Source organism: Agrobacterium sp. 22-209-1 (assembly GCF_053522485.1).
This window is the reverse complement of the sequence record NZ_JBNWCH010000015.1, coordinates 1-56,682: the sequence shown is the minus strand read 5'-3', so window position 1 is coordinate 56,682 and position 56,682 is coordinate 1. Positions and strand designations below refer to the sequence as shown.

Annotated in this window: 57 protein-coding genes and 1 tRNA gene (1 of these 58 only partly in view); 32 read left to right on the top strand and 26 right to left on the bottom strand. The window is 59.4% G+C overall.

Annotation, left to right across the window (positions count from 1 at the left end; all coding sequences use genetic code 11):
• Positions 1–74, top strand: partial view of an ETC complex I subunit gene (locus ACQZ48_RS22335; RefSeq protein ID WP_448729472.1) — the 3' portion only. Its footprint begins 232 nt before the window's first position; only the last 74 of its 306 coding nucleotides appear in the window; its start codon lies off the left edge, out of view; it ends in the stop codon at positions 72–74.
• Positions 75–124: 50 nt separating this feature from the next.
• Positions 125–201: transfer RNA gene (locus ACQZ48_RS22330), tRNA-Arg, on the top strand.
• A 22-nt stretch (positions 202–223) separates the two neighbouring features.
• Here the strand turns inward: ACQZ48_RS22330 and ACQZ48_RS22325 are convergent.
• Both ACQZ48_RS22325 and ACQZ48_RS22320 read right to left on the bottom strand, forming a co-directional pair.
• A complete protein-coding gene (locus ACQZ48_RS22325) occupies positions 224–1,018 on the bottom strand; it encodes a DUF429 domain-containing protein (protein WP_448729471.1) in 795 nt (264 codons plus the stop codon).
• 40 nt (positions 1,019–1,058) lie between these two features.
• Positions 1,059–1,214, bottom strand: coding sequence for a hypothetical protein (locus ACQZ48_RS22320; RefSeq protein WP_374636662.1), 156 nt, complete (start codon positions 1,212–1,214; stop codon positions 1,059–1,061).
• A 238-nt stretch (positions 1,215–1,452) separates the two neighbouring features.
• On the opposite strand from ACQZ48_RS22320, the gene ACQZ48_RS22315 reads away from it, so the two are divergent.
• Genes ACQZ48_RS22315 through ACQZ48_RS22305 form a run of 3 tightly spaced genes read left to right on the top strand, consistent with a single transcriptional unit; the run spans position 1,453 to position 4,682 of the window.
• Positions 1,453–2,751 (top strand): efflux RND transporter periplasmic adaptor subunit, encoded by a 1,299-nt coding sequence (locus ACQZ48_RS22315; protein ID WP_448729470.1) that lies wholly within the window; start codon positions 1,453–1,455, stop codon positions 2,749–2,751.
• 13 nt (positions 2,752–2,764) lie between these two features.
• On the top strand, positions 2,765–3,484 hold the full coding sequence (locus ACQZ48_RS22310; protein WP_448729469.1) for an ABC transporter ATP-binding protein: 720 nt from the start codon (positions 2,765–2,767) through the stop codon (positions 3,482–3,484).
• Complete coding sequence (locus tag ACQZ48_RS22305; protein ID WP_173989311.1) at positions 3,474–4,682, top strand: ABC transporter permease; 1,209 nt, start codon at positions 3,474–3,476, stop codon at positions 4,680–4,682. The genes ACQZ48_RS22310 and ACQZ48_RS22305 overlap by 11 nt, the downstream gene beginning before the upstream one ends.
• Positions 4,683–4,956: 274 nt before the next feature.
• Here ACQZ48_RS22305 and sufA read toward each other — a convergent pair whose 3' ends face one another.
• The 8 genes from sufA to ACQZ48_RS22265 form a co-directional block, all read right to left on the bottom strand.
• Positions 4,957–5,346, bottom strand: coding sequence for a Fe-S cluster assembly scaffold SufA (sufA, locus tag ACQZ48_RS22300; RefSeq protein WP_142914302.1), 390 nt, complete (start codon positions 5,344–5,346; stop codon positions 4,957–4,959).
• A gap of 105 nt (positions 5,347–5,451) precedes the next feature.
• Positions 5,452–5,835, bottom strand: a complete 384-nt coding sequence (locus ACQZ48_RS22295) for an SUF system Fe-S cluster assembly protein (protein ID WP_077982880.1) — start codon at positions 5,833–5,835, stop codon at positions 5,452–5,454.
• Positions 5,836–5,872: 37 nt separating this feature from the next.
• Positions 5,873–7,123 carry a cysteine desulfurase gene (locus ACQZ48_RS22290; protein ID WP_077982050.1) on the bottom strand — a complete coding sequence of 417 codons (1,251 nt, stop codon included), beginning with the start codon at positions 7,121–7,123 and terminating at the stop codon, positions 5,873–5,875.
• Positions 7,116–8,387, bottom strand: coding sequence for a Fe-S cluster assembly protein SufD (gene sufD, locus ACQZ48_RS22285; RefSeq protein WP_137410588.1), 1,272 nt, complete (start codon positions 8,385–8,387; stop codon positions 7,116–7,118). Before sufD ends, ACQZ48_RS22290 begins: the two co-directional genes overlap by 8 nt.
• 24 nt (positions 8,388–8,411) lie before the next feature.
• Complete coding sequence (gene sufC / locus ACQZ48_RS22280) at positions 8,412–9,167, bottom strand: Fe-S cluster assembly ATPase SufC (RefSeq protein ID WP_003522658.1); 756 nt, start codon at positions 9,165–9,167, stop codon at positions 8,412–8,414.
• Positions 9,168–9,179: 12 nt separating this feature from the next.
• Positions 9,180–9,476, bottom strand: coding sequence for a cytoplasmic protein (locus ACQZ48_RS22275; protein WP_173989320.1), 297 nt, complete (start codon positions 9,474–9,476; stop codon positions 9,180–9,182).
• Entirely contained in the window at positions 9,476–10,945 is a 1,470-nt protein-coding gene (gene sufB / locus ACQZ48_RS22270; RefSeq protein WP_448729468.1) for a Fe-S cluster assembly protein SufB, read from the bottom strand. The genes ACQZ48_RS22275 and sufB overlap by 1 nt, the downstream gene beginning before the upstream one ends.
• Positions 10,946–11,143: 198 nt before the next feature.
• Entirely contained in the window at positions 11,144–12,313 is a 1,170-nt protein-coding gene (locus tag ACQZ48_RS22265; RefSeq protein WP_448729467.1) for a cysteine desulfurase family protein, read from the bottom strand.
• A gap of 211 nt (positions 12,314–12,524) precedes the next feature.
• On the opposite strand from ACQZ48_RS22265, the gene ACQZ48_RS22260 reads away from it, so the two are divergent.
• Positions 12,525–13,202, top strand: a complete 678-nt coding sequence (locus ACQZ48_RS22260) for an alpha/beta hydrolase (protein WP_003495402.1) — start codon at positions 12,525–12,527, stop codon at positions 13,200–13,202.
• A gap of 239 nt (positions 13,203–13,441) precedes the next feature.
• On the opposite strand, the gene ACQZ48_RS22255 is transcribed toward ACQZ48_RS22260, so the two are convergent.
• Positions 13,442–14,563 (bottom strand): anhydro-N-acetylmuramic acid kinase, encoded by a 1,122-nt coding sequence (locus ACQZ48_RS22255; protein ID WP_191217986.1) that lies wholly within the window; start codon positions 14,561–14,563, stop codon positions 13,442–13,444.
• 149 nt (positions 14,564–14,712) lie between these two features.
• Between ACQZ48_RS22255 and tyrS the strand changes: the two genes are divergently transcribed.
• Positions 14,713–15,966: a tyrosine--tRNA ligase gene (tyrS, locus tag ACQZ48_RS22250; protein ID WP_077982879.1), complete on the top strand. Its 1,254-nt coding sequence runs from the start codon at positions 14,713–14,715 to the stop codon at positions 15,964–15,966.
• Between the two features lie 43 nt (positions 15,967–16,009).
• Here tyrS and ACQZ48_RS22245 read toward each other — a convergent pair whose 3' ends face one another.
• On the bottom strand, positions 16,010–19,393 hold the full coding sequence (locus ACQZ48_RS22245; RefSeq protein WP_448729466.1) for a hypothetical protein: 3,384 nt from the start codon (positions 19,391–19,393) through the stop codon (positions 16,010–16,012).
• Positions 19,394–19,512: 119 nt separating this feature from the next.
• Between ACQZ48_RS22245 and bcp the strand changes: the two genes are divergently transcribed.
• The 15 genes from bcp (at position 19,513) to ACQZ48_RS22170 (ending at position 33,411) form a co-directional block, all read left to right on the top strand.
• Positions 19,513–19,980, top strand: coding sequence for a thioredoxin-dependent thiol peroxidase (gene bcp / locus ACQZ48_RS22240; RefSeq protein WP_191217984.1), 468 nt, complete (start codon positions 19,513–19,515; stop codon positions 19,978–19,980).
• A gap of 14 nt (positions 19,981–19,994) precedes the next feature.
• A complete protein-coding gene (locus ACQZ48_RS22235) occupies positions 19,995–20,819 on the top strand; it encodes a ferritin-like domain-containing protein (RefSeq protein ID WP_448729465.1) in 825 nt (274 codons plus the stop codon).
• 90 nt (positions 20,820–20,909) lie between these two features.
• Positions 20,910–22,208, top strand: a complete 1,299-nt coding sequence (locus ACQZ48_RS22230) for a M23 family metallopeptidase (RefSeq protein WP_448729464.1) — start codon at positions 20,910–20,912, stop codon at positions 22,206–22,208.
• A gap of 219 nt (positions 22,209–22,427) precedes the next feature.
• Positions 22,428–23,924, top strand: a complete 1,497-nt coding sequence (locus tag ACQZ48_RS22225; RefSeq protein ID WP_077982041.1) for a DEAD/DEAH box helicase — start codon at positions 22,428–22,430, stop codon at positions 23,922–23,924.
• Between the two features lie 8 nt (positions 23,925–23,932).
• Positions 23,933–24,376, top strand: a complete 444-nt coding sequence (locus ACQZ48_RS22220) for an NUDIX domain-containing protein (protein ID WP_077982040.1) — start codon at positions 23,933–23,935, stop codon at positions 24,374–24,376.
• A gap of 1,465 nt (positions 24,377–25,841) precedes the next feature.
• Entirely contained in the window at positions 25,842–26,372 is a 531-nt protein-coding gene (locus ACQZ48_RS22215; RefSeq protein ID WP_173989341.1) for a helix-turn-helix domain-containing protein, read from the top strand.
• A gap of 136 nt (positions 26,373–26,508) precedes the next feature.
• Entirely contained in the window at positions 26,509–27,588 is a 1,080-nt protein-coding gene (locus ACQZ48_RS22210) for an ABC transporter substrate-binding protein (RefSeq protein ID WP_137410598.1), read from the top strand.
• A gap of 132 nt (positions 27,589–27,720) precedes the next feature.
• Positions 27,721–28,398 (top strand): ribulose-phosphate 3-epimerase, encoded by a 678-nt coding sequence (rpe, locus tag ACQZ48_RS22205; RefSeq protein WP_077982038.1) that lies wholly within the window; start codon positions 27,721–27,723, stop codon positions 28,396–28,398.
• Between the two features lie 45 nt (positions 28,399–28,443).
• The gene (locus ACQZ48_RS22200) at positions 28,444–28,950 is read left to right on the top strand and encodes a hypothetical protein (RefSeq protein ID WP_077982037.1); all 507 of its coding nucleotides are present in this window, start codon (positions 28,444–28,446) and stop codon (positions 28,948–28,950) included.
• An 81-nt stretch (positions 28,951–29,031) separates the two neighbouring features.
• Positions 29,032–30,339, top strand: a complete 1,308-nt coding sequence (gene purB / locus ACQZ48_RS22195) for an adenylosuccinate lyase (RefSeq protein WP_448729463.1) — start codon at positions 29,032–29,034, stop codon at positions 30,337–30,339.
• 68 nt (positions 30,340–30,407) lie between these two features.
• A complete protein-coding gene (locus ACQZ48_RS22190) occupies positions 30,408–30,971 on the top strand; it encodes an alpha/beta hydrolase (protein WP_142911454.1) in 564 nt (187 codons plus the stop codon).
• Between the two features lie 203 nt (positions 30,972–31,174).
• Positions 31,175–31,939, top strand: a complete 765-nt coding sequence (gene purC, locus ACQZ48_RS22185; protein WP_077982034.1) for a phosphoribosylaminoimidazolesuccinocarboxamide synthase — start codon at positions 31,175–31,177, stop codon at positions 31,937–31,939.
• A gap of 54 nt (positions 31,940–31,993) precedes the next feature.
• Entirely contained in the window at positions 31,994–32,236 is a 243-nt protein-coding gene (gene purS / locus ACQZ48_RS22180) for a phosphoribosylformylglycinamidine synthase subunit PurS (RefSeq protein ID WP_003507918.1), read from the top strand.
• A gap of 19 nt (positions 32,237–32,255) precedes the next feature.
• A complete protein-coding gene (gene purQ / locus ACQZ48_RS22175) occupies positions 32,256–32,927 on the top strand; it encodes a phosphoribosylformylglycinamidine synthase subunit PurQ (RefSeq protein ID WP_137410602.1) in 672 nt (223 codons plus the stop codon).
• 79 nt (positions 32,928–33,006) lie between these two features.
• A complete protein-coding gene (locus ACQZ48_RS22170; RefSeq protein ID WP_077982877.1) occupies positions 33,007–33,411 on the top strand; it encodes a hypothetical protein in 405 nt (134 codons plus the stop codon).
• Positions 33,412–33,540: 129 nt separating this feature from the next.
• Here ACQZ48_RS22170 and ACQZ48_RS22165 read toward each other — a convergent pair whose 3' ends face one another.
• Entirely contained in the window at positions 33,541–33,846 is a 306-nt protein-coding gene (locus ACQZ48_RS22165) for a DUF1127 domain-containing protein (protein ID WP_137410603.1), read from the bottom strand.
• Positions 33,847–33,939: 93 nt separating this feature from the next.
• Here ACQZ48_RS22165 and ACQZ48_RS22160 point away from each other — a divergent pair, with 93 nt between their 5' ends.
• The 4 genes from ACQZ48_RS22160 to ACQZ48_RS22145 all read left to right on the top strand — a co-directional run bounded on the left by ACQZ48_RS22160 (position 33,940) and on the right by ACQZ48_RS22145 (position 38,660).
• Complete coding sequence (locus ACQZ48_RS22160; RefSeq protein ID WP_191217980.1) at positions 33,940–35,358, top strand: aminotransferase-like domain-containing protein; 1,419 nt, start codon at positions 33,940–33,942, stop codon at positions 35,356–35,358.
• 112 nt (positions 35,359–35,470) lie between these two features.
• Complete coding sequence (locus ACQZ48_RS22155; protein WP_077982030.1) at positions 35,471–36,061, top strand: acyloxyacyl hydrolase; 591 nt, start codon at positions 35,471–35,473, stop codon at positions 36,059–36,061.
• A 114-nt stretch (positions 36,062–36,175) separates the two neighbouring features.
• Positions 36,176–38,410: a phosphoribosylformylglycinamidine synthase subunit PurL gene (purL, locus tag ACQZ48_RS22150; RefSeq protein ID WP_374636633.1), complete on the top strand. Its 2,235-nt coding sequence runs from the start codon at positions 36,176–36,178 to the stop codon at positions 38,408–38,410.
• 16 nt (positions 38,411–38,426) lie between these two features.
• Entirely contained in the window at positions 38,427–38,660 is a 234-nt protein-coding gene (locus ACQZ48_RS22145) for a BolA family protein (RefSeq protein WP_003516012.1), read from the top strand.
• A gap of 142 nt (positions 38,661–38,802) precedes the next feature.
• Here ACQZ48_RS22145 and ACQZ48_RS22140 read toward each other — a convergent pair whose 3' ends face one another.
• Positions 38,803–39,951 carry a hypothetical protein gene (locus ACQZ48_RS22140; protein WP_448729462.1) on the bottom strand — a complete coding sequence of 383 codons (1,149 nt, stop codon included), beginning with the start codon at positions 39,949–39,951 and terminating at the stop codon, positions 38,803–38,805.
• Positions 39,952–40,061: 110 nt separating this feature from the next.
• Here ACQZ48_RS22140 and ACQZ48_RS22135 point away from each other — a divergent pair, with 110 nt between their 5' ends.
• The 3 genes from ACQZ48_RS22135 (at position 40,062) to ACQZ48_RS22125 (ending at position 42,138) form a co-directional block, all read left to right on the top strand.
• Positions 40,062–40,310 carry a hypothetical protein gene (locus tag ACQZ48_RS22135; protein WP_142911460.1) on the top strand — a complete coding sequence of 83 codons (249 nt, stop codon included), beginning with the start codon at positions 40,062–40,064 and terminating at the stop codon, positions 40,308–40,310.
• Between the two features lie 146 nt (positions 40,311–40,456).
• Entirely contained in the window at positions 40,457–40,792 is a 336-nt protein-coding gene (grxD, locus tag ACQZ48_RS22130; RefSeq protein WP_004442454.1) for a Grx4 family monothiol glutaredoxin, read from the top strand.
• A gap of 137 nt (positions 40,793–40,929) precedes the next feature.
• Entirely contained in the window at positions 40,930–42,138 is a 1,209-nt protein-coding gene (locus tag ACQZ48_RS22125) for a multidrug effflux MFS transporter (protein WP_142911821.1), read from the top strand.
• A gap of 241 nt (positions 42,139–42,379) precedes the next feature.
• Here ACQZ48_RS22125 and ACQZ48_RS22120 read toward each other — a convergent pair whose 3' ends face one another.
• The 5 genes from ACQZ48_RS22120 to rpsD all read right to left on the bottom strand — a co-directional run bounded on the left by ACQZ48_RS22120 (position 42,380) and on the right by rpsD (position 46,683).
• Positions 42,380–43,204, bottom strand: coding sequence for an inositol monophosphatase family protein (locus ACQZ48_RS22120; RefSeq protein ID WP_077982025.1), 825 nt, complete (start codon positions 43,202–43,204; stop codon positions 42,380–42,382).
• Positions 43,205–43,233: 29 nt separating this feature from the next.
• Positions 43,234–44,061, bottom strand: coding sequence for an inositol monophosphatase family protein (locus tag ACQZ48_RS22115; RefSeq protein ID WP_269825066.1), 828 nt, complete (start codon positions 44,059–44,061; stop codon positions 43,234–43,236).
• A 16-nt stretch (positions 44,062–44,077) separates the two neighbouring features.
• Positions 44,078–45,004, bottom strand: coding sequence for a tRNA 2-thiocytidine(32) synthetase TtcA (gene ttcA, locus ACQZ48_RS22110; RefSeq protein WP_448729461.1), 927 nt, complete (start codon positions 45,002–45,004; stop codon positions 44,078–44,080).
• 61 nt (positions 45,005–45,065) lie between these two features.
• Entirely contained in the window at positions 45,066–45,995 is a 930-nt protein-coding gene (locus ACQZ48_RS22105) for a glutaminase (RefSeq protein ID WP_269835303.1), read from the bottom strand.
• Between the two features lie 70 nt (positions 45,996–46,065).
• A complete protein-coding gene (rpsD, locus tag ACQZ48_RS22100; RefSeq protein ID WP_004442465.1) occupies positions 46,066–46,683 on the bottom strand; it encodes a 30S ribosomal protein S4 in 618 nt (205 codons plus the stop codon).
• Positions 46,684–47,133: 450 nt separating this feature from the next.
• Between rpsD and ACQZ48_RS22095 the strand changes: the two genes are divergently transcribed.
• Both ACQZ48_RS22095 and ACQZ48_RS22090 read left to right on the top strand, forming a co-directional pair.
• Entirely contained in the window at positions 47,134–48,117 is a 984-nt protein-coding gene (locus tag ACQZ48_RS22095) for a TerC family protein (RefSeq protein ID WP_448729460.1), read from the top strand.
• 112 nt (positions 48,118–48,229) lie between these two features.
• Entirely contained in the window at positions 48,230–48,748 is a 519-nt protein-coding gene (locus tag ACQZ48_RS22090; protein WP_137410609.1) for a DUF6584 family protein, read from the top strand.
• A gap of 3 nt (positions 48,749–48,751) precedes the next feature.
• Here ACQZ48_RS22090 and ACQZ48_RS22085 read toward each other — a convergent pair whose 3' ends face one another.
• The 7 genes from ACQZ48_RS22085 to ACQZ48_RS22055 all read right to left on the bottom strand — a co-directional run bounded on the left by ACQZ48_RS22085 (position 48,752) and on the right by ACQZ48_RS22055 (position 55,055).
• A complete protein-coding gene (locus ACQZ48_RS22085; protein ID WP_448729459.1) occupies positions 48,752–50,269 on the bottom strand; it encodes a helicase HerA domain-containing protein in 1,518 nt (505 codons plus the stop codon).
• A gap of 122 nt (positions 50,270–50,391) precedes the next feature.
• On the bottom strand, positions 50,392–51,285 hold the full coding sequence (locus ACQZ48_RS22080) for an EamA family transporter (RefSeq protein WP_077982020.1): 894 nt from the start codon (positions 51,283–51,285) through the stop codon (positions 50,392–50,394).
• 35 nt (positions 51,286–51,320) lie between these two features.
• A complete protein-coding gene (locus ACQZ48_RS22075; RefSeq protein WP_142911466.1) occupies positions 51,321–51,956 on the bottom strand; it encodes a LysE family translocator in 636 nt (211 codons plus the stop codon).
• Between the two features lie 169 nt (positions 51,957–52,125).
• Positions 52,126–52,365, bottom strand: coding sequence for a hypothetical protein (locus tag ACQZ48_RS22070; protein ID WP_080790437.1), 240 nt, complete (start codon positions 52,363–52,365; stop codon positions 52,126–52,128).
• Between the two features lie 378 nt (positions 52,366–52,743).
• Positions 52,744–53,565: a glutamate racemase gene (murI, locus tag ACQZ48_RS22065; protein ID WP_137410612.1), complete on the bottom strand. Its 822-nt coding sequence runs from the start codon at positions 53,563–53,565 to the stop codon at positions 52,744–52,746.
• On the bottom strand, positions 53,549–54,382 hold the full coding sequence (locus tag ACQZ48_RS22060; protein WP_137410613.1) for an RNA methyltransferase: 834 nt from the start codon (positions 54,380–54,382) through the stop codon (positions 53,549–53,551). The genes murI and ACQZ48_RS22060 overlap by 17 nt, the downstream gene beginning before the upstream one ends.
• A 139-nt stretch (positions 54,383–54,521) precedes the next feature.
• Positions 54,522–55,055 (bottom strand): hypothetical protein, encoded by a 534-nt coding sequence (locus tag ACQZ48_RS22055; protein WP_162520292.1) that lies wholly within the window; start codon positions 55,053–55,055, stop codon positions 54,522–54,524.
• A 214-nt stretch (positions 55,056–55,269) separates the two neighbouring features.
• Between ACQZ48_RS22055 and ACQZ48_RS22050 the strand changes: the two genes are divergently transcribed.
• Positions 55,270–56,484 (top strand): NADP-dependent isocitrate dehydrogenase, encoded by a 1,215-nt coding sequence (locus tag ACQZ48_RS22050; RefSeq protein WP_077982015.1) that lies wholly within the window; start codon positions 55,270–55,272, stop codon positions 56,482–56,484.
• The last annotated feature ends 198 nt before the right edge of the window (positions 56,485–56,682 follow it).

Sequence of the window (56,682 nt, the reverse complement as noted above, 5' to 3'; positions counted from 1 at the left end):
AGGAAGCGACCCGCAAGGTGGTTTCCTACACCGACAATTTCCGTTTCAACCGCACCCAGCCCTGGACGCACTGAAACACGACGATCAAAGTTTTTTTGCCGGAGTATCGATTGCCCGGCATAACGGCCCCTTAGCTCAACTGGATAGAGCAACTGCCTTCTAAGCAGTAGGTCGCAGGTTCGAGTCCTGCAGGGGTCGCCACCTTCCATTTGACGATTGCGGCTCAGCCAGCCGAGGGAATCCAGATCGCGGAGCTGTCGTCGCCGTAAGGTATCGCATCGCCCTCCAACGCGCAGATGCCGATCCAGGCGCACACCACGGCATCCATCATGTCTTCGAAGGCCTTCATCTCCCAGGCGCGAGCATTCGCCTGCGGAACGATCAATGCATCGGCGACGCCCGCGATACGCTCATCGAGATGAGCGACAATGAAACGCCATACGTCGATGAGTTTGGCGCGCCGGACAGGAATGGGATCTGATCGCCAGTAGTTACCGATTTTCGAGTGTTTATAGGGAAGCCGCTTCTCGGATTTCGTTAATTCGACCAGTGCCGGGTGTGGATAGACCTCGAGCAGTCCCCGCCCGGAAATTTCCCTAGTCAACAATGGATAACCCGCGCTTTCAAATGCGAGCTTGAGATCGTCGCTGATCTTGCCCGGCCTCAGTGCATTCGGGGTGTGGGTGCTGCAATAACGCGCGCCGTAAGCCGATGACACACGATTATCCGACACTCTGCGGGCCCTGATCGGGGCATTGGAGAGCGGCATATCAATCGCGATGAGACTGACGTTGCATCCGGCAAGCGATTCCGCAACATTCAGAAGCGCTGTCGCCTGTGCAACCGAACCCCGGGGACGATCAGTGCGGGCGGATGTTTCCAGTAGAAGTGCGAGAAAATGATCATAGGACGAGGCGGCAGCCCGCAGGCGCCAGTGAAGGCCGTCCTTGACGACCAGCGCCACGCCGCTCGGCTCGGTCGCCGTCCATGCGGCGTCAATCCCCAATATGGCGCTCACACCATCGCCCCCCAGCGTACCCGCCGCAAGCAGCCGAGCCCTACCCCTGCCCCGTCAGCGTGAAATACCCCCAAGCCGCCACAAAAAACGCGATGACAGCCACAATCGTCAGCGTCTTCTTCGTTTTCGGCCCCATCGGCTGACGCGGTTTTTTCGGCGGCGCCGGTTTGCGGAACTTCACCACGTTGTCGTTCATTTCATCATCGTCCTGAATGTCGCTGCTGAAACCTCTGCCCTAAAGATGGCATCGGCTTTTCCAATACCTATCTCTAGCAGACCAGAACTATCATAAATATTACCAAGTTTTCACTTCACCCTTAGGGCAAGCTATGTCACTTCCCACAATCAGAGGAATACAACGGCGACAGATGGACAGACAAATCGCGGAGCGGAAACAACCCTCTGTGGCATTTTGAATTTTGCGGGTGACGAGAATGAATGACGCCAACGGCAGTGGCCGCGATACACCAGACACCCAGCCCGATCTGCGGGAGATTCTGGGAACGAACAGAAACGGCCGAAAGAAGAAATCGCGCCGGTTTCTCTATGTCGCGGCGGCCATCGTGCTGATTGGCGGCGGTCTTGGTTATTATTACCAGTCGCGCGCGGCGGGTGTTGCCTACAACTACACCACGGAAGCGGCCCGTCAGGGCGATCTGTCCGTCATCGTCACCTCCACCGGTTCGGTTCAGCCGACGGATCAGGTCGATATATCGAGTGAATTGTCTGGCACGGTGCGCAAGGTCAATGTCACCTATAATAGCCCGGTAAAGGCCGGAGACGTTCTGGCGGAGCTGGATACCAACAAGCTGGAGGCCGATGTTCAGAGCGCCCGCGCCAAGCTCGCCTCCGCCAAGGCCAATGTGCTGAAGGCGCGCGCCGATCTCGGCTCGGCCAAGACATCCATGGAGCGCCTGCGGTCGCTGGTGCAGAACCGGGTTTCGAGCCAGCAGGATCTGGATGCTGCCCAATTCACCCACGATGCCGCCGCTGCCACGCTGGAGGTGAATGAGGCGACCGTGCTTTCGGCGGAAGCCGATCTGCGGCTGGCCGAGGTCAATCTCGGCAAGGCCAAGATCGTCTCGCCCATCGATGGCGTGATCCTCACCCGCAGCGTCGATCCCGGCGCCACCGTCGCCTCCTCGCTCAACGCCCCTGTGCTCTTCACCATCGCCGGTGATCTGCGTCACATGGAATTGCAGGTTTCGGTGGATGAGGCCGATGTCGGCAAGGTGGAGACCGGGCAGAAAGCCACCTTCAATGTCGATGCCTATCCCGACCGCAGCTTCCCGGCCGAGATCGAGACTGTCCGCTTCGCCTCCGAAACCGTTTCCAACGTGGTGACCTACAAGGGCATATTGACGGTCGATAATGAAGAACTGCTGCTGCGCCCGGGCATGACGGCGACCGCCAATATCGTCGTCGAAGAGATCAAGGATGCGCTGCTGGTGCCGAATTCAGCGCTGCGTTATACCCCGCCGCGCGAATCCGCCTCCCGTGGCGGTGGGTTGATGGGCCTGTTCCGCCCGCCCCGCATGGGCCGTTCGCAGAACCGCGACGCCGGCCAGGCCGCAACAGGCAAAAGAACCGTCTGGGTGCTGCGCAACAACGCGCCCGTCTCCGTCGCCATTGAAACCGGCTCCACCGACGGCCAGCATACGGTTGTAAAATCGGGTGAGCTGAAAGCCGATGACCAGGTGATTACCGACGCTACGGCCCGCAACGCCGGCTGACGGGGAGAACCGCATGCAACAGCCGCCACTCATCGAATTCCGTGATGTCGTCAAGCAATATGGCCGGGGCGAAGCGACCATCCGCGCGCTCGATGGCGTCAGCCTGTCCATTCGTGAAAAGGAATTCGTCGCCATCATGGGGCCGTCAGGGTCGGGCAAATCCACCTCGATGAACATCATCGGCTGTCTGGATGTGCCCACGGCTGGCGAATATCTGTTTCAGGGCGTGCCGACCAGCGGCTTCGACAATGAACATCTGACACTGCTGCGTCGGCACATGCTGGGTTTCGTGTTTCAGGGCTTCAATCTTCTCTCCCGCACCTCGGCGGTGGAAAATGTCGAGCTGCCGCTGGTTTATCGCGGCATGAAGGCCTCAGAGCGGCGCGCCCGCGCCATGGAGGCGCTGGCGCAGGTGGGTCTTAAGGGTCGCGAGGATTACACCACGCAGGAGCTTTCCGGCGGCCAGCAGCAGCGTGTGGCCATTGCGCGCGCCATCGTCACCCGCCCTGCCCTGCTTCTGGCAGACGAACCGACAGGTAACCTCGACACGAAGACCAGCAACGAGATCATGGAGCTGATCACCGCGCTCAATCGCGACAGGGGTATCACGGTCGTCATGGTCACCCATGAAGAGGACATCGCCGCCCACGCCGGACGCCTGCTGCGCTTCGTTGATGGCCACCTCGCCTCCGACAGCGCGGTCGACAACAAGGAGACCGCCGATGTTCTTTGAAACGTCGCGTCTTGCGCTGCGCGCCATCAGCCGCAACCTGCTTCGCTCCTTCCTCACCGTGCTCGGCGTCGTCATCGGTGTCGCCGCCGTCATCGCCATGGTCACCATCGGCAACGGCACGACGGAACAGGTGAAATCGGAACTGTCGCGGCTCGGCACCAACATGCTGTTCGTCCGCCCTGGCCAGTTCGGCCCCGGCCGCGCCAGCACCGAGGCCAAGCGCTTCGATGACCGCGATGTCGAGGCCATCCGCAATCAGATATCGGGCATCCGCGCCGTTGCCCCGCAGAACCGCAGTTCCGCCGCAACCGTCATTTTCGGCGGCAAGAACCACCAGACGAGCGTCATCGGCACCACCAATGACTATCTGATCGCGCAGGACTGGACCATCGCGCTCGGCCGCGACTTCCAGCCGGCCGAAGATCGAGGCGGCCAGATCGGCTGCATCATCGGCGAAACGGTGCGTCAGGAACTCTTCGGCGCGGAAAACCCTGTCGGGCAGACGATCCGCGTCAGCAACATCTCCTGCCCCGTCATCGGTGTTCTCGCCCGAAAAGGCCAGTCCGGCCTCGGAGACGATCAGGACGACACCATCATCATGCCGCTGAAAATCCACCAGCGGCGCATCGGCGGCACCACCACCATTTCCTCGATCATGGTCTCGGCCCAGGATGGCGTTTCCACCGCCAAGGTGCAGAGCGACCTGCAGAACCTGCTGCGCGAGCGCCGCCGCATCGGCATCGGCCGCGAAGATGATTTCACCGTCAACGACATGACGCAGATCGCCTCGGCCATGACAGGCACGACGACGTTGCTGACCGGGCTTCTGGGTGCGGTCGCGGCGGTCAGCCTGCTGGTCGGCGGCATCGGCATCATGAACATCATGCTGGTGTCGGTAACCGAGCGCACCCGCGAAATCGGCATTCGTCTTGCCATCGGCGCGCTGGAAAAACAGGTGCTGACGCAGTTTCTGGTGGAAGCCGTCATGCTCTCCGCCTTCGGCGGCCTTGTCGGAATTCTCACGGGTCTCGGCCTTGCTTATGGCGTCGTCAGCTTCCTCAACGTGCCCTTCGTCACCAGCCCGTCGATCATCTTCCTCGCCTTCGCTTTCTCAGCGGCCATCGGGGTGATTTTTGGCTATTTCCCGGCGCGGCGGGCAGCGAGTTTGAGCCCGATAGAGGCGCTGCGGCACGAGTGAAAATGTAATCAGCTTCGCACCACGTAGCGGCATATTTCTTCTCCCCGCCGGGGAGAAGGTGGCCCGAAGGGTCGGATGAGGGGGCAACGTTGCCGTATCCCACCACCCTCGCCCCCTCATCCCGCTGCCGCGACCTTCTCCCCGGCGGGGAGAGGAAACAAGCGGCAACCGCTCGCTCTATAAGCACGGTAAAGGTGATAACATATGGAGGGTTTTACAAGGCGTTGAGAGCCAAAGGTCTTTTTGGTCGCGCCCGACGCGCAGCCGCATCAAATCAAACGCTGGCCTCTGCCTCGCGCTGCTTCGCCAGCGCCGCGAGATCCGCGGGCTTCAGTTCCACCGATTCACCGCAGCCGCAGGCGGATGTCTGGTTCGGGTTGTTGAAGGTGAAGCCGGAGCGCATCTTGGTCACTTCAAAATCCATCTGGGTGCCGAGCAGATAAAGCACGGCGGAAGGCTGAACCCAGACCTTTGCCCCGTCGAATTCAACCAGATCGTCCTTCGCATCCGCTTCGGTCACGAGGTCGATGGTATATTCCATGCCTGCGCAGCCGCCCTTCTTGATGCCGACGCGCACGCCCTTGGCGTCCGGTCCGGAATTTTCGACGATTGCTTTAACGCGCGAGGCGGCAGCCCCGGTCATGGTCATAACTGCGAAGCCCATGGGCCCATTCTCCTTCGACAATCGAGTTCAAGGCTCGATGCTTATGGAATTCAATTTAAGTTCGCCTGACGATGTCATCAAGGGATGACTTCAGTCAAAATCAAATCAGTACCAGCCGACGGCAACCTGCGCTTCTTCCGACATGCGGTCCGGCGTCCACGGCGGGTCAAAGGTCATTTCGACGGTAACGCCGGAAACACCCTCGACGGCGCCGACCGCGTTTTCCACCCAACCGGGCATTTCGCCCGCCACCGGGCAACCGGGTGCCGTCAGCGTCATGACGATCTTGACCATCCGGTCGTCCTCGATGTCGATCTTGTAGATCAGGCCGAGTTCGAAAATATCGGCTGGAATTTCCGGGTCGTAGACGGTTTTCAACGCCGAGATCACGTCGTCGCTGAGACGCGCCAGTTCGTCAGGCGGAATGGAAGACGGCTTTGCCGCTTCTTCGGTCGCATCGGATGTCTTTGCAGTGGCTTCCGCAGTCATGGTCTGATCCTCAATCCTGATCTCATTCATGCCGATATCAGGCGAAAAATTTGCGCGCATATTCCAGCGCCTCAACAAGAGAGTCTACTTCGGCGCGGGTATTGTAAAGGCCGAACGACGCCCGGCATGTGGAGGTGACGCCGAAGCGTTTCAAGAGCGGCATGGCGCAATGGGTGCCCGCACGTACCGCAACGCCGCGCCGGTCGATCACCATCGAGACGTCATGGGCGTGAATGCCCTCAAGCTCAAAAGAGAAGATACCGCCCTTGTCAGGCGCATTGCCGATGATGCGCAGCGAATTGATCTCGCGCAACCGCTCGGCGGCATAAGCGGCAAGATCGGCCTCGTGTGCCGCAATCGCGGCGCGGCCGAGATTATCCATATAATCGAGCGCATAACCGAGCCCGATCGCCTGCACGATGGGCGGCGTGCCGGCTTCGAAACGATGCGGCGGCTCGTTATAGGTGACATTTTCTTCGGAAACGTCGAGGATCATCTCGCCGCCGCCCTGAAACGGCCGCATCTCGCGCAGCCGGTCGGCCTTGCCATAGAGCACACCGATGCCTGAGGGACCGTAGAGCTTGTGGCCGGTCATCACATACCAGTCGCAATCGATGTCACGAACATCGACCGGCATGTGAACGGCACCCTGCGAACCATCGATCAACACCGGAATGCCGCGCTCATGGGCGATGCGGCAGATTTCCTTGACCGGCACGATGGTGCCGAGCGCATTCGACATGTGGGTGATGGCAACGAGCTTGGTGCGCTCCGTCAGGCTTTTTTCGAAAGCCTCGATATGAAACGCGCCATCATCGTCAACAGGCACCCACACGAGCTTGGCGCCTTGCCGCTCGCGAATGAAGTGCCACGGCACGATATTGGAGTGGTGCTCCATGATCGAGATGACGATCTCGTCGCCCTCGCCGATCTTGGGCATGCCGTAGCCATAGGCAACCGTATTGATCGCCTCGGTGGAGGATTTGGTGAAGACGATCTCGTCCACCGAACCGGCATTGAGGAACCGGCGCACCTTTTCGCGCGCCGCCTCATAGGCGTCGGTTGCGGCATTGGAGAGAAAATGCAGGCCGCGATGCACATTGGCGTATTCGTTCGCATAAGCATGCGAAACGGCGTCGATCACCACCTGCGGTTTTTGAGCGGACGCGCCGTTGTCGAGATAGGTGAGCGGCTTGCCATAGACCTCGCGCGACAGGATCGGGAAATCCTTCCGCACGGCTTCGATGTCATAAGGGGCCGCCAATGCGGCGCGTTCGCTCTCAGGCATGATGTTCCAGCCAGCCGGAGATGATCGTCTCCAGCGCCTCTACCAGATTTTCTTCTTCCAGTTCCTCGACGATCTCGGCAACGAAGGCGTTGACGAGCATCGCCCGTGCCTTCGCCCGCGGCACGCCGCGCGCCATCAGGTAATAGAGATGATTGTCGCTGATATCGGCAACCGTCGCGCCATGGCCGCACTGAACGTCATCGGCAAAGATTTCCAGTTCCGGCTTTGCCGAGAACTCGCCATCGTCGGACATCAGCAGCGTATTGCAGGCCATCTTCGCGTCGGTCTTCTGGGCATCGGGCGCCACCCGGATCATGCCCTGGAAAATGCCCTTGGCACGGTCAAACACCACGTTGCGGAATACTTCCGTCGAGGTCGTGTTCGGCACGTTGTGGCCGAGAACCATCGTCACGTCGGTATGGGTTTCGCCGCCCAGGAGGTTGACGCCGCGAACGATCAGGTCAGTGCCCTCGCCTTCCACATCGATGCGCAGTTCCTGGCGCACCAGCTTGCCGCCGGCATTGACAATGAACAGGCGAATCTTGGCGTCCGCGCCGATTTTCATGCGCAGCTGGCCAAGATGGATATCGGCCGCCCCCTGTTGCTGCAGGATGATCCAGGTCACTTCCGCGCCATCCTCGACAACGATATCGCTGACCGAGGACACGAGGGCCGCATCAGAAGTCACCGAAAGGTGACGCTCGATGACGGTTGCCTTGGAACCCTTGCCGAAACGGACCGGGAAGCGGCTGTGAACCTGGCCTGCGCCATGGACCGCCTGCAATTCGATCGGCTTCTCGATATCGGCATCGGCCGGGATATCGAGCACCAGGCCATCGCGCACGAAGCTGCCATTGATGCGGCCAATCGCGTCATCCTTGCTGGCTTCAGCAAGGCCGGCGGCGGCGGAACCATCGAGCAGGCTTTCGGCAAAGCGCGACACGCGAACATCTTCAATCTTGCCGATATCGGCCGTGCCATGCTGCACATAGGCAACCAGCGAGCCGGCAACCGTCGGCGCCAGCTTCTCGATAACAGGCGCCGGCTGGTCTTCCGGAACGGCGCGCAGCAGGCTCTTCAGATCGGTATAGTGCCACGCCTCGATGCGGCGGGTCGGAAGACCGCCGGTCTTCAGATCGTCGAACAGCACGTCACGCGCGGCAACCACGGCACCATCGCCCGGCAATTCGCTGAACTTGGCGGTGTAGGCGTCGACCAGCGCGGTTTCCGCTGGCGTCAGCCGGTTGGTAGCTTGAATGTTCATGGACATCACCTCCTGGCCTTTGACTTAGGCCGCTTCACCGATGATGTCGGCGTAACCGTTGTTTTCCAGCTCCAGCGCCAGCGCCTTGTCACCCGAGCGGATGATCTTGCCCTTGTAGAGAACGTGAACGCTGTCAGGCACGATGTAGTCGAGCAGGCGCTGGTAGTGGGTGATGACGACGGTGGCGCGATCCGGCGACTTCAGCGCGTTGACGCCATCAGCCACGATCTTCAGGGCGTCGATGTCGAGACCGCTATCGGTTTCGTCGAGAACGCAGAGTTTCGGCTCAAGCAGCGCCATCTGCAGGATTTCGGCGCGCTTCTTCTCACCACCGGAGAAACCGACATTCAGCGGACGCTTCAGCATCTCCATGTCGATCTTCAGGTCGCCGGCCGCTTCCTTGACGCGGCGGATGAAGTCCGGCGTCGTCAGCTCGGACTCGCCACGCGCCTTGCGCTGCTCGTTCATCGCAACCTTCAGGAATTGCATCGTCGCAACGCCCGGAATTTCGACCGGATACTGGAAGGCCAGGAAAATGCCCTTGGCGGCGCGCTCGGCGGCGTCCAGTTCCAGAATGCTCTCGCCGTTATAGAGAATGTCACCGGAGGTGACTTCGTAGTCCTCACGGCCCGACAGGATGTAGGAGAGCGTCGATTTGCCGGAACCGTTCGGCCCCATGATGGCGGCAACTTCACCAGCGGCAACCTTCAGGTTGAGACCCTTGATGATCTCGGTTTCGGTATCGGCGATCTTTGCGTGCAGGTCGATGATTTCAAGCATGTTTTAGTTCCTTCAATCAGCAATTGGCGATTTGGCATCAAACCAATGGCGTTTCATTCTTTCCAAAAATTTTACGTCGGCTAACGGGTAACCTGATGCATCTCCGATCACCGCATCGATTCCGCATTTCGGACACATCGCGGTGAGGCGTTCTTCGTCTTGCTGCGTCTCGTGGATCCATTCCCAAACCTCGGTAGCGGAATAAATCTCAAGACAATAGAAGCAGCCGGATATTGCGCTACGCTTCAGCTCTGCACGATTGCGAATGCAGTGGCGATGCGCGGCGACAACATCCTGCTTATCGGTCATTACCCCACAGACCCTTCCAGCGAAATGCCGATCAGCTTCTGCGCTTCAACCGCAAATTCCATCGGCAGCTGCTGGATGACATCCTTCACAAAGCCGTTGACGATCAGTGCGATGGCCGACTCCTCGGGAATGCCGCGCTGCAGGCAATAGAACAGCTGGTCTTCGGAAATCTTCGACGTGGTCGCCTCGTGCTCGAAATGCGCAGACGAGTTCTTCGCCTCGATATAGGGCACGGTATGCGCGCCGCACTTGTCGCCGATCAGCAGACTGTCGCACTGCGTGAAATTGCGGGTGTTGGTCGCCTTGCGGTGGGCCGAGACCTGGCCGCGATAGACGTTCTCCGAGAAACCGGCAGCGATGCCCTTGGCGATGATGCGGCTCGAGGTGTTCTTGCCGAGATGGATCATCTTGGTGCCACTGTCGATCTGCTGATGGCCGTTAGAAACCGCGATCGAATAGAATTCGCCACGGCTGTCATCGCCACGCAGAATGCAGGACGGATATTTCCAGGTGATGGCAGAACCCGTTTCCACCTGCGTCCACGAAATCTTCGAACGGTTGCCACGGCAATCGCCACGCTTGGTCACGAAGTTGTAGATGCCGCCCTTGCCTTCCTTGTCGCCCGGATACCAGTTCTGGACGGCGGAATATTTGATTTCGGCATCATCGAGCGCCACCAGTTCAACCACGGCGGCGTGAAGCTGGTTCTCGTCGCGCTGCGGCGCGGTGCAGCCTTCCAGATAGGAGACGTAAGCCCCCTCTTCGGCGATGATCAGCGTGCGTTCGAACTGTCCGGTGTTCTTCTCATTGATGCGGAAATAGGTGGAAAGCTCCATCGGGCAACGCACGCCCTTCGGCACGAACACGAAGGAACCGTCGGTGAAGACAGCCGAGTTCAGCGTGGCGTAGAAATTGTCCGTCGTGGGAACAACCGAACCGAGATATTTCTTCACCAGTTCCGGATGCTCGCGCACGGCTTCCGAGATCGACATGAAGATCACGCCGGCCTTCGCCAGTTCCGCCTTGAAGGTGGTGACAACAGAGACACTGTCGAACACGGCATCCACGGCCACCTGACGCTTTTCGACGCCAGCGAGGATTTCCTGCTCTTTCAGCGGAATGCCTAGCTTTTCATAGACCTTCAGCAGCTCCGGGTCGACTTCATCGAGCGACTTCGGGCCGGGGGTGCTTTTCGGCGCGGCATAATAATAGAGATCGTTGAAGTCGATCTTGGGGTAGCTGACGCGCGCCCAGGTCGGCTCTTCCATCGTCAGCCAGCGCTTGTAAGCCTCAAGACGCCATTCCAGCATCCATTCCGGCTCCTGCTTCTTGGCCGAGATGAAACGGATCACCTCTTCCGAAAGGCCCTTCGGGGCCTTGTCGACTTCGATTTCGGTTTCGAAGCCGTATTTATACTGGTCCACATCGATCTGGCGGACCTGATCGATCGTTTCCTGAACCGCTGCCATGTCGTTCTCCAATCTCGCCGGAGCCAAGGTCCGGTGGCTTGTCAACGTATCAAGGCGGAAAGCCGCCTTATTCATCTTCGGGCAAATCGTTCCGAGCCGTTAAACGGGGCGGAGCTTATACCCATGTAAGTGCGGGATGGCGCTTTTCACACATCCCGGCAAGCGGAAAATTGCTATTCCGCAATTCTTTGCCGCATTTTAAGCGGCCTGACCGGAAAGCCTGCGCCGCCCGGCAATTTTCGTGAACGCCGCAAGCGTTCTGTCTATATCCGCTTCGTCAGTCGCGTGACCGAGGGAAATCCTGAGCGCGCCGAGCTTGGGATCGTGCCCCATCGCGCTCAGCACGTGGCTTTCACCCACCTTGCCGGAAGAGCAGGCCGAACCGGCCGAGAGCGCGATGCCTTCTATGTCGAAGGCGATCTGTCCGGTTTCGGCTTTCAGGCCCGGCAGGGTGAAAAACGTCGTATTGCCCACACGGGCGACATCCGCACCATGGATGATGACATCGGGCGCACTCACCCGCATGCCGTGCTCCAGCTTCGCCCGCAGCGCGCCAAGACGCGCCGCTTCATCCGCCAGCTTCTCGGCAGCCACGACGGCCGCTGCACCGAAACCAATGACCGACAGGGTATTTTCCGTGCCGGAACGATGTCCCTTTTCCTGCCCGCCGCCATGGATCAGCGGTTTCGGCATCATCACCTCGCCGCGCGAAATGAGAGCGCCGGCACCCTTCGGGCCACCGAGCTTGTGAGACGAGAGAACGAGGAAATCCGCATCGAGAGCATTGATATCGAGCGGAATGCGGCCCGCCGCCTGCACGGCATCGACCACCATCAATCCGCCTGCCGCATGCACAAGCCGCGCGGCTTCCGCCACAGGCTGGAGAATGCCGGTCTCATTATTGACCAGCATGCAGGCGACCATCGGCAGACCAGTGGACTTGTCATGCGACGACAGCAGCACCTCAAGCGCCGCGAGATCGATGACACCCGCTGACGTAACGGGAATTTCCGTAACGTCAGCCTTGCCGAACCGGCCGCCTTCCCGGAAAGCGGGATGCTCGATGGCAGACGCGTAAAGGTGGCCATAACGCACAGGCGCGCGCCCCATTTTGAAATCCGGCGTCAAAACCAGATTGGCCGCTTCTGTCGCACCGCTGGTGAAGGTGACATGGGATGCCTGCGCGCCGGCAAGGGCGGCAACGTCACGACGGGCAGCCTCCACGGCGGCGCGGGCAGCGCGCCCTTCCCGGTGCACCGAAGACGGATTGCCGGCCAGATCAAACGCGGACACAAGAACATCCCGCACGGCGGGCAGAAGCGGCGCCGTGGCGTTCCAGTCCATATATGTGCGCGTTAAACCCGTCATAGCGGAAAAGCTTCGCTCAATCTTATATGCGCCAAAACGCATTTTTCTTGAAATTACAGTTGCGCTTGCCTTATGACACGACCCGAGTGCTTAAGCACACGCAAAGTTTCGAATTATTCTAAACTGCGTTCTAGAAAAGATGACACAGTTCGTCAAGTCTTCTCATCGGAAGAATGCGGTTGGAGAATGAAAAAACACGACCGGAGTACCAATGCCCGAAGTCATTTTTAACGGCCCTGCGGGTCGCCTCGAAGGCCGTTATCAACCATCCAAGGAAAAGAGCGCGCCGATTGCGATCATCCTTCATCCGCACCCGCAGTTCGGCGGCACGATGAACAACCAGATCGTCTATCAGCTCTTCTATCTTTTCCAGAAGCGCGGCTTCACGACGCTCCGGTTCAACTTCCGTTCCATCGGTCGCAGCCAGGGCGAATTCGACCACGGTGCCGGCGAGCTGTCTGATGCCGCCTCGGCGCTCGACTGGGTGCAGAGCCTGCATCCCGATTCCAAGAGCTGCTGGGTTGCCGGTTATTCCTTCGGCGCCTGGATCGGCATGCAGCTTTTGATGCGCCGCCCGGAAATCGAAGGCTTCATGTCGATTGCGCCGCAGCCCAATACCTACGACTTCTCCTTCCTCGCCCCCTGCCCGTCTTCGGGCCTCATCATCAATGGCGACGCCGACAAGGTCGCGCCTGAGAAGGATGTGAACGGCCTGGTCGAAAAACTGAAGACCCAGAAGGGCATCCTCATCACCCACCGCACGCTTCCCGGAGCCAACCACTTCTTCAACGGCAAGGTGGATGAGCTGATGGGCGAATGCGAGGACTATCTTGATCGTCGCCTCAACGGCGAACTGGTGCCGGAGCCGGCGGCCAAGCGTATTCGGTGATTGGCGGCGCATTTCCAGCGCACGTCTTGATTTATCGCTAATGATCGACGGCGGGTGTGGCTTACCCCCTCTGCCCTGCCGGGCATCTCCCCCTCAAGGGGGGAGATCGAGCCGTGGCGACCTTCCGGCCATCTTTAACTTATAAGCTTGGGCGAGGAGCAGGCGTCTGGCTGATCTCCCCCCTTGAGGGGGAGATGCCCGGCAGGGCAGAGGGGGCAAGCCACACCCGCCGTCGATCACTACGCCCGCACCAAAACCCCACCCGTCACCGGCTCGCTCACCCCCGTAGTCCCGGGATATGTCAGCGGCAAACCCTTGAGCGAACGCACGGCCAGATAGGCCCAGGCCTCCGCCTCCATCGCCCCGCCATCAAAACCCGCCTCCTCCGCCGCGATCACCCGCGCACCCGACTTTGCTGCAAGCTCGGCAAATTCTCCCATGATCACCGGGTTGAGCCGCCCACCACCGCAAACCACATAGGTTTTCGCCGCCTCCGGCAGATAGCTCGCCGATTTCAGAATGGCAGCACCTGTCAGATGCGCCAGCGTCCGTGCCCCATCCGCAAGAGAAACCTCACCTTTTTTCGGCGGCATGAAATCACCGCGGTCAAGCGACCGACGGATATTGGCCGAAAAAAACGGGCTTTCCATATAACGCGCCACCAACGAGCCAACGACGCTGCCACCCGCCGCCGTCCTGCCGCCCTTGTCGAACGCTTTGCCGGTATGCGCTTCGATCCACTGGTCGATCAGCATATTGCCCGGACCGCTGTCGAAGGCCGCAAGCCGCCTACCCTCGCCAATATAGGTCAGATTGGAGATACCACCGATATTGACGAAGACGGCGGGCGTTTCGAAGTCTTCAGGCAGGTTGGCGGAAAGTGCCATATGATAGGCGGGGATCAGCGGCGCACCCTGCCCGCCATGCACCATGTCGTTGGCACGCATGTCATAAACCACATCGATACCGGTTTCCTCAGCCAGAAGCGCGCCGTCGCCGATCTGCACGGTCAGCGCCTCATCCGGCCGGTGCAGCACCGTCTGGCCATGAAAACCGATGACATCGATATCACCGGGCTGGAGCCGGTGACGATGGAGAAAGGATTTCACCGCCGCCGCATGGGCAAGCGTCAGCTTGCGCTCAGCCTCCGCCAGATCGCCGGGACGTTCGCGCCGCTCGCGAATGGATTTGGCCGTCGTGAGCGCCTTCTGCCAGATGGCACGCAGACCCGGGTCATAGGGGAAATAACCGCTCGGCCCATGCCGCACCACGCTCTCGCCATCCGTGCACAAAAGGGCGATATCGATGCCGTCCATCGATGTGCCGCTCATCAGCCCGATTGCCGTTTTGACCTCGCCCACCTGCCGCTCCCCTGCAATCTCGAATCATGCTTACCTTGAATCCCGATATTCATGGCCGAAACGGGTGCACATTTCAAAAAACAATGATAAAGCCGCGACGTTCATTGGTTCTCAATGACGGCAAAGATCAAACCAGAAAGTCAAAGGTTATGTCCAGGTTCAAGTCCGATTTCCTCCGCACGCTCGATGAGCGCGGCTTCATTCACCAGATCTCCGATGAGGCAGGTCTCGACGAACTGTTCGCCAAGGAAACCGTGACCGCCTATATCGGCTATGACCCGACGGCTTCCAGTTTGCATGTCGGCCACCTCACCCAGATCATGATGCTGCACTGGATGCAGAAGACCGGCCACCAGCCGATTTCCCTGATGGGCGGCGGCACCGGCATGGTGGGTGACCCCTCCTTCAAGGAAGAAGCCCGCAAGCTGATGACGATCGACATGATCGAGGACAACATCACCTCGCTCAAGCATGTCTTCGCCAATTACCTAGACTACGACCGCGCCAACAATCCGGCGCTGATGATCAACAATGCCGACTGGCTGCGTGGTCTGAACTATCTCGAATTCCTGCGCGATGTCGGCCGCCATTTCTCGGTCAACCGCATGCTGTCCTTCGACAGCGTGAAGACGCGTCTCGACCGCGAGCAGTCGCTGTCCTTCCTCGAATTCAACTACATGATCCTGCAGGCCTACGACTTTGTGGAGCTGAACCAGCGCACCGGCTGCCGCCTGCAGATGGGCGGCTCTGACCAGTGGGGCAACATCATCAACGGCATCGACCTCGGTCACCGCATGGGGACACCGCAGCTTTACGCGCTGACCTCGCCGCTGCTCACCACCTCTTCGGGTGCCAAGATGGGCAAGTCGGCCTCGGGCGCCGTGTGGCTGAACAAGGACCTGCTGCCGGTCTATGATTTCTGGCAATACTGGCGCAACACGGAAGATGCGGATGTCGTGCGCTTCGCCAAGCTGTTCACCACCCTGCCGATGGACGAAATCGCTCGCATCGCGGCGCTTGGCGGGTCTGAGATCAACGAAGCGAAGAAGATCCTCGCAACCGAAGTGACGGCGATCCTGCATGGCCGCGCCGCTGCGGAAGAAGCGGCCGAAACGGCGCGCAAGACCTTCGAGGAAGGCGCGCTCGCCGAAAACCTGCCTTCGATCGAGGTTCCCACAGCCGAACTCGAAGCCGGCGTTGGCGTCCTCTCCCTCATCGTCCGTGCCGGCCTTGCCGGCTCGAATGGCGAAGCTCGCCGCCACGTTCAGGGCGGTGCGGTGAAGATCAACGATCAGGGCATTTCCGACGAGCGTCAGATGGTCGGCACCGGCGAAGTGACCGGCGACGGCGTCATCAAGCTATCGGTTGGCAAGAAAAAGCACGTTCTGGTTCGCCCGGCGTAAGCCAGCACCAAACCCGCATCAAGGGCCGCGAAAGCGGCCCTTTTTATTGGAACTCGAAAATCTGCCGGAAGACGCCCGGTGCAATCAGCGACAGCGGATTGATCGTCAGCTTCGGCTGGTCCGTCTGGCCGGAAAGCTTGAAGGTGATGCCGAGCAGGCCGCGGTCGCGGCCGTTGCCGAGGAAGATGCCGATGAAGGGCAACTCGCCGAACAGCCGGTTCAGCCCATAGGCGGGCATGAAGGTGCCGGTCATGTCCATGCGGCCATTCTGATCCTTCAGCAACCCCTGGAAGGTCGCGCCGATCTGCTCGCCGCGCACGACGCCGTTTTCCACCGCCACCGAACCGTTGACATAAACGAGCCGGGCAAACCCGCGCTGGAACTTTTCCGAGCTCACGTCGATATTGCGGCGCACCGCATTGTTGAGGCTCCTGCCGTCCTCGCCCGTCGGCGTGGCGACGATGTCCTGAAGCTTGGCTTCGTTGACGACGGCAAAATTGCGCAGGTCGAGCGATCCGCTCCAGTCGCTGCCATTGGAGGTCGTCAGCGCAAGGTTGAGAAGGCCGCCGCGAATGCGGCTGTAGATATTGGCGAAACGGGCGAGCGACCCCGCGTCGCTGCTGGTCAGCGTCACGGTTCCCGTCGCCCCGCGATTGACGGTCTGCGCCACGACCGCCTGGCCGTTGCCGGTGACGCCACGGAAATCGATGGAGCGGACCTTGCCGTCCCGCACGCTGACATCGGAACTGACATTGGCAAGAATTTCGTCGTTGAACCCGTAGACCTTGTCGAATTGCGTCTTGATGGCAAGGGATGGCTGCGCACGTGACGTTCCGTCGCCGCCACCGGAAGAGCTGCGAAGCTTCGAGAGGAAAGGCCTGAGATCGGCGGATTTTCCCGAGGCATTGATGATATAGCCGTTCTTCGAAGCGGCGACCGAAACGGCGTAATTATCCGAGGGCGAGAGCTGCACGCGGCTGAGATCGGCCGAAATCAGCCCGTTCTTGCTAAAGGCGATATCGCCGGCGGCGCCGAAGCCGTCGCCATCGAGCGAGAAGTCGCTGATCGTCGTGCGCCCGTCTCCCGTTTCCATGGTGAAGGCGGCGCTGGCGGGAATGCCGATGCCCTTGCTCCAGCCGAGCCCGGGCAGAATGATCGACGCCTTGGTCAGATCGAGCCGGATATCCTGGCGTTTCGGGTCGGCACCGTCGATTTCAATCGCCGTTGTGCCGCCAAGAACCGTGGAGAGTTCCGGAGCGAGCTTGGCAACCTGCGTTTCGTTCAGGCTAGCCTTCAACGACAGCGTCGGCGCGATATCGCTGTTCTTGCGCACCGGCTCCGTCATCACGATGTCCATCGGCACATCGTCCACCCGACCCTTGCCCTCCAGTTTGAGCTGGTGGTCGTTCAGCGACATGAAACCATCAAGCGCAGTCACCTTGTGGCCGGCGAAGGGCTTGGTCAGCGCCAGGTTCTTCAGGTCGAGATCGGCCGTCCACACCGGCGGGGGCGGGTTCTGGCTGGAGAGCATGCCAACGGTCAGCTTCGCACTGACCTTGACGTCGCCGGTGAAATCCTCTGGCTTGAACTGCGTATCCTTGAGCGCATTGATGGGCTTGAGCGTCGCAAGCTCCGCCACGGCATCGGCCGCACCGGACACGTTCAGCTCAAGATTTCCGAGCAGCGGCTTCTCATACACATCTGAAATGAGAAAGCGGCTGTTCTCCAATGAAAGCGTCCGGTTGGAAGGGAAATAGGATGTACCCTCCTTGATATCGACGACCATCTTGCCGCCGACGAGGTCAAAATGCGCATCGACATCCCGCAGCGGTGGAATGTCGCCCGTCGTGTTGAGGCGCGTCTCGTCGATGTCGAAGCGGATTTGCATTTCGCTTTCGCCAAGCACCAGCGGGCAGCCGGGGCCGCACATCCGTCCCTGCGGGATGAAGATTGCGATTGACCCGTTGGTGACGGTGCCGCCGTAAAGATTGGAGACCACCCAGTCGCGCGGCTTGTGCGCCATCCAGAACGGCCAAAGCTGCTTGACGGCCGTCGCCTCCATCTTCGGAATCTGGCCGCCAAAGCTGATTTCCGGCGACCCCTCGCCAAACCGGATTTTCAGCGACCCCGCCATATCTCCGAGCGGGCCGCTGACGTAAAGCGAGGGAACGTCGAGCTGCTTCGCGGCCGTTGTAAAATGACCGTCCGCTTTCAAGTTGAAAGAAACGGGTGCTTCACCCGAGGCTTCGGAGGAAGCGACGCCGTTGTCTACTCTCAGTGAAAGGCCGAAACCCTCTTCCGTATCGCTGATTTCACCGCTGACGGGAATAATCGTCCGCCCGAGTTCCAACCGCGAATTGTCGATGACCACGCTGTTTTTTGCAAAATCATAACGCGCATGCACCGTGCCGGTTGTGAACGGCTGGGACTCGCCGCCAATCATAAGCGTTCCATTGCCAAGGCCGAGCGAAACGTCCAGACGTGGTTCCTGGGCCGCCGTGGCACGCCGCGCGACGATATTCACGCCTGTCTTGACATTCAGGCCTTCATGGAGATTTCCATCGGGATCGAATTTTTCCAGGAACGGGCCGATATCGAAACCATCGATACGCGCCTCGAAGCCATCAATCACACCGCCCGCGCCGGAGGTTCTGAGCGACACGCTGGCGATTTCACCGTTAAACAGGGTTTCTCCATCAAGCGAATATCCGCCCTGCTGATCCGGTGTCAGCGACAGTTCCCGCACCTCGATGGTGCGCGGCTTGCCCTGTTCACCGGGCGGCAGGTGAACCGAAACGCTGGAAATATCGATTTCCTCGGTGCCGCTGCTGAGAAACGCCTGGGCAAGCTTGTCGAGTTGCCCGAACGCCATCTGCAATTGTTGCGGCACGGCGTCGAGCTTGATGCTGGCGAGATCGAAACCGTTGCCTTTCGGCAAAAGCGCCGTATCGAGTTCCATCCCGTCGGCCTCGAGGCTCTGCACCGACACATGGCCGGCCAGAAGCGCAAGCGGGTCGAGCGCCATGCCAATCGCCCGCGCCCGGCTCAGATGCTGGCCGGATTCCTTCTCGATGATATCCACGTCCTCGGCCACCAGCGCCAGCCTCAGCCCGGTGGAAAACCGGATCGCCGAGGAGCCTATCCGCGCGCTGTAATGGGGACCGAGTGCCTTTTCCAGCGCCTGCTGCGCCTGGCTCGAAAGCGTCTTATCGATGGAACCGGTCTCGACCGACAGGATGATGCCGCCGATGGACAGGAAAGCCAGCACGAAAAGGGCCGCAAAAATCTTGCAGAAAGCGCGCGCCATGGAGCGCGGCGGCGGGCAATGCACGATGATCGGGTCTTCGGCCTGAGCCGAAGGAAGCTCGTGCAGCGCAACCATATCGCGCTTGCCGAACGTAACCTTTTCACCCCTTATTTCAGCCATACGCCCGTGTTTGCCTCTAAGTAGCTTTTGTTTCGCCGCAACACTGGACGACGCGCGGTTTCGCTATATATCGAATGTGGCGACTTTCCCTCAACATCCCGGCGAAAGAAAGGTAGAATATGACAGACTTGACGATTGGCAGCCCCGCCCCCGACTTCACCTTGCCCCGTAACGGTGAAGGGACGGTGACATTGTCGAAACTGCAAGGCAAGGCGGTCATTCTTTATTTCTACCCGAAGGACGATACTTCCGGCTGCACCGCAGAAGCCATCGACTTCAGCGCGCTGGGCGGCGAATTCGAGGCCGCCAACGCCGTCGTTATCGGCATTTCGCCCGACAGCGTCAAAAGCCATGACAAGTTCGCGGCAAAACATTCCCTTTCCGTCATGCTCGCTTCCGACGAGGAGAGGAAGGTTCTGGAGGCCTACGGCGTCTGGAAGGAAAAAAGCATGTATGGGAAAAAATACATGGGTGTCGAACGCACCACCTTCCTCATCGGGCGGGATGGCAAGATCGCCGAAATCTGGAACAAGGTGAAGGTCGCGGGCCATGCACAGGCCGTTCTCGAGGCTGCAAAAAAGCTCTGAGGGATCACTTCATCGTGACACCCCCCTTCAAAATCATCTCGCTGCGAGGCGGCGCGACGAATGCGATAGCAAGCGCCGATCTCGACCGAAAAACCGAGCTCGCGCAGGAAACGGCAACGCGCTGGTTCGAGCGCCGGCTGTCATTGCGCTCCCCGCTCGATCCGCCCTTGCCCGAGCGACCGGGAAGGCCTGCGAAGCCGGAACTCGTTCCACCGACCGCGGTGGAGCGCCGTTCGCTGCACAGCGTCAAGGGTCGCATCGCCCTCTTGCACGCCATCGCCCATATCGAACTCAATGCCGTCGATCTCGCGCTCGATATCGTCGCCCGTTATGCCGGCGAGCCGGTGCCGCACTCCTTTTTCGACGGCTGGATGCAGGTCGCCTTCGAGGAAGCAAAGCACTTCCGGCTGGTTCGGGACCGGTTACGAAGCCTCGGGGCCGATTATGGTGACTTGCCCGCCCATGACGGGCTGTGGCAGGCTGCGCATTCCACCCGCAACGATCTGACCGCGCGGCTTGCGGTCGTGCCGCTCATCCTGGAGGCGCGTGGGCTTGATGTCACCCCTTCCCTGCAGGCCAAGATGCGCGAGACCGGCGATCTCGAGAGTGCTGAGGTTCTGGATGTCATCTATAATGACGAAAAGGGCCATGTCGCCATCGGCGCCAAATGGTTCCGTTTCCTCTGCGCGCGTGAAAAGAAGGATCCGGCCGCGACCTTCAGGCAACTGGTCCGCGCCAATTTCCGCGGCCCCCTGAAACCGCCTTTCAACGACCTCGCCCGCGCCGAGGCCGGCCTGACGCCATCCTTTTACCGCTCGCTGACATCCGTCAGCCGATAGCTGACACGGCTAAAACCTCTCCGGCAAAACTTCGTTAACCTTAACGAATTATGATTTCCGTTAAGAAATCGGCCAGTCCGGAGAGAGATTGTGACTGATACGGCGGAAAACCGGGTATTCGGCAAAAAGCGTGAGCCCCACGTGCTCATTCTCGCGCGCGGCGAAAGCGTGCGGCACATGACCATTCGGCCGTGGATGGCGGCGCTTGCCGGCTGCGCGATCGGGCTTTTTTCGCTCGGATATCTCGGCGCCACAGGCTATCTCATTTTGCGTGACGACCTGATCGGCGCGACCATGGCGCGCCAGACCCGCATGCAGAACGACTATGAAGACCGCATCGCGGCGCTCAGAGCCCAGGTGGACCGTGTCACCTCCCGGCAATTGCTCGATCAGCAGGTTGTTGAAAAGAAAGTGGAAAAGCTGCTGGAGCAGCAGGCGGCGCTGGCCTCGCGGCACGGTCGCATGAGCGAATTGCTTGAGCGCGCCGAAAATTCCGGCATTGCCGCCTCCCCTATCGCGCCCTCGTCTCTTTCGAACGCCATGGCGCCGGAAAAACGCGCCGACCTCTCCGGCGGCCTCTCGGCCATTGAAAAGCTGATGACCCCACGCAGGTCGCAGGCGGAAAAGCCGGCCACATCCGACAGACACGCCGCCTATGTGCCGGAAGCCGGCGAAACGCCATCCGACCGGGCCGACCGGGTGTTTTCCAAGGTGACGCTGTCGCTGAAGAATATCGAACACCAGCAGATATCGCGCATCGCCAGACTGACCAGCGACGCCGAGGACAAGGCGAATGCGATGCAGGACATCATCCGGCAGGCAGGCCTGAAAATCGAAGAAAACGGCAACGACGACATTGGCGGCCCCTATGCGGATCCCGAGCGCGGCGAAACCGATCCTTTCAACCTGTCGCTTACCAATCTCGACAATGCGCTGAACCGGCTCGACATCGTCAAGGAAACCGCGACCAACCTGCCCTTCGGCAACCCGGCCCCCGGCCGGGCGATCACCAGCCGATTCGGCAACAGGATGGATCCGTTTCTCGGCCGCCCGGCCCTTCATACCGGCATCGATTTTCGTGCAGAAACCGGCGCTGACGTCAAATCCACCGGCGCGGGCAAGGTGACGGTGGCGGAAAATTCCGGCGGCTATGGTAATATGGTCGAGATCGATCACGGCCAGGGCGTCTCGACGCGATTCGGCCATCTTTCCGCAATTCTGGTGAAAGTCGGCGACAGGGTCGAAACCGGCGATATCATCGGCCGCGCCGGCAGCACCGGCCGCTCCACCGGTCCGCATGTACATTATGAGGTACGCCGCAACGATGTGCCCGTTGATCCCATGCGGTTCCTGATCGCGGGAACGGAACTCAAAACCTACCTGAAATAGCAGCCCGATTTTAACGCTTCTTTTGCTATTTTAACGATAAACCGCACAAATATGCGCCCAAGGCTTAAAAGCCCAGCCCGAGGCATCACGTTTCGCGTGCTTTTCCCGTTGTTTCCTTGACTTTCCGGCAATTTGGGCCTATCCCCGCGCCAAGTCTTTGCAAGTGCCAGAGCGCACGCAGGTATATCGTACCGAACCAGAACGGAAAAAGTTCTTCCTTTGACAACATTCTCTGATCTTGGCCTGAGCCAAAAAGTTCTTTCCGCTATTGCAGATGCCGGCTACACGACGCCGACACCCATTCAGGCTGGCGCTATTCCGCCCGCGCTGGAAAAGCGTGATATCTGCGGTATCGCACAGACCGGCACGGGCAAAACCGCGTCCTTCGTTCTGCCGATGCTCACCCTGCTCGAGAAGGGCCGCGCCCGCGCAAGAATGCCGCGCACGCTGATCCTCGAGCCGACCCGTGAGCTTGCAGCGCAGGTGGCGGAGAACTTCGAGAAATACGGCAAGAATCACAAGCTGAACGTCGCCCTTCTCATCGGCGGCGTTTCCTTCGAAGACCAGGACCGCAAGCTTGAGCGCGGCGCCGATGTTCTCATCTGCACCCCCGGCCGTCTTCTCGACCATTGCGAACGCGGCAAGCTTTTGATGACCGGCGTGGAAATCCTCGTCATCGATGAAGCCGACCGCATGCTGGACATGGGCTTCATTCCCGATATCGAGCGCATCGCCAAGATGATCCCCTTTACCCGGCAGACGCTGTTCTTTTCGGCCACCATGCCGCCGGAAATCCAGAAGCTGGCTGATCGCTTCCTGCAGAACCCCGTCCGTGTCGAGGTTGCCAAGCCCTCCTCCACGGCAAAGACCGTTGCCCAGCGCATCGTCGCCGCGCACAACAAGGACTATGAAAAGCGCGCTGTGCTGCGCGATCTCGTCCGCGCCGAAGAAGCCGAACTGAAGAACGCCATCATCTTCTGCAACCGCAAGAAGGATGTGGCCGACCTGTTCCGCTCGCTCGACCGTCACGGCTTTTCCGTCGGCGCGCTGCATGGCGACATGGACCAGCGTTCGCGCACCACGATGCTGCAGAGCTTCAAGGACGGCAACCTGAAGCTGCTCGTCGCCTCTGACGTCGCCGCACGCGGCCTCGACATCCCCGATGTCAGCCACGTCTTCAACTTCGATATTCCCATTCATTCGGAAGACTATGTCCACCGCATCGGCCGCACCGGTCGCGCCGGCCGCTCGGGCAAGGCCTTCACCATCGTCACCAGAAACGACACCAAATATCTCGACGCGATCGAAAAGCTGATCGGCGAAAAGATCGAGTGGCAGAACGGTGACCTCTCCACCCTTCCCGCGCCGATGGAAAGCTTTGAAAGCAATTCCGGCCGCCGGGGCAAGGAACGGGGCGGCAGGGGCCGCGACCGCAACCGTCGCGACGCAGCGCCGGTCGACAACATCAATCAGGGTGCACAATCCGCTGCGGACGCTGATGTCGCGGCTCATGGAGACGACAAGGTGAGAGCAGAACGTAAATCGGAAAAGACCCCGCGCAATTCCGACCGCAACAGCCGCAACCCGTTGCACGCCAATGACGACAACCGCGACCGCCGCCGCCATTATCGCGACCACGACGATGGCCCGACACCGGTTGGTTTCGGCGACGACATCCCCGCTTTCATGCTGATTGTCGCCAACGCCAAGGGCTGACCGCGGGAATGGGCAGCATGACATCGACCACCAGGCCCGGCCTTGATTTTCCAGGCGTCGGCGTCGGCCTTGTCATATTGCGTGACGAACGCATACTTTTATGCCGGCGCTTGAAGGCGCCGGAAGCCGGATACTGGAACATTCCGGGCGGCAAGGTCGATCACCTCGAAACATCCCTCGCCGCTGCACGCCGCGAGGCCGAAGAAGAGACCGGGCTCAAGATCGGCGACGTCGAATTCCTCTGCCATAGCGAATTCATCGATACGGAAGACCGTCACCACTGGGTTTCGCTGATCTTCGTCACCCGCGATGCACAGGGTGAGCCGGCACTGACCGAGCCCGACAAGCTTTCCGCCATTGGCTGGTTCGATCCGAATAAGCTTCCCGAACCCATCTCCGCCTTCGCCAGGGACGCCCTGGCCGCCCTGAAAAAAGGCCAGCCAGAAAACTGAGCCGGCCGCCTGTTGGGCGAGGCCAGTCAAAGCGCATCGTCAAACAGCCGCGCGAATGACGCGCGAGAGCCGGTATCGCCGTCTCCGCGCTATATTTTTTCAACAAACGGCAGACGGAAGCACGCCTTGGCGTAAGGCTTTCCGAATTCAATTTAAAATTGCTGAATTTAGCTCCACATAAAAAACCGCCCCAGTTTCCTGAAGCGGTTTATACGTAATGAAAAAAATACAATATATGAAGCAATATAGTCTGGCAGTGCTTACAATCGGAACACTTTCCGAGGCCGGTTAAGGCCAATTTCAGTCGTCCCCTGAAACAATTACATTTAAGCTAATCATTTACTTTGCGTCAAGCAAATCTTCTCGCAATTGCGAAAAAACCGGAAAAACAAACCTGCCAATGAGGTGAAGCTTTATATATTTCTAATATATATCAGATATTTACGGAAATGAGAACAAAATGTGCATTTTTGTGGGCTGCACTATAAAAGGCACAACCAAGATGCACAGGTTCTAAATTTCATATCTACTCCACAAATATGATAGTTTTATAAAGTAAAACGGTCGCTCCTCCGCACAGAGTTTATTCCTGTAGCAATCAGAGTAAATCGAGGATGATCCACGGAAAATTAACGACTATGGCTGCTTCGGTTTGCAAGACGCAGAACAACTAAAACTTGATATTTCTATCGGTGACTAAAACATGAAGGTTCACGCTGAAATCCACGACCAGACTTCAGGCGATTTTCTGCTGTTGAGTGGGCATTTCAGGATGCAATAATCATACTAAGCGCAGGCCTTGCTGCAGCTAATACGGCGACATGATGAATCGGGCAAAAAAAATGATAATCCCCCACATGACGATAGAGACGACTAAAACCAGCAAATGAGGCCTGCGCGTAAAGTAAAGTACGAATGCTTTTGCAATTTTCTCCATATTTTCCGATGACGACACATTCATATTAGTGCGCGGCCACCCCCTCCTTCGCGACAGAAAACCTGATCAGTCACGCCTTTCTTCTCGCGGCTTTATCTCAGGAGAAATCGCCACCATTGCCATCATGATTATCGCGAACAACAATATGAATGGGCACAAAACGAGCACCGCAAGGCCCTTGACGATCATACCGGGCACCTTGAGAATTTGCTTCGGTCTCTCAACGCACATCGTGACCGCCTTTTTGGAAATCTATATATTCAAATATTGTCATCGCCCCCCCTCAAAACCGCATCGCCTTCAAGACCGCTGAGGAGTCATGAAGCATCTATGGCGCGATATGTGGGTCAGTGCAGGAGCACGAAGCATGCGCCTATCTTGCTGATACCTTTAACACAGTGCTAAATAACCTTCTAAAACAGGTGCGTCCCAGCAGACGCCCTTCAAACTGGTGATATACGAACACAGAGAGGATTAAATCACATTTGGATTTTTGTAAACTCCATTTGTGATTTAATTTGAGAGAATTTGGCTAGGAAAGAAGTCGAGTCCAAGACAGACCTTGGAAGACGCCTCAGAGCTGTGAGGGCAGCTTTCGATATCGATGACCGGAATGTCTTTGCGAGCCGGCTTTCGATCAGCAAAAGCGGACTGGCTCATTATGAGCGGGGCGAACGCGTGCCCGACGCCGAACTGCTTTGCGCCTATCACCGTGAATTCGGCGTCAACATATCCTGGCTTGTCACGGGGCAAGGCGATATGTTCGAGACCGGGCAATCAACAAACACGGAGCATGGCTCACATCAGCTTCTGGTCGATCTGATCAATCCGCTCGGGAGGCTGATAAATAAAGTTTACCGTGAACAGCAAGTCAGGATAACCGACGATCAGCGCTTCGCGGAGCTGACGAGATGGCATAACAATCTGACAAGCCGCGCCGGCCCCTCTTTCGAATGGAACGATCTGATGTCGCAGTTGCCCTGGGTGGAGCAAAGCCTTGCGGAGGAACTGCGTTCGAAACGAGCGGACGCCGAAGGCAATAAAAGATCGACAGGTTGATTTATTGGTGGCAGGGCGCGACGCGCGTGCAATGTGATAGTTTTCCGGGAATGACCGTGAAGCGCATATTTTTCCTTTGGAAAACCGGTTGTTGCCGATAAACATCAAGCCGAGACAACAGGATTTCCATCGCGTCATGCTTTCACTTCGCCTGCTAACGATCATCGCCGGTTTTGCCCTTGCGGGCTCAGCAAGCGCGGCATCGATTGGCATCGTTGCTCCCCAAAGCGGTCCTTACGAACTTCTGGGACAGCAGATACGGCAGGGGGCGAAGGCGGCGGCGGCCAAGCTCGGCCTTGATGTCGTCGAAATCCATGAAAGCTGCGAAGACGGCAGCGGCGGCGCTATTGCCGACGGCCTTGTGGCCGCCAAGGTCAGCACCGCGATTGGGTTTTTATGCACGGAAACGCTTCAGGGCGTTCTGCCGCCCTTGAAGGCGGCCGCCATACCCGCCATCACGCTTTCCAGCCGCGCACCGATCCTGATGGAAGACGCCCTGAAATACGGCTGGCCGCTCTTTCGTCTCGCCCCGTCCGACAGGGCCGAATCGGACAGGATCTCGGAGATCATGCTGCGCGACTGGAAGGGACATTCCATCGGGCTTGTGGATGACGGCACGATCTACAGCCGCGAGCTGGTCGACCGCATCCGCTCTTCGCTCGAGGAAAACGGTCTCAAACCCACCTTTGCCGACACGATGCGCCCCAATCAGGAACAGCAGGTGGCGCTGGTGCGCCGACTGGCGCGCACTGGCGTCTCCCATGTCTTCGTCGGTGCGGAGCGCAACGACGTGGCCATCATCGCCAGAGATGCCGGGTCGGAAAACCTTCCTTTGACAATCATGGGCGGCGACGCCATGAACGCCGCCAACAACCCGGTTCCCCTCGCCGCGAATGTGTTGGCGGTCACCCGCCCGGCCTATGATACCCTGCCATCGGCCCAGGCCGTCGCCGGCGAACTGCGCGGCGCCGGCATCGAGCCGGAAGGTTATGTCCTGCCGGCCTATGCGGCTGCGGAACTGACCGCCGCCCTTGCGGAAGCCACGCAGGCGCAGTCGAAACCCGCGCCGGAGATACTGGCGGGCGGCGCCGTGTTCAGGACAGTCATCGGCGAGCTCGGCTTCAACCCCTCGCATGACCTTTCGGACAATCCTTACCGCCTGCAGCGATGGAACGGCCAGCGCTTCGAACCGGCGGACAAGGCGGAAAGACCATAGGCGAAACCCGCGCGGCCGAAATTTCGAGGAAACGTAGCTTAAAACCCCCGGCAACCGCGATGCCAGCCGTTCCAAACCCGGATACTTGGTGTTAAAGGCAGCTTACGCAACGCGTCGAGAGGAGTTTGCCCCATGTCCCTGCCCATCCGCATAGCCCCGTCCATTCTGGCTGCAAATTTCGCCAAGCTCGGACAGGAAGTTGCCGATGTCACGGAAGCGGGCGCGGACTGGATTCATCTCGATGTCATGGACGGCCACTTCGTCCCCAATATCTCCTTTGGCCCTGACGTCATCAAGGCGCTTCGCCCGCACAGCAATGCCTTCTTCGATTGCCACCTGATGATTGCGCCCGTCGATCCTTATCTCGAAGCTTTCGCCAAGGCGGGCTGCGATAGCATCACCGTGCATGCGGAGGCCGGGCCACATCTTCACCGTTCTCTCCAGACCATCCGCGGACTTGGCCTGAAGGCCGGCGTCACGGTCAATCCGGCAACGCCGCTTTCCGTCATCGAAAACGTGCTGGATGATGTCGACCTCGTGCTGATCATGAGCGTCAATCCTGGCTTCGGCGGTCAGAAATTCATTCCCGCCATGCTCGACAAGATTCGTGCAGCAAAGGCGATGATCGGTGAACGGCCGATCGAACTGGAGGTGGATGGCGGCGTGACAGCGCAGACAGCAGGTGACATCATCGCCGCCGGCGCCAATGCGCTCGTCGCCGGCTCGGCGGTCTTCAAAGGCGATGGCGTCGATGACTATCGCAAAACGGTCGCCCTGCTGCGCACGGCAGCCGAAGCCGGACGGACGTAAACCACCACGGCTGAATGCGGCACAACGAGGCATCGGGGGATTGTCATGGAAAGCGGCATGAAGAGCTTCCGTGGCAAGGCTCTTCCAACTCTGTTGATTTTGCTCGGCGCGCTTGGCTGGGGCGTCTGCTCGACCGCTTCCGCCGGCATTGGCCTCTATGTCCGAAACAGGCTGGAAACGGACCACGCCGCCGATATCATCACGCTTTTTTTCGTGGGCGGCTTTTTCGGCTGGCTACTGGCGCTCGCCGCATTGCGCTTTCTCCCCGCCTCGACATCCCGGCCATTACGTTTTGCGGCCGCTTGTCTCGCCATCGTTTTTTTCACGCTGGCCGTTGCGGCAGCATTGTTCGCATTCGAATACCGCATCTTTTATGCGCAATGGCACGCACCGGCTTTTTCACGCATCTGGTTTTTCCAACAACTCTTCACGTCGCTCGGCGCGGTCTATCAATTCGCAATTCTCGGTCTTGGGCTTTATTTTCCTTTTTCCATTGTTCCGCTCTTGGCCGCTGGCGCAATCCTCTGCCGGCCTGCGCGACGAGCGGCATAGCCATGCAGCTTGATAGATTGAGATTAGCGGAACACTTTGCTAAACGGGCAGCAAATTTCCTCCACTAAGAAAGTCATTGCCATGATCCCTCGTTACTCCCGGCCGGAAATGGTCGCCATCTGGTCGCCGGAAACAAAGTTCCGCATCTGGTTCGAGATCGAGGCACATGCCTGTGACGCGCTGGCCGAACTCGGCGTTATCCCGAAATCGGCGGCCCAGACCATTTGGGAAAAGGGCGGCAGCGCGACCTTCGATGTCGCGCGCATCGACGAGATCGAGGCCGTGACCAAACACGACGTCATCGCCTTCCTCACCCATCTTGCTGAATTTGTCGGCCCCGACAGCCGTTTCGTGCATCAGGGCATGACCTCGTCGGACGTGCTTGACACCACGCTCAACATCCAGCTCGTGCGCGCCGCCGATCTGCTGCTCGCTGACATGGACCGGGTGCTTGCCGCGCTGAAGACCCGCGCCTTCGAACACAAGAACACGGTGCGCATCGGCCGCAGCCACGGCATCCATGCCGAGCCAACCACCATGGGCCTGACCTTCGCGCGTTTCTACGCCGAGATGCACCGCAATCGCGAGCGCCTCGTGAATGCCCGTGCGGAAATCGCCACCGGCGCAATCTCCGGCGCCGTCGGTACTTTCGCCAATATCGACCCGCGCGTCGAAGAACATGTCTGCGCAAAGCTCGGCCTCATTCCCGAGCCGGTCTCCACGCAGGTCATCCCGCGCGACCGTCATGCCATGTTCTTCGCCACCCTCGGCGTCATCGCGTCCTCAATCGAAAACGTCGCCATCGAAATCCGTCATATGCAGCGCACCGAAGTTCTGGAAGCGGAAGAGTTTTTCTCGCCCGGCCAGAAGGGCTCGTCAGCCATGCCGCACAAGCGCAACCCGGTTCTGACCGAAAACCTCACCGGCCTTGCCCGTCTGGTGCGCATGTCGGTCGTCCCGGCCATGGAAAACGTGGCGCTGTGGCACGAACGCGACATCAGCCACTCCTCTGTGGAGCGCGCCATCGGCCCAGACACGACCGTCACGCTGGATTTCGCGCTGAACCGTCTCGCCGGCGTCATCGAAAAGCTGGTGATCTACCCGGACAACATGTTGAAGAACATGAACAAGTTCCGCGGCCTCGTGCATTCACAGCGCGTTCTGCTGGCGCTGACGCAGGCTGGCGTCTCCCGTGAAGACGCTTACCGTCTGGTGCAGCGCAACGCCATGAAGGTGTGGGAACAGGGTGCCGACTTCCTTGAGGAACTGCTGGGCGACGAGGAGGTGCGCGCCGCACTGTCCGAAGAGACGATCCGCGAGAAGTTCGACCTCGGCTACCACACCAAACACGTCGACACGATCTTCACCCGTGTCTTCGGCGAGGCCTGAGAGAACTCCCTGAAGTTAATGCCGCCGCGGCCTTGATCGCGGCGGCATCACAACACAGATATGGGCGCATGAAAGTTTCAGAAGCAGATATCCTGATCGTCCCCGGTTATACCAATTCCGGCCCCGACCACTGGCAGAGCCGCTGGGAGCGCAAGCTTTCCACCGCCCGCCGCGTCGAGCAGGCCGAATGGTCCAAACCCGTGAAGGAAGACTGGGTCGCCCGGCTGGTGGAAGAGGTCAACGCTTCCACCAAGCCCGTTGTGCTCGTCGCCCATTCGCTCGGCGTACCGACCGTGATCCACGCCTTGCCGGAAATCGGCAAGAAGGTGTCCGGCGCGCTGTTTGTCGCGCCGCCCGATGTCGCCAATCCCGATATCCGGCCAAAACACCTGATGACCTTCGGGCCTTACCCGCGCGACCCGCTGCCTTTCCCGGCGATCACCATCGCCAGCCGCAACGACCCTTTCGGCTCCTATGAACATGCCGATGACATCGCCGCCGCCTGGGGCTCGCTTTTGATCGACGCCGGCATGTCCGGCCACATCAACGCGGAGTCCGGCCATGGTCCGTGGCCGGAAGGCGGCATGGTCTTCGCGCAGTTCCTGAGCCGGCTGAAGGCAGTCGAGCCCTGATTGGTGGCAGCCATGCAGGCCGCCGCCTTCTCTATCGGCTCCGCAAGCCGATTTTTCAGGCAAAGCCGTTTCCCGGCCTGTCACAAGAATTGAAGGGAAATATGCGAGCCGCATTGTAGAATGCACGCTTTTCCTTTATGGGACCGCTTCAAAGACCAAACGCAACGCCACCAGAATCGGCGTCAACCAAGAGACCTGCAATTATGAACCGTCGCCGCCGTATTTACGAAGGCAAGGCCAAGATCCTCTACGAGGGTCCGGAGCCAGGCACGCTTATCCAGTTCTTCAAGGACGATGCGACCGCCTTCAACAAGAAGAAGCATGAAGTCATCGACGGCAAGGGCGTGCTGAATAACCGTATCTGCGAATACGTCTTCACGCATCTGAACAAGATCGGCATTCCCACGCACTTCATCCGCCGCCTCAACATGCGCGAGCAGCTGATCAAGGAAGTGGAGATGATCCCGCTCGAAGTCGTCGTGCGCAATGTCGCCGCCGGCTCGCTGTCGAAGCGCCTCGGCATTGAGGAAGGCGTGGTTCTGCCGCGCTCCATCATCGAATTCTATTACAAGTCGGATGAGCTTGAAGACCCGATGGTCTCCGAAGAGCACATCACGGCTTTCGGATGGGCCAACCCTGCCGAGCTCGACGATATCATGGCGCTCGCCATCCGCGTCAACGACTTCCTCTCCGGTCTCTTCCTCGGCGTCGGCATCCAGCTCGTCGATTTCAAGATCGAATGCGGTCGGCTGTTTGAAGGCGACATGATGCGCATCATCCTCGCCGACGAGATTTCGCCGGACAGCTGCCGCCTGTGGGACATCGAGACCCAGAAAAAGATGGACAAGGACCTGTTCCGCCGCGATATGGGCGGGCTTGTGGAAGCCTATTCCGAGGTCGCGCGCCGTCTCGGCATCATCAATGAAAACGAACCGATCCGCGGCACCGGCCCCGTTCTGGTAAAGTAGTATCGGCCTCGTAAAGTTATATTGGCCTCGTAGGGTAAATCAGGAGAAGATCAGGTGATCAAGGCACGGGTGACTGTTACGCTGAAGAACGGCGTTCTCGATCCGCAGGGCAAGGCAATCGAAGGCGCGCTCGGCAGCCTCGGTTTCGGTGGCGTCGGCCATGTACGTCAGGGCAAGGTCTTCGATCTGGAGCTGGAAGGCGCCGATAAGGCCAAGGCCGAAACCGACCTGAAGGCAATGTGCGAAAAGCTTCTGGCCAATACGGTCATCGAAAACTACGCCATCGCCATTCTCTAAGCTCCAGGAGCCGCCGTCCATGAAATCCGCTGTCGTCCAACTTCCCGGCCTCAATCGCGACCGCGACATGATCGCGGCTCTGACGAAAATCTCCGGTCAGGCGCCCGTCACCATCTGGCAGACGGAAACGGATATTCCCGATGTCGACCTGATCGTCATTCCGGGCGGCTTCTCCTATGGTGACTATCTGCGCTGCGGCGCGATTGCCGCCCGCATGCCGGTCATGCAGGCCATTCGCGAAAAAGCGGAAAAGGGCGTGAAGGTTCTCGGCGTCTGCAACGGCTTCCAGATTCTGGTCGAGGCGGGCATGCTGCCGGGTGCTTTGATGCGCAACGCCTCGCTAAAATTCGTCTGCCGTGAAGTGAAGCTCGAAGTCGCCAATAACGACACGGACTTCACCCGCGCCTACGACAAGGGCCAGATCCTGCGCTGCCCAGTCGCCCATCACGATGGCAACTACTTCCTTGATGCGGATGAACTGAAGTCCGTAGAAGGCAATGGTCAGGTCGTGTTCCGTTATGCCGAGGGCACCAACCCCAACGGTTCGCTGAACGACATTGCCGGCGTCATCAATACCAAGGGCAATGTCCTCGGCATGATGCCGCATCCAGAAAACCTGATCGAGGCCGCCCATGGCGGCAATGATGGCCGCGGCCTCTTCGCTTCGGCGCTGGGCGTCATCGCAGCCTGATAGACCAAGGCGGGTTTCAAGCCCGCCTTTTTTGATGCCGGTTTCCGGCTATGTTTCGGCTTCTCTTCTGGATGACCTGATGCCCCGTCTTTTTCGACACGATGCCTGCAAAGCCGCCGGATTGATCCTTGCGGCAGTGGCGCTTGCCGCCTGCCAGCCGAAACCGCAACCTTCCTCCTCCATCTCCCGCGCGGCCCTGCCGACCATGGAACGCATTGCGCTTGGCGCGAATGTCTGCTGGTTCAAATCGGGCGATGCGGCCTTCAAGGCCTATCGTCTGGCGCCGGAACTCAACTCCTTCTCCGGCCGTCCGCGCATCCTGCTCGTGCCGCGCAACAGCCCGGAATCGCGCCCCATGCTGGTGGTTCAGGCCGAAGGCAACCCGGCAAAGCTCGATGCATTCGGCCCTGTCATGAACGAACCCATGTCCGGCCGCATCGCAACCGACGTCAAACGCTGGGCGAACGGCGGCAAGGGCTGCTGATCGACAAGCGCGGAAACGGGCCCTCGGCAATCCACTAAAAAAACCCGCCAACGCCGGTTGGGATTGGCGTGGCGGGCTGCCGAATGGCTGCTTGGCGCCGGGGAAAGAAGGCGCCGCTCTCCGACAAAATCAAAGCGGCCGCGGCGGCCAGGAAAGGAGTCGGGATTTCGCTGCTTCCGTCAAGGCTTCATCACGCGTAACGCCAATATCCTCCAGCAGATCGTCCGACAGTTCGCGCAAGGCGAGCCGTCCCCGTCGTTTCTGCTGCCAACGGGCCATGCCCGCAATCAGACGACCAATAAGCGTGCGGGCGATCTTGGCCGGAAAGGGCGCCGGTGCGACCATGTCGCCGGCATCGCGGAACACGCGTTCCCGTTCGTAACCATCAGGATAGAGTGTATCCGCTGTCGAAAGGTATTGATTCATCTTGCGCATATTGCACCTATTGTCTCCGTGCGTTTAAGGTCATTCAATGCAGACAATAAATACAATTGACTTGGAGACAGATACAATGCATAAATTGTCACCATGACAAATTGGCTTCCCGACATTACCGAGGGCGACGGCCCGATTTACCTGCGCCTCGCCGACAGTATTGAAGCCGCGATTTCCGATGGCACCCTGCAGGCCGGCTCGAAATTGCCACCGCAGCGCAATCTTGCTTACGATCTCGGCGTGACAATCGGCACAATCAGCCGCGCCTATGCGCTCATCCACGAGCGAGGCCTCGTCAGCGGCGAAGTCGGCCGCGGCACTTATGTCAATGAGCGGAAGACGCCGGCACCCTCCTCGCCAATGGAACAGGCTGCCCCAGCCTTCGGCGGCACCCGGCATGCCATTGAGACCACCGGCGAATATCGCCTGAACACCACAGCTGCCCCAGATGTCGGCCAGAGCGTGGTGATCGCTCGTCATATAGAGGCGCTGACGCGGGAGCATGGCTATGACATCACCAATTATGCCCGGACCTTCCCGGATAACTGGTGTAAAGCGGGGGCTCGCTGGCTTTCACAGAATGGCTGGTCGCCGCAACCGGAAAACATCGTCTCGACGCTCGGCGCCCATGCGGCGGTGATGAGTGTGGTGACGGCGATGACCGCGCCGGGCGACCGTATCGTCTTCGAACAGGTCACCTATTCCCATATCAGCCGTAGCGCCGCCCTTGCGGGACGACGGGTAACGTTGGTCGATGCGGATGAAAACGGCATCATTCCCGAGGATTTTGAGCGGGTCTGCGCCCAGCAGCATCCCAAGATGATCTTTCTGATGTCGGCCGGCCAGAACCCGACCTGCGCCACCCTTCCGGAAGACCGCCGCCGCGCGATTGCGGACATCGCCCGCCGATATGGTGTCTGGATCGTCGAGGACAATCTTTATGGCGCGATGACGCGCGAGGCGATCCCGCTGATCGCCGAGTTTGCACCCGATATCACCTTTGTGGTTGGCGGCCTGTCGAAATCCGTCGCCGCCGGCGTGCGCGGCGGCTGGGTCGCCTGTCCCGCACAATATTCCTCACGCATCCGCATTTCCCACTCGATGCTGACCGGCGGCCTGCCCTTCATGCTGGCCGAACTGAATGCACGCCTCGTCAATAGCGGCGACGCAGATGATATCCGCAAAGATTGTATAACCGAGATCAATCAACGCGAGGCAATCGCCAGACAGGTATTTACCGGGCTGGATTTCAACTCCCTGCCCGATATCGCCTTCCTGTGGCTGAGGCTGCCCGAACCCTGGCTTTCCGGCACCTTCCGCAATGCGGCGATGAAGGAAGGGGTGCTGATCGATGACGAGGACGAATTCAAGGCCGGGCGGACGGACAAGGTTTTCCACCGCGTTCGCATCAGTTTTTCCGGGCCTTCCACCCGCAAGGAGCTGACCCATGCCTTCGGCATCCTCCGCCATCTGCTGGATAACGGCTCCGCCGGCTATGAAAGCGTGGCGTAAACACCGGCGCACAGAGTCTTTCCTGCAACACCCTGCCTAATTCAGTAACTGATCATTTACCGCACCGCCAAACCTGCCATCCTTTGCAAAATTCACAGCGAGGAATGATTCGATGGCAGCAGTCGGATTGAAAAATGCCAGGGTGTTCTTCTTGCTGGCGACGATGTTTGCAGCATACCTCCTCCTCAGCCTAGTGCCGGCCGCCGCCGCGGACGGCGCTGTCTTTGATGAATTGCGGTTTGGGATTACCACTTCACTCTCAAATCGTGATGGCGGCGGCGAAGATGGCGTATTCCCGGCCTTCACCGCCTATTTTGATCCCTTCGCCGGCGCCTCGGCCGTCACACTTGGTGAAAAGCTTGCCCGGCCCCGCCTGCATCTGGGCGCGGAAATCAGCACAGAGGGTGAAGCGAACACCGTTTATGGCGGCGTCAACTGGACCTTCGACCTCAATCCGAAAATTTTCGTCGACCTCGGCTTTGGCGGCCTGTGGCACGATGGCAAACTGAGAAACGGCCCGGGCGAAACGGGAGCGGAATTCGGTTGCCACCTGCTTTTTCATGAATATGCCGCCATCGGATATCGCTTCGACAACAGCTGGAATATTTCGACCCAGATCGAACACGCCTCCCACGCCAATCTATGCGACGGCCCCAATGACGGGCTCACCCGCGTCGGCCTGATGGTCGGATACAAGTTCTGAAGAAGCCAACAAAGCGGCGTTTTGCGGGTAAAACAGCACATTTTCCTGTCGCACCTTTGAGCCTCTTGCGCTAAAGAACCGGAAACTTTCCTCGGCTCGAACCGCGTGAGACCTATGTCGATTTCAAACTCCATCAAGATCACCCCGGAACTCGTTGCATCCCACGGGCTGAAGCCCGACGAATACCAGCGTATCCTCGACCTGATCGGACGGGAGCCTAGCTTTACCGAGCTTGGCATCTTCTCGGCCATGTGGAACGAGCACTGCTCCTACAAGTCCTCCAAGAAATGGCTGAAGACACTGCCGACCAAGGGACCGCGCGTCATTCAGGGTCCGGGTGAAAATGCCGGCGTGGTGGATATCGACGATGGCGACTGCGTCGTCTTCAAGATGGAAAGCCACAACCATCCGTCCTATATCGAGCCCTATCAGGGTGCGGCGACCGGCGTCGGCGGTATCCTGCGTGACGTCTTCACCATGGGAGCGCGCCCGATTGCCGCCATGAACGCCCTGCGTTTCGGCGCGCCCGACCATCCGAAGACCCGCCACCTCGTGGCCGGCGTCGTCGCCGGTGTCGGCGGTTACGGTAATTCCTTCGGCGTGCCGACGGTTGGCGGCGAAGTGGAATTCGATCCGCGTTATAACGGCAACATCCTCGTCAATGCCTTTGCCGCCGGTCTTGCCAAATCCAACGCGATCTTCCTCTCGGAAGCCAAGGGCGTCGGCCTGCCGGTCGTTTATCTCGGTGCCAAGACCGGCCGCGACGGCGTCGGCGGTGCGACCATGGCGTCCGCCGAATTCGACGAATCCATCGAAGAAAAGCGCCCGACCGTTCAGGTCGGCGATCCCTTCACCGAAAAGTGCCTGCTGGAAGCCTGCCTTGAGCTGATGAAAACAGGTGCGGTCATCGCCATTCAGGACATGGGCGCCGCCGGCCTCACCTGCTCGGCCGTCGAGATGGGCGCCAAGGGCGATCTCGGCATCGAGCTTGACTTGAACGCCGTACCGGTGCGCGAAGAGCGCATGACGGCTTACGAAATGATGCTCTCGGAAAGCCAGGAGCGCATGCTCATGGTTCTCGAACCTTCCAAGGAAGAAGTCGCCAAGGCGATCTTCGTCAAATGGGGGCTGGATTTCGCCATCGTTGGCAAGACCACCGACGATCTGCGTTTCCGCGTGCTGCACAATGGCGAGGAAGTCGCCAACCTGCCGATCAAGGAACTGGGCGATCAGGCCCCGGAATATGACCGCCCGTGGACGCCCGCCAAGGTTCCCGCACCGCTTTCGGAAAACGACGTCCCCGCCGCCGATATCGCCGATGCGCTGGTATCGCTGGTCGGTTCGGCCAACAGCTCATCGCGCCGCTGGGTCTACGAACAGTATGACACGCTGATCCAGGGCAATTCCCTGCAGCTTCCCGGCGGCGACGCCGGCGTGGTTCGCGTCGAAGGTCACGATAAGAAGGCGCTCGCCTTCTCCTCCGACGTCACACCGCGTTATGTCGAGGCCGATCCCTTCGAAGGCGGCAAGCAGGCCGTTGCCGAATGCTGGCGCAACATCACCGCAACCGGCGCTCTGCCGCTCGCGGCCACCGACAACCTGAACTTCGGCAACCCGGAAAAGCCCGAGATCATGAGCCAGCTGGTTCATGCCATCAAGGGCATCGGCGAAGCCTGCCGGGTACTGGAATTCCCGATCGTTTCCGGCAATGTCTCGCTCTATAACGAAACCAACGGTCAGGCGATCCTGCCCACCCCCACCATCGGCGGCGTTGGCCTCCTGAAGGATTGGGGCCGCATGGCGCGCATCCGTTTCGCCGCCGCTGACGAAGTGGTGCTGCTTGTCGGCGCTCCTGCCGGCCTCGGCACCCACATCGCCCAGTCGGTTTACATGCGTGACGTCCACGGCCGCATCGATGGCCCTGCGCCGCATGTCGATCTGGCCGCCGAAAAGAGGAACGGCGATTTCGTTCGCAGCCTGATCACCGATGGTCTTGCCACCGCCGTTCACGATTGCTCCTCGGGCGGTCTCGCGCTTGCGGTTGCCGAAATGGCGATCTCGTCGGGCATCGGCGCGACCATCGACGCGGTCGAAGGTCACAATCCGGTTCTCACCTTCTATGGCGAAGATCAGGGCCGCTACGTCATGACGGTCAAAAAGGCCGATCTCGACGAGGTGCAGACAGCGGCGAAGGCAGCGGGCGTTTCCTGCCCGGTCATCGGCGTTACCGGCGGTGCGAGCGTAAAGCTGGGCACGGCGCGGGCAGTCGAGATTAAAGAATTGCACTTGGCCTATGAATCGTGGTTCCCTCAATTCATGGATGGCGAAACTTTGCTCGCCGCAGAATGAATTAAGGAGAAACACCATGCCCATGAAACCCGGCGACATTGAAGACATGATTAAGGCGGGAATTCCCGGGGCAAAGGTCACGATCCGCGATCTGGCCGGTGACGGCGACCATTACGCGGCAGAAGTCGTTGCGGATGCGTTCAAGGGCAAGACCCGCGTGCAGCAGCACCAGATGGTCTATGACGCACTGAAGGGCAATATGGGCGGCGTTCTGCATGCCCTTGCCCTGCAGACCTCCGCTCCCGAATGATTGCTCCCGTGAAAGCGGCTCCGGTAACAATCCGTCTCTGTCCCATCTGCGGCAGGGCGTGAAATCTGCTGAATAAATCAAAGGCCCGCGTGAGACTCTCTCGCGGGCCTTTTTCATGTCCGATATAAGGATCGGATGCCGCTTACAGAACAGGCGGCGTCTGCGAATCCAGATCGGCGAAGGAGGCGGCCGGCAAAGGGCCTGCCGTCAGCAGGGTAAAATCGTAACCGGATCTGCGATCCGGCCCCAGAACATATTGCCGGTGCATGCGCAGGAAGTTGCGCTTGTTCTTCTTATAGCGCTCCGGCGAAAGCGAATGCTTGAAGCGGATCGGCACGATCTTCGGCTGCGGCGCATCGCCATGACCGCTCAGGGTAACCGTATTGCAGCGATAAAGATGGATCGGATCGGTGAGACACTGGATGTCGAACCATGTCACCTCGGCGTGACGCGCTATTGTGCCTACGCTTTGACGAAGCCGTTCAGCGCTCGCCAGGAACGCGCATTGCAAAGCCGCGCCGCCCAACGTCGCGAAAGACAGTGTCCGGCCATCCAGCGCATCCGGTTTCTGCTCCAGCACGCGGCCGATCGTGGCAAGCGCAAGGCTGGCGCCCATGCTATGGGAAACCACCAGAACCTCATCCGAAGGCTGCTCCAGCGCCGTCAGAACAAGTGCTGCCCTCTCCTCGATCCAGTCGCGGGCAATCGGCTCATCACGGCCGACCGCAAGCGCGAATCGCCAGTCTGCATAAAGATGCAGCGTGTGAAACCGCTCCGCAAACGGCAGGAAAGCCTTCACGAAAAACAGGGCGGCGGCGGGAAGGCTGATCGCAAAGAGCCAGAGCGGTAAAGCGAAAAGCCAGGGCGAAAGGGCGATAGTCGCCGCAAGCGCGCCACCGACAAGCATCAGCAGGAACGGGAAGATGAAGAACAGGCCAAAACGCCAGGCATGGCGGAAATAACGCGCCGCACCGCCCTCACTGACAATGCCCGCCCCGGCCTTGAAGCCCAGCCAGATCTGCCGCCAGACCGGCGCATCGCGCAATTGCGATATCACCGCATTATGGTCGTAAACGAAAATGTCGGAGCGCGTCCGCCAGTCGCCCGCCGCGGCCTCCACCGTGAAAGTCTCGCCCCCGGGCGCATTTTCCAGCCGCCCCACCGTGTAATCCACATCCCAGGTTTTGCCGGCGAGCGCCGCCGCCCGCTGGTAACGCAGATGATGGGCGGCCGCATCGAGCGGATCGAAACCGGGAAAATAAAGAACAAGTCGTGACTTGACGGCTGGCATGCATAGACCTTCAGGCTGGAGACACCCGAAAGGATCGCTTGATACAGTGGGCGATGCACGTATAGTAAAAATCGCGACAGAAATATGATTTATTTATCGGTGAGGGAAATTTGTCTGGCATCGTCGATCAATTGCTCAACGGCGTCGTCAAAGGCGCCCTCGCCGAAGTGCTGACCAAATCCGGCATCCGCAAGACACGCCGCACGCGCCGGACGAAAAGTACCGGCTCTGCGGCCGGCGGTATCCTCGGTTCCGTGCTGGAAGCCGCAATCAAGGCCGCCGTCAAACCGAAACCCGCCCGGAAACAGGTCAGCAAAAAGCGCACCGCGGCTGCCCGCAGCCGGCAGCGGTATAAATAAAAAGCCGCAGGCCGGATTTCCCCCGTCACGCCATGCCATCGAGACGCATTTTTTACGCTCCCCCGGGTGGAAATCACGGCGCGACATGTTATTTAGAGGCTAACAGAAAGCAGCGGCCTTGAACCGCATGTGAAAGGAATAGGCCTATGAGCGGCATTCACGACATGATCGACAGCGAAGTGAAGAGCAACGACATCGTTCTTTTCATGAAGGGCACCCCGCAATTTCCGCAATGCGGTTTTTCCGGCCAGGTGGTACAGATCCTCGATTATCTCGGCGTCGACTACAAGGGCATCAACGTGCTTGCCGATGCGGACATCCGTCAGGGCATCAAGGACTATTCCAACTGGCCGACCATCCCGCAGCTCTACGTCAAGGGCGAATTCGTCGGCGGCTGTGACATCGTAAGAGAGATGTTCCAGTCGGGCGAGTTGCAGAGCCACTTCCAAGAACAGGGTATCAGCGTCCGCGGCGCGGCCTGATTTCGGCCGGTTCATCCGGCCCACCCTGATTGTCAGAAATTTATGCCAGGCGTTGCTTCATGCAACGCCTTTGCCGTTCTTTTTGGGGCAATCCTGTGACAGAACTTTCACAATCCACCGCTTCGCGCGCAGGCTCGATGGGGCGTACGGAATTCATTGCGCTGGCAGCCATGCTGATGGCAATGAATGCGCTCGCCATCGACATCATGCTACCCGGTCTTCAGGAAATCGGCGCCTCGCTGGGCGTGGAAAATGAGAACCATCGCCAGTACGTCATCTCCACCTATCTTCTCGGCTTGGGCATAGCCCAGCTCGTCTACGGACCGATCTCGGACCGTTTCGGACGTCGCAAGCCAATGCTTTTCGGTCTTGCGATCTACATCGTTTCAGCCGTTGCCGTCGTCTTCGTGCCGTCCTTTGCGGGCCTGCTGTTCCTGCGCTTCATTCAGGGCATCGGTTCGGCAGCAACGCGCGTCATCACCATCTCGATCGTGCGCGATATCTATGGCGGCCGCCAGATGGCGGAAGTCATGTCGCTGATCATGATGGTCTTCATGGTTGTTCCGGTCATCGCGCCCGGCACCGGTCAGATCGTGCTTTTTTTCGGCAACTGGCACCTGATCTTCGCCTTCATGGCCGGAATTGCTGCCATCGTGACGGCCTGGATGTATTTCCGCCTGCCGGAAACCCTGCATCCTGATGACGTCAGGCCTTTCACGGCTCGTTCGATCCTTGGCGGCTTCAAGATCGTGCTCACCAACCGTATCGCGCTCTGTTATACGCTTTCCAGCACCTTCATCTTCGGCGCGCTGTTCGGCTTCATCAACTCGGCTGAGCAGGTCTACAAGGGCATATACGGCCTTGGCGCATGGTTTGCGGCGGCCTTTGCGGGCGTTGCCCTGTTCATGGCCTTCTCATCCTTCATCAACGCCAGGCTGGTCGGCCGGTTCGGCATGCGCAAGCTGTCGCACGGCTCGCTGCTGGGCTTCATCGCCATCACCTTCGTCTGGCTGGTGGTGCAGGTGCTGGGGCCGGAGCCGATGCCTTTCGCCATCTTCATCGTGTTCTTTGCGCTTGCCATGTTCCAGTTCGGCTGGATCGGCTCGAACTTCAACTCGCTCGCCATGGAGCCGCTCGGCCATGTCGCCGGCACCGCCTCTTCCGTTATCGGTTTCATGGGAACCGTGGGCGGCTCGCTGATCGGTGCGGCCATCGGCCAGGCGTTTAACGGCACTGCGCTGCCCATGGTGGCAGGCTTTTTCGTGGTCTCCATCATCGGCCTGATCTTCGTGCTGATCGGCGAAAAGGGCATGCTGTTTCAGGCGCATAACAAGCCGACACGGTAACACCGGTTGAAAAAGAAAAGGGCGCGGAATTCTGTTCCGCGCCCTTTTTATTCGATTGACGGCTGGCGTAACACTCAGCGTCGGCCAGTTTCAGCACCCATTCCCCACTCTTGGCGTCATCCTCGGGCCTGACCCGAGGATCCATCGCTTCAACCGCCTGTGGATCCTCGCCTCAAGGGCGAGGATGACAGAGGTGAGGTAGATGATGTCCACCATCAAGCCGCAACCTTGTCACGCCACCTCAAACCGTAAAAATCTTCTCCCGCAGCAGCTCCCATGTCTGCTGGTCAGGCGCAAGCAGCAGCCCGCCATCCACATGGCTTGGCAGATAGGGCGAGCCGTCGAGGCGCGCCGCATAGGCGCCCGCTTCCTGCGACAGCAGCGTGCCGGCCAGATGGTCCCAGGGCATCAGCTTGTTGTACATCAGGAAATGCATGTGGCCGCCGCAGAACAGGCGATATTCGTGCGCAGCACAACGGTAGCTGGTGAAGAGCCGCACATCCGCCAGATTCATCAGGATCTTGCGCCGTGTTTCCACCTCGAAATAGCCGGTATTGGCGATGCCGACCATCTGCGACAGTTCCGGCGCCGGCACGACCGACATCTGCGTCTGCGAACCATCGGCGCTGCACAGCCATGCGCCGGAGCCCTTTTCGGCAATCGCCCAGTCGTTGCCCATGGGGTCGAAGATCAGCCCCGCAACGGTCTCGCCCTTGGAAATGACGCTCATCATCACGCCGAAGAGCGGCAGGCCGGAAGCGAAATTATAGGTGCCGTCGATGGGATCGACCACCACAGCCAGATCGGCATCGGCAAGCTTGCCGAGCAGCGAGGCATCCGCCGCCACCGCCTCTTCACCGATGAACAGGGCGTCAGGCATGATCTCCTGAACGCGGGCGCGGATCAACCGCTCGGCGGCCTCGTCGCCCTCTGTGACGAGGTCTATCGCCTCGGTCTTCATTCGGACATCGCCTTCGCCCAGATTGCGGAACCTTGGTAAGATTTCCACTGCCGCCGCCTCCTGAAGCGCATTGGCAAGAGAGGCGATGTCGAGTTCGAGAGCCATGGGCGATATCCTTCTATTTGGGCGTGATGTTATAAGGCGACGATTTCCCGTCGCAGCATCTTCCAGCTTTCCTTGTCGGGGGCGGATAGGATGCCGCCCTCCGTTTGTCCCGGCCGATAGGGCGTATTGTCGAAACGGGCCGTGTAGCCACCCGCCTCTTGATGAATGAGCACGCCGGCGAGATGATCCCACGGCATCAGCTTTTCATGGCCGATGAAATGCAGCTTGCCGGCCGAGGCGAGCCAATATTCATGTGCCGAGCAGTTGAGCGACAGTGCCATCTTGATCTTGGCCATATTGGCGGCAATCACCGGCCGGCGATCCTGATGGCTGTGGCCCCAGGAAAAGATGCCGACCATATCGGACAATGGCGCGGGATCGGCAACACTGAGCTTCGCCTGCGAACCGTTCCTGCGGTTGAGAAACGCGCCCTCGCCTTTCAGGGCAACGATGGTATCGCCCATGACAGGATCGTGGATGATGCCCGCCACCGTCTCGCCCTTGACGGTGACCGCAAGCAGCGTGCCGAAAGCGGGAAAACCGGAAGCGTAATTGAAAGTGCCGTCGATGGGATCGATCACGAAGGCAAGCGGCGCATCGGCAAGGGCTGGAATGACGGATTGGTCCGTCTCATAGGCCTCTTCGCCGACGATATGGGCCTTCGGAAATCGCTGAAGGAGAGCAGCGGTGATCGCCTTTTCCGCCAGAACATCGGCCTCGGTGACCAGATCGACGGCCGAGGTCTTTTCGGAGATCGCACCGGCGCTCAGGTTTCGGAAGCGGGGAAGAATTTCATTTGCGCCGGCAGCGGCAACGGTGGAAATAAGAAAATCGATATCTTTGTCGGAAAGGGTCATCGGGCGGGGCACTTCTTCATAAGGGGGAGTTGGCCTCCCTACGCTCTTCAGGTGACGCCCCGGTGACAGAAAGCGCCGAAAAATCAAAAAGCTTGGGATCGAGCAGATGCGACGGATTGACATGGGCAAGCGCCCTCAGCATCACGTCCTTGCGGCCCGGCATACGCCGCTCGATGTCGGCCAGCATCTGCTTCATGGCATTGCGCTGAAGCCCGTCCTGCGAGCCGCAGAGGTCGCAGGGAATGATCGGGAATTCCATCGCCGCCGCGAATTTCGCCATATCTTCCTCGGCGCAATAGGCGAGCGGGCGCATGACCATCAGGTCGCCCTCATCATTCAAAAGCTTCGCCGGCATGCCGGCCAGACGGCCTCCATGGAAGAAGTTCATGAAGAAGGTTTCGAGAATATCCTCGCGGTGATGGCCGAGCAGCAGCGCGTCGCAACCCTCCTCCCGCGCAATGCGGTAGAGATTGCCGCGCCTGAGCCGCGAACAGAGCGAACAGTAGGTGCCGCCGGACGGCACCTTTTCCTTCACCACGGAATAGGTGTCACGATATTCGATGCGATGGGGCACACCGATCTTCGCCAGATATTCCGGCAGGACATGCTTTGGAAAATTCGGCTGGCCCTGATCGAGATTGCAGGCGACCAGTTCCACCGGCAAAAGGCCGCGCCATTTGAGATCGAGCAGCAGCGCCAGAAGACCGTAACTGTCCTTGCCGCCGGAAAGGCCGACCAGCCAGCGCGTCTGGCCCTTCAGCATGTCAAAATCTTCAAAGGCCTGGCGCACATTACGCAGCAGCCGTTTGCGCAGCTTGTTGAACGAGACCGAGCGCGGCGCGTTGTCGAACAGCGGGTGCGAGTTACCGCTCTCTTCCGGCGGTTCCTGATCTGCCCCGACCTTCTCCGCGATGTCATCGATCCTAGTGAGAATGTTCATCATCCGCTCGCTCCGGCACGACTGCCGTTCTTCATGCAGGCAATGCCCCCATCCGCCGGCAAGATCAAGCCCCGAATACCGACCAGCCGGTTTTCGTTGCCAGCAATTCCAGCGCCTGTGACCCGAGCGCCGAGTTTCCGACCTTGTTGAGACCCGGCGACCAGACGGCGATCGAAGCCTTGCCCGGCGCCACCGCCATGATGCCGCCGCCGACACCGCTCTTGCCCGGCAGGCCGACATGATAGGCGAAATCGCCCGATCCGTCATAATGGCCGCAGGTCAGCATCAGCGCATTGATACGCCGCGCCCGCCGGTCCGACACAACTGTATGCCCCGTCAGCGGGTTGCGGCCACGATTGGCAAGAAACAGCCCGGCGCGGGACAGCTGAGCGCAGGTCATGGAAAGCGCGCACTGGTGGAAATAAACGCCGAGCGTATATTCCACGGGATGGTGCAGATTGCCGAAAGAGCGCATGAAATTGGCGAGCGCAAAATTGCGGAACCCCGTCGCCTGCTCGGATTTCGCCACCGTGTCGTCAATGCTGATCGTATCGTCATCCGCGAGATAACGCACGAAACGCAGAAGCTCGCCGATAGCCTCGCGCGGCTGGTGGCCGGCAAGCACGATATCGGTCACCACGATGGCGCCGGCATTGACGAAGGGATTGCGTGGGATTCCGTGCTCGTGCTCCAGCTGGACGATGGAGTTGAAGGAAGAGCCTGAAGGCTCGCGCCCTACCCGGTTCCACACCGTCTCACCGGCCTTGCCGAGCGCCAGCGTCAGCATGAAGACCTTGGAGATACTCTGGATCGAAAACGGCGTTAGCGCATTGCCGGCCGTATAGGTGGTTCCATCGACAGTGGTGATGGCAATGCCGAACTGGTTGGGATCGACCTTGGCGAGCTCGGGAATGTAATCCGCAACCTTCCCCTCGCCCAGTCTCGGCAGCATATTGTCATAGATGGAATCGACGATACCCTGAATGTCCTGCATGCAAAGCCTTCCCCAGCCAACAAAAAAAGCCGCCTCGAAGGGCGGCTTTCTGAATACTGAAACGCGTCGATTAACGCGAGTAGAATTCGACGACCAGATGCGGTTCCATGACGACCGGGTACGGAACGTCGGAGAGCGAAGGAACGCGAGCATAGGTCGCAACCATCTTGTTGTGATCAACTTCGATGTAGTCCGGAACGTCGCGCTCTGCGAGCTGAACGGCTTCGAGAACCGTAACCAGCTGCTTGGACTTCTGGCGAACTTCGATGACGTCGCCCGGCTTGCAGCGGTAGGAACCGATGTTGACGCGAACGCCGTTAACCGTGACGTGGCCATGGTTGATGAACTGGCGCGATGCGAAAACGGTCGGAACGAACTTGGCGCGGTAGACGATGGCGTCCAGACGCGACTCGAGCAGGCCGATCAGGTTTTCGGAAGTGTCACCCTTGCGACGGTTTGCTTCGTCGAAAGTGGCGCGGAACTGCTTTTCGCGCAGTTCGCCGTAGTAGCCCTTGAGCTTCTGCTTGGCGCGCAGCTGCGTGCCGAAGTCGCTCATCTTGCCCTTGCGGCGCTGGCCGTGCTGGCCCGGGCCGTATTCGCGGCGGTTAACCGGGGACTTCGGACGGCCCCAGATGTTTTCGCCCATGCGGCGGTCAATTTTATACTTAGCCGATTCGCGCTTGCTCATCGTATTTCCTTCTCAAAAGGTTATACCGATCTGTTGCCAGACCGGTTTAAGGAAACACGCCCTCCTCTGAGGCCCGTTTCAGGGCCTCTGACAGGCTTCTCACATGCAAATGGAGAAACCACGGGACATGTCGGTGATATTGACCGCCGAACGTCAGTTCTTAAACTGCAGGGCAGTCAACAAAACACACCGGACATCACTGCCCGGCGTTGGGGCGGCTTCTACAGAGCTTTCACGGTTTTGTCAAACAAGCCCTTTCGCTTTTTTATGAAGTCTCCTCTTGAAAAGCGACAGTGCCCACCCATCTCTTCGTCGTGATCAGAACTCGGGCCCCTCTGGCGTGTTACCGGACAACACGTGATGTCGAGTTTGTTAAGGTTGGGGCCACGTATATTTTTGACGCACGTTCCCCATCCGTAAAGCCAACCTCGTCCGGCTAAAGGTTGACTGATGGACTTTCTTCTATCGGATTTTCTCGGCACCCCCACATGGATGTGGGCTGTCTTTATTTCCCTCGTCCTTGGCCTGCTCGCGCTCGATCTCGGCGTGCTGCACAAAAACTCCAAGGAAATCGGCGTTCGTGAAAGCCTGCTGATGTCGGGCTTTTATATCGTCATCGGCTTGGCCTTTGGCGGCTGGATCTGGTATCAATCCGGCGAACAGTCGGCGATGGAATATGTCACTGGCTTCGTTGTCGAAAAAAGTCTGGCGATGGACAATATCTTCATCATCGCCATGATCTTCTCCTATTTCGCCATTCCCCGCCAATATCAGCACCGCGTGCTGCTCTGGGGCATCCTCGGCGTGATCGTTCTGCGCGGCATCATGATTGCCGGCGGTGCTGCCATCGTCGAAAACTTCCACTGGGTGCTTTATCTCTTCGCGGCCTTCCTCGTCTTCACCGGCCTCAAGATGCTGTTTTCGTCCGACCATGATGAATCGGATATCGGCAATAACCGCATCCTGAAATTCCTGCGCGGTCACCTTCCGGTGACAAGCAGGCTGCATGGCGAGAAATTCTTCGTCAAGGAAATCGATGAGGCCACCGGCAAGCTCAAGACCTTCGTAACGCCGCTCTTCCTGGCGCTCATCATGGTCGAAATCGCCGACCTCATCTTCGCGGTCGATTCGATCCCGGCAATCTTCGCGATCACCACCGATCCGTTTATCGTCTATACCTCGAACATCTTCGCGATCCTCGGCCTGCGCGCGCTCTATTTCGCACTCGCCGCCCTGATCCACCGCTTCGCTTATCTGAAATACGCGCTGGCTGCGGTTCTGGTCTTTGTCGGTTCGAAGATTTTCGTGGCGGACATGCTCGGCATCGCCAAGATCCCGCCCGCCGTCTCTCTCGGCGTCACCGTCGCCATCCTCGCAACCGGCATTATCGGTTCGCTGATCGCGACGCGGAAGGAAGAAAAGGCCATCGAGTAACATTGAACAAAGAGGAGGTGGCAACGCCTCCTCTTTCTTTTTTGAAGACGTAAATATATAAACTGTTATTATTATCAACAGACCAGACTATGCTCCCTCTTATTGATTTAAAATGAATTTTGAAAACGTTGACCAAGCAATCTCCGAACGGAAACTTTGGCGAGCGAAGGAAATCCTTCAAGGCAGGATCAGCCATCCCGAAGTCGATTTGGCGCTGCTTCAGAAATACGGCGAAGTGCTGCTCGAGATGAACGATCTCATTGAAGCAGGGCGTATGTTGTTCTGCTCAGGCGCGCGCGATGAACGCTTTAGGGGGGCGATTGACATATTTCTGTCCAGAAGCAATAGGCGTGAACCGCAACGCTTTCTGGCGCAATTGCCGTCCTCTATAAGGCGGCAACGGCATTTGGCTGAATTTATCGCTTCGGCAGAATTCGAAAGCGGCGGGTGGACATCAGCGCAACTCTCCAGGATTACTCCCGTGCAAACGGATGTCGGCGCCGGCCCGCGTCAACGGTCGCATCGATTGGCCTCGGCACTGGTGATCGTCGTTCTCGTTTGCATCCTTGCCCTCAGCCTCGTCGGTCTCTACACGACGATCCGCTTTGCGGTGCGGCTTTTGGCGCAGTAGCGATTACTCAGCCGCAAGCCTCGTATCATCCTCAGCCGCATCCGCATCGCCGGGTGCGGTCTTCGCGTCGAGATCGGGAAACGCCACGATGCGCTTGCCCGAGAAATCGGCATGCACCACCACAAGCTCCTTCTCCTCGAAATAACCGAGGAGCCGCCTTGCGCGGCGGGCGGAATGGGTGCCGTAGGCGCGAGCGATGCGGGCGTCCGATGGGCAAGGCTCTTCACCCAGTGCCGCCTTGACCAGCAGCAGGAAGACCCCCTGCAGATCGTCGGAGACCGACATCGACAATTCCAGCGCTTTCTCCCAGCCTTCGCTTGCCGCCATCGCCGCATCCACGCCGGAGCGGGCAATCGCCACCTGTCGGCGGAATTCGGGAAGCGTCATCGGCGTGCCGGGAATGCGGCGCATGCGGGCGCGAACCAGAAAATCCTGATAAAGCACGGCATCCGTGCGATAGGCCGATTGCGGATCATCGAGAATTTCGACGAGAACCGCTCCGATCTTTTCCTCACGCTCCTCCGGTGTCATCTCCGGCTGGCCTGCACGCGGCGACTGCTCCGGTGAAGGGCCAACGGCAGCGGGCATGGAGCGGGAAAGCTCTGCCAGAATATCGGTTGTCGGGCGCGGTGCGGGGGGCGTACGGCGCACGGCTGCGCGCGTGAACTCTTCCGGATCAGGCGTGAAGATAAGGTCTTCGACATCCTGCGGGGCATCCGGTAGCGGCATCAGCTTCGGTGAAGATGACCGCGCCGAGGTTTCCACAGCCCCGATGACGATTGGCAGCGGACGGCGCGACAGCGCCGGCCCGAGCGCCACGAAATTGCCACGCTGGAGATCACGGAACATTTCCGCCTGCCGCCGGTCCATGCCGAGCAGATCGGCGGCACGCGCCATGTCGATATCGAGGAAGGTTCGGCCCATCAGGAAGTTCGAGGCTTCCGCCGCGACGTTCTTGGCAAGCTTGGCCAGACGCTGCGTGGCGATGACGCCGGCAAGACCGCGTTTACGGCCGCGGCACATCAGATTGGTCATGGCGCCCAGCGACGCCTTGCGCGCATCCTCAGTCACTTCGCCGGCGACGGAGGGCGCAAACATCTGCGCCTCGTCTACCACGACAAGTACGGGATACCAGAATTCACGGTCCGCATCGAACAGGCCGTTGAGGAAGGCGGCGGCGGCCCGCATCTGTTGCTCGATATCCAACCCTTCCAGCGTCAGCACGCAGGAGACACGGTGCTGGCGGATGCGGTTGGCAATACCGGCCAGCTCGGCTTCCGTGCGCTCGCCATCGACCACTACATGGCCGAACCTGTCGGAAAGCGTGACGAAATCGCCCTCGGGATCGATGATGACCTGCTGCACCCATGGCGCCGATTGCTCCAGCAGCCGCCGCAGCAGATGCGACTTGCCGGAACCGGAATTGCCCTGCACCAGCAAACGCGTCGCAAGCAATTCCTCGATATCGAGCTTGGCCTGCTGCCCGCCCGATAGGGTCCCCATGTCGATACCGACCTGCAATGTTCCATTCCTCGTGCTGCATCTCACCCGACCGATTCCCTGAAGGACGGCCGAACATGCTCTTTACCAAAAAATCGGCTCTTGCGTCTCATCCGTGCCGATAATGCACAGGCAATTCACGCTCAGCCCTGCGGAGACCTGACCCAGAAGCGTGCAATGCCGATGCGCCGACCGAAGACGTTAAGTGCCAGCCCGAGAATGACCAGCGCCGCACCGATGATTTCGAAAACGGTGATGTGTTCTGCAAAAGCCAGATAGGCGCTGATGAACCCGACAACAGGCACCAGCAGCGAAAACGGCGCCACCGTTCCGGCGGGATACCGCAGAAGCAGATAACTCCAGATGCCCGCGCCGACGATGGTTGCACCATAGGCCATATAGATCACCACGAGAGCCATGGTCGGCGTCGCATTGATCACTCCTTCGGCAATCGCTTCCGGCCCTTCCACGACCAGTGAAAGCAGGATCAGCGGCAGAACGGGCACAAGGCTGGTCCAGGCAATGAAGGACACCGCATTGACCTGCCCGATGCGGCGATTGACGATGTTACCGCAGGCCCACGCAATCGCGGAACCGACGCCCATCAGAAGCGGCACCAACCCTGCCGCCGTCATGCGCTCCACACCGATGACCGCCAGCCCGCCAAAAGCGATGAGTGCGCCAAGAATCTGCGACGGCAACGGCCGTTCGCCCAGAAACACCACGGCAAGCGCCAGCGTGAAGAAAGCCTGCGACTGCATGACGAGCGACGCAAGACCGGCCGGCAGGCCGAGCTTGATGGCGGGATAAAGCAAGCCGAACTGCACGAAACCCATCGCCATGCCGTAAACGACCATATGTCGCCACGGCACATTGGGTTTCGGCAGGAAGAACACCAGGGGCACCGCCGCAACAAGATAACGCACCCCCGTCAGAAACAGGGGCGGCATGTCCGTAACCCCGATCTTGATGGCAACGAAGTTGAAGCCCCACAAAAACACGGTGATCAGGGCGAGGAATATATGCGGCAATGCCATTTTGTTATGTCCGAATGTCAGGCGATCAGCAGGCGTCAGGCCGAAACCGCCCTCTTCCAGCCGAAGGTAATAAGGCCGGCGCCGATCAGGAGCCCGCCGCCCGTACGGTTGACGATACGCTGAACCTTCGGCTTGCGGATCGTATTACGAGCGGCGCTTGCCAGAAGTCCATAAAGCGCTGCATTGACAGTAGCAAGCACCAGGAATGTGACTTCAAAAATCAGCACCTGCGGCCAGAAGGGTAATGTCGGCACCAGAAACTGCGGCAGGAAGGCCACGAAGAATACGATGCTCTTGGGGTTCAGCGCCGTGACGATATAGGCGTGCAGGAAGATTTTGAGCGGCCTTTCGCGTCCCGTCACGCCCGTGTTTTCCGCCGCGTCACCAACCGGCGAACGCCACAGCTTGATGCCGAGATAGATGAGGTAAGCCGCACCGATCCATTTCAGACCGGTGAAAAGTGCAGCCGACGTGGCAAGCAGCGCGCCAAGTCCCAGCATCGAGGCCGTCATGGCGGTGAAATCGCCGAGCGCCACACCCGTCACCGTCGCCGTGCTGGCCTTGCGGCCGTGGCCCAGCGCATAAGAAATCACCAAAAGGATCGTCGGTCCCGGAATGGCGAGCATGATGGCAGATGCGGCCACGAAGGCCAGCCAGTTTTCTATCGGCATGATGAGTCTCCTGTCTCATATTGGGGGAGCAAGCCACGGAAAAAACTCCGCATCAAGCAGGATTTTTCGCAGATCGCGCCGCGACCGCCTGCATTTCGTGGTTTGCCAGCGGGCGTAATTCGACGACGAAGCCTCCCCGACTTTTCTTTGCCGGAGAGGCCTTTGCCAATCAAAACCGGGGCGCCCAGTAAGGAACCTCCCAATCCCGCCGCCGCTTCACCCGCGACGGGTCAAGGCCGATATCGACCAGAAGGCGCTCTGGCAGATCGGCAGGATCGGTCGGCGGCGCGCGTGGCACGACAGCCGCGAAGACGACCGTCTTCAGGGTCTTCCAGACGCCGAATGTGACGAACAGACGGTCCACCGCATCCGGCAGCGCATATGCTACCAATGGTTGATCATTTTGCATGGGAAATCCATCCCGGCGCGGCAAAGCGGCCAGGTCCTTTATCGATGGAAAACGACAGGACGAAACGACGCGCGCAGCACGCATGCCACGCGGACGCGCAAGTCACATGTCAGACGAAGTGAAAATGCCAAACGGCTGGGGAATCAGGCCATAAGCCTTATCGGAGGGAGATGCCTCGCATCACATAACCGCCGACAATCACGCCAAAGGGGCCCGACATGCCATTAAGGCGCATATTCATGTCATTGCTCATTCCACGCCTCCAGTTCTTGCGGTTACAGACGAGATGCATCTTACACAGGAAAACAGACGCGACAAGAGGTCGCAATCTCGAATTGCAAAAGACGAATAGTGGCGATGCAAAAATGCAACAGGCGATCAGGTAGCGGAAACGCTGAGACCGAAACCCTGCATTAGCCGCCGCGTGGCGAAATCCGGCTTGCCAGAAGTGAAGACGGCAAAGTCGAAACCGTCGGGATGCTCCGCATCCTGTGGCAGCGGCACCAGATGGCGGGCCCGCCTCGCAATCGCCTCGGCGGGATCGAGCCAGTCCACCGGCCATGGCGCCAGCCGGCGGAACACATTGGCCATGAAGGGGTAATGCGTGCAGGCAAGAACGACGATATCGGTGCGCTTGCCATCGCTGGCAATGAAGCAGGGTTCGATTTCGGCCAGCACCGCCTCGTCGGACACGGGTTCACCCCTGATCCAGCTTTCCGCCATGCGCGCCAGATTTTCCGAGCCGACCAGACGCACATGGCATTGGGTGGCAAAGGACTGGATGAGATCGCGCGTATAGGCGCGCTTGACGGTGCCGGGCGTCGCCAGCACGGAGACGAGGCCGGAGCGGGTCCGCTCGGCCGCCGGCTTGATGGCGGGAACGGTGCCGACGAAGGTCATGTCCGGAAACCGGGCGCGAAGATCGGCGCCCGCAAGCGTGAAGGCCGTGTTGCAGGCGATGATGCAGACTTCCGGGCTGTAATCCTGCAGCAGCGTCTCGAAGAGCGAGAGAATGCGGGCTTTCAGCGCCTCCTCTTCCCAGCCGCCATAGGGAAAACCCGCATCGTCGGCCACGTAGATGAAACCGCGCTCGGGCATCAGCACGCGCGCCTCGCGCAGCACGGTAAGCCCGCCAATGCCGGAATCGAACACCAGCACCGGTTTCATCACATCGGCCGCCGCCTCACTCGTCTTCAGCATTCTCCCCTGCTCCCTCAGCCGACGGCCCTGCAGCCCGGCCCGTCTTCTTCGGCCATTGCCGCGGGAAACGGTCGAGCGAATTGATCACGCCGCGGAAAACGCTGATCTCCTGCTCGGAAAAACCGCGTCGCGACAGCACGGCGCGCAGATTGTCGACCATTTTCGGCTTTTTTTCAGCCGGATGGAAATAACCCCGCGCATCCAGCGCTTCCTCGATATGTTCGAACAGGCCAAAGACCTGTTCCTTGGTCGAAGGCCGCTGCTCGACGGACTGGAACAGTGTCTCACCCAGATCGTCCATGCCTGACTTCATCCATTCATAGGACATCAAAAGCACGGCCTGCGCGATGTTCAGCGAGGCGAAGGCGGGATTGACCGGGAAGGTCACGATCTCGTCGGCCAGCGCCACTTCCTCGTTCGTCAGCCCCCAGCGCTCGCGCCCAAACAGGATGCCGGTCTTTTCGCCAGCCTTGAATTTTGCCCTGAGCGTATCGGCGGCAGTAACGGGCGCACGCACCGGCTTGAAACCGTACCGCTCGCGCGCGGTTGTGGCATAGACGAAATTGAGATCCTTGATCGCCTCTTCCAGCGTCTCGAACACCTTTGTTCCGTCAATGACGTGGTCGGCCTTGGAGGCCGCGGCGCGTGCCTTCTCGCTCGGCCAGCCGTCACGCGGATTGACCAGCCGCAATTCGGCCAGGCCGAAATTGGCCATAGCCCGCGCCACCATGCCGATATTTTCGCCAAGCTGCGGTTCGACGAGAATGATCGCCGGGCCTTCCGCCACAAGTTCGAGATCGCTGTTTGTGCCTGCCATCGTCCTTTGTCCGTTTGTTGAAGCGTCGCATCGATTTTCAGCCCGACGCGCTAAAGCGCGCTTCACTGGCACAGATCGACGCCAAAATCAAAGCCGGCGCGGAGAAAGCCCGGACCCGCCCCGCTGGCAAAGACGCCCCTTATTGCTCTCCCTTGATGATCGTTGCCATCTCTTCGCGCAGCGAATCCCTGCCCTCATCGCCAACCCGGTGAATATCGCTGATGACAGGGCGGCCGTCTTCCTCGACGACATCGAAATGAACTTCGTCAACCGTCGCCTTCATCTCCGCCTCATCCATGCAGGCCCAGAGCTTGAATTTCGCCGTCACGTCCGTCACGCCGTCCTTGACCGCGCCCGGCGTCACGGAAACATCGGCCAGCGGGCAGCCATCCTGCGAGTTCGTCACGACATCGTAACCGAAGGGATCGCCGGTCTCACCGCTTTCGGCCTCGTAAGCCGGCTTTTTGGACGCTTCGCGATATTGCGCGACGAAATCCTTGCTGAACAGGCTGGTCAGCATGTCCTCGTCGAAAATGTATTTCCAGTTTTCCGCATCGCCGGACCAGTTCTTCACGGTGATATCCATCACCTTCTGAACGGGATCGGCCGGCCCGGCGGCGAGCGCGCTGTGCGAAAAGAGGACGGCGGCAGTCAGAAGCAGAATTTTCCGCATGGTGTTATCCCGGTAGAGGCCCAGAGACGGGCGAAGCGATTCGCCTGACTGTATTCCGGCGTTATGGTTTGGCAATGCGTAAAGCGTTATTGCGCTGCGCCAAAAAAGCGCCCCCCATGGCTTTGCCTCAGGCGCGCGCGATGCTATAGCCGCACCGGATATTTTTCCGGATACCGGCGCCATCCGGCGCCACAGCTTCGAAGGTGAGGAATTCATGGCAAAGATCAAGGTAGCCAATCCGGTCGTCGATCTCGACGGCGACGAAATGACCCGTATCATCTGGCAGCTGATCAAGGACAAGCTGATCCTGCCTTACCTCGATCTCGACATCGAATATTACGATCTCTCGGTTGAAAACCGCGACGCCACCAACGACCAGGTCACGGTCGATGCGGCACACGCCATCAAGAAGCATGGCGTCGGCATCAAATGCGCCACCATCACCCCCGATGAGCAGCGCGTCGAGGAATTCGGCCTGAAGCAGATGTGGAAGAGCCCGAACGGCACCATCCGCAACATTCTGGGCGGCGTCATCTTCCGCGAGCCGATCATCTGCAAGAACGTTCCGCGCCTCGTTCCCGGTTGGACGAAGCCGATCGTCGTCGGCCGTCACGCTTTCGGCGACCAGTACAAGGCAACCGATTTCAAGTTCCCCGGCAAGGGCAAGCTGACCATCAAGTTCGTCGGTGAAGACGGCCAGGTCATCGAAAAGGACGTCTTCGACGCCCCGAGCGCCGGCGTGGCGCTTGCCATGTACAACCTCGACGAATCCATCCGCGAATTCGCCCGCGCCTCCATGAACTATGGCCTGATGCGCAAGTGGCCGGTTTACCTCTCCACGAAGAACACCATCCTCAAGGCCTATGACGGCCGCTTCAAGGATATCTTCGAGGAAGTGTACCAGACCGAGTTCAAGGCGCAGTTCGACGAAGCCGGCATCACCTATGAGCACCGCCTCATCGACGACATGGTCGCTTCCGCGCTGAAGTGGTCCGGCGGCTACATCTGGGCCTGCAAGAACTATGACGGCGACGTTCAGTCCGACACGGTCGCGCAGGGCTTCGGCTCGCTCGGCCTGATGACCTCGGTTCTGCTGTCGCCCGATGGCCGCACGGTCGAAGCCGAAGCTGCGCACGGCACGGTCACGCGCCACTACCGCCAGCACCAGAAGGGTCAGGAAACCTCCACCAACTCGATCGCTTCGATCTTCGCCTGGACCCGTGGCCTCGCCCACCGCGCCAAGCTGGACGACAATGCGGAACTGGCAAAGTTCGCGGCAACGCTCGAAACCGTCTGCGTCGATACCGTCGAAAGCGGCTTCATGACCAAGGACCTGGCGCTGCTCATCGGACCGGACCAGCCTTGGCTTTCCACCACCGCTTTCCTCGACAAGATCGACGAAAACCTCAAGAAGGCGATGGCGGCTTAAGCCTGCTTTCCCCGAGACTTCAAAACCCGGCCTCAGCGCCGGGTTTTTTATTTGCACGGTATAGAAGAAACGTCAGTCCAGTAGAAACGAAATGGACAACTAGAGCAGATCCTGTGATCGATGAATCGATTGTGAAGTGACGGGGCGAGCGGAAGCTGATTCAACATCCACTGCGAAAGAGGTGGATGATGGGACGAG

Bases quoted from the DNA above. Each gene is read 5' to 3' on its own strand.
- ACQZ48_RS22260 (WP_003495402.1), top strand. From the start codon at position 12,525: ATGCCCGAAGTCATTTTTAACGGCCCTGCGGGTCGCCTCGAAGGCCGT.
- ACQZ48_RS22155 (WP_077982030.1), top strand. From the start codon at position 35,471: ATGGCAGCAGTCGGATTGAAAAATGCCAGGGTGTTCTTCTTGCTGGCG.
- sufC (WP_003522658.1), bottom strand. From the start codon at position 9,167: ATGCTTGAAATCATCGACCTGCACGCAAAGATCGCCGATACCGAAACC.
- purB (WP_448729463.1), top strand. From the start codon at position 29,032: ATGATCCCTCGTTACTCCCGGCCGGAAATGGTCGCCATCTGGTCGCCG.
- ACQZ48_RS22060 (WP_137410613.1), bottom strand. From the start codon at position 54,382: ATGGCAGGCACAAACAGCGATCTCGAACTTGTGGCGGAAGGCCCGGCG.
- ACQZ48_RS22165 (WP_137410603.1), bottom strand. From the start codon at position 33,846: ATGCGCAAGATGAATCAATACCTTTCGACAGCGGATACACTCTATCCT.
- ACQZ48_RS22145 (WP_003516012.1), top strand. From the start codon at position 38,427: ATGCCCATGAAACCCGGCGACATTGAAGACATGATTAAGGCGGGAATT.
- tyrS (WP_077982879.1), top strand. From the start codon at position 14,713: ATGTCCAGGTTCAAGTCCGATTTCCTCCGCACGCTCGATGAGCGCGGC.
- ACQZ48_RS22190 (WP_142911454.1), top strand. From the start codon at position 30,408: ATGAAAGTTTCAGAAGCAGATATCCTGATCGTCCCCGGTTATACCAAT.
- ACQZ48_RS22200 (WP_077982037.1), top strand. From the start codon at position 28,444: ATGGAAAGCGGCATGAAGAGCTTCCGTGGCAAGGCTCTTCCAACTCTG.
- ACQZ48_RS22290 (WP_077982050.1), bottom strand. From the start codon at position 7,123: ATGCCTGAGAGCGAACGCGCCGCATTGGCGGCCCCTTATGACATCGAA.
- ACQZ48_RS22115 (WP_269825066.1), bottom strand. From the start codon at position 44,061: ATGACCCTTTCCGACAAAGATATCGATTTTCTTATTTCCACCGTTGCC.
- ACQZ48_RS22075 (WP_142911466.1), bottom strand. From the start codon at position 51,956: ATGCCGATAGAAAACTGGCTGGCCTTCGTGGCCGCATCTGCCATCATG.
- sufD (WP_137410588.1), bottom strand. From the start codon at position 8,387: ATGAACATTCAAGCTACCAACCGGCTGACGCCAGCGGAAACCGCGCTG.
- ACQZ48_RS22220 (WP_077982040.1), top strand. From the start codon at position 23,933: ATGGGCAGCATGACATCGACCACCAGGCCCGGCCTTGATTTTCCAGGC.
- ACQZ48_RS22090 (WP_137410609.1), top strand. From the start codon at position 48,230: ATGAATTTTGAAAACGTTGACCAAGCAATCTCCGAACGGAAACTTTGG.
- ACQZ48_RS22125 (WP_142911821.1), top strand. From the start codon at position 40,930: ATGGGGCGTACGGAATTCATTGCGCTGGCAGCCATGCTGATGGCAATG.
- ACQZ48_RS22265 (WP_448729467.1), bottom strand. From the start codon at position 12,313: ATGACGGGTTTAACGCGCACATATATGGACTGGAACGCCACGGCGCCG.
- ACQZ48_RS22050 (WP_077982015.1), top strand. From the start codon at position 55,270: ATGGCAAAGATCAAGGTAGCCAATCCGGTCGTCGATCTCGACGGCGAC.
- ACQZ48_RS22055 (WP_162520292.1), bottom strand. From the start codon at position 55,055: ATGCGGAAAATTCTGCTTCTGACTGCCGCCGTCCTCTTTTCGCACAGC.
- grxD (WP_004442454.1), top strand. From the start codon at position 40,457: ATGAGCGGCATTCACGACATGATCGACAGCGAAGTGAAGAGCAACGAC.
- ACQZ48_RS22245 (WP_448729466.1), bottom strand. From the start codon at position 19,393: ATGGCTGAAATAAGGGGTGAAAAGGTTACGTTCGGCAAGCGCGATATG.
- ttcA (WP_448729461.1), bottom strand. From the start codon at position 45,004: ATGATGAACATTCTCACTAGGATCGATGACATCGCGGAGAAGGTCGGG.
- ACQZ48_RS22080 (WP_077982020.1), bottom strand. From the start codon at position 51,285: ATGGCATTGCCGCATATATTCCTCGCCCTGATCACCGTGTTTTTGTGG.
- rpsD (WP_004442465.1), bottom strand. From the start codon at position 46,683: ATGAGCAAGCGCGAATCGGCTAAGTATAAAATTGACCGCCGCATGGGC.
- ACQZ48_RS22160 (WP_191217980.1), top strand. From the start codon at position 33,940: ATGACAAATTGGCTTCCCGACATTACCGAGGGCGACGGCCCGATTTAC.
- bcp (WP_191217984.1), top strand. From the start codon at position 19,513: ATGACAGACTTGACGATTGGCAGCCCCGCCCCCGACTTCACCTTGCCC.
- ACQZ48_RS22295 (WP_077982880.1), bottom strand. From the start codon at position 5,835: ATGACTGCGGAAGCCACTGCAAAGACATCCGATGCGACCGAAGAAGCG.
- murI (WP_137410612.1), bottom strand. From the start codon at position 53,565: ATGCTGAAGACGAGTGAGGCGGCGGCCGATGTGATGAAACCGGTGCTG.
- ACQZ48_RS22120 (WP_077982025.1), bottom strand. From the start codon at position 43,204: ATGGCTCTCGAACTCGACATCGCCTCTCTTGCCAATGCGCTTCAGGAG.
- ACQZ48_RS22070 (WP_080790437.1), bottom strand. From the start codon at position 52,365: ATGCAAAATGATCAACCATTGGTAGCATATGCGCTGCCGGATGCGGTG.
- ACQZ48_RS22170 (WP_077982877.1), top strand. From the start codon at position 33,007: ATGCCCCGTCTTTTTCGACACGATGCCTGCAAAGCCGCCGGATTGATC.
- rpe (WP_077982038.1), top strand. From the start codon at position 27,721: ATGTCCCTGCCCATCCGCATAGCCCCGTCCATTCTGGCTGCAAATTTC.
- ACQZ48_RS22320 (WP_374636662.1), bottom strand. From the start codon at position 1,214: ATGAACGACAACGTGGTGAAGTTCCGCAAACCGGCGCCGCCGAAAAAA.
- ACQZ48_RS22315 (WP_448729470.1), top strand. From the start codon at position 1,453: ATGAATGACGCCAACGGCAGTGGCCGCGATACACCAGACACCCAGCCC.
- ACQZ48_RS22305 (WP_173989311.1), top strand. From the start codon at position 3,474: ATGTTCTTTGAAACGTCGCGTCTTGCGCTGCGCGCCATCAGCCGCAAC.
- purQ (WP_137410602.1), top strand. From the start codon at position 32,256: ATGAAATCCGCTGTCGTCCAACTTCCCGGCCTCAATCGCGACCGCGAC.
- ACQZ48_RS22140 (WP_448729462.1), bottom strand. From the start codon at position 39,951: ATGCCAGCCGTCAAGTCACGACTTGTTCTTTATTTTCCCGGTTTCGAT.
- ACQZ48_RS22095 (WP_448729460.1), top strand. From the start codon at position 47,134: ATGGACTTTCTTCTATCGGATTTTCTCGGCACCCCCACATGGATGTGG.
- sufA (WP_142914302.1), bottom strand. From the start codon at position 5,346: ATGGGCTTCGCAGTTATGACCATGACCGGGGCTGCCGCCTCGCGCGTT.
- ACQZ48_RS22105 (WP_269835303.1), bottom strand. From the start codon at position 45,995: ATGCAGGACATTCAGGGTATCGTCGATTCCATCTATGACAATATGCTG.
- purL (WP_374636633.1), top strand. From the start codon at position 36,176: ATGTCGATTTCAAACTCCATCAAGATCACCCCGGAACTCGTTGCATCC.
- ACQZ48_RS22210 (WP_137410598.1), top strand. From the start codon at position 26,509: ATGCTTTCACTTCGCCTGCTAACGATCATCGCCGGTTTTGCCCTTGCG.
- ACQZ48_RS22310 (WP_448729469.1), top strand. From the start codon at position 2,765: ATGCAACAGCCGCCACTCATCGAATTCCGTGATGTCGTCAAGCAATAT.
- sufB (WP_448729468.1), bottom strand. From the start codon at position 10,945: ATGGCAGCGGTTCAGGAAACGATCGATCAGGTCCGCCAGATCGATGTG.
- ACQZ48_RS22275 (WP_173989320.1), bottom strand. From the start codon at position 9,476: ATGACCGATAAGCAGGATGTTGTCGCCGCGCATCGCCACTGCATTCGC.
- purC (WP_077982034.1), top strand. From the start codon at position 31,175: ATGAACCGTCGCCGCCGTATTTACGAAGGCAAGGCCAAGATCCTCTAC.